This window comes from Celeribacter arenosi, from assembly GCF_039539485.1.
GTDB classification, from domain to species: Bacteria; Pseudomonadota; Alphaproteobacteria; order Rhodobacterales; family Rhodobacteraceae; genus Celeribacter; species Celeribacter arenosi.
In genome coordinates this window covers 182885-239749 of sequence record NZ_BAABDF010000006.1, presented here as the reverse complement: position 1 = coordinate 239749, position 56865 = coordinate 182885, and the positions used below count along the sequence as shown (strand labels likewise).

General features: G+C 61.1%; 53 protein-coding genes (1 of these 53 running past the window's edge). 29 read left to right on the top strand and 24 right to left on the bottom strand.

Annotated features, from left to right (window positions below):
• The 3 genes in view from ABD815_RS07060 to ABD815_RS07050 are tightly spaced (at most 3 nt apart) and all read left to right on the top strand, a layout consistent with a single transcriptional unit that may run on beyond the window.
• Positions 1 to 1148, top strand: the 3' portion of a protein-coding gene (locus ABD815_RS07060; RefSeq protein WP_344845570.1) for an acetyl-CoA C-acetyltransferase. The gene continues 64 nt to the left of window position 1, outside the view; the window shows 1148 of its 1212 coding nt (coding positions 65-1212); its start codon lies off the left edge, out of view; its stop codon occupies positions 1146 to 1148.
• A gap of 3 nt (positions 1149 to 1151) precedes the next feature.
• Positions 1152 to 1580, top strand: coding sequence for a hypothetical protein (locus ABD815_RS07055; protein WP_344845567.1), 429 nt, complete (start codon positions 1152 to 1154; stop codon positions 1578 to 1580).
• Positions 1577 to 3784 carry a 3-hydroxyacyl-CoA dehydrogenase NAD-binding domain-containing protein gene (locus ABD815_RS07050; RefSeq protein ID WP_344845564.1) on the top strand — a complete coding sequence of 736 codons (2208 nt, stop codon included), beginning with the start codon at positions 1577 to 1579 and terminating at the stop codon, positions 3782 to 3784. Before ABD815_RS07055 ends, ABD815_RS07050 begins: the two co-directional genes overlap by 4 nt.
• Before the next feature lie 70 nt (positions 3785 to 3854).
• Here ABD815_RS07050 and ABD815_RS07045 read toward each other — a convergent pair whose 3' ends face one another.
• Positions 3855 to 4022, bottom strand: a complete 168-nt coding sequence (locus ABD815_RS07045) for a hypothetical protein (protein WP_344845561.1) — start codon at positions 4020 to 4022, stop codon at positions 3855 to 3857.
• A 257-nt stretch (positions 4023 to 4279) separates the two neighbouring features.
• On the opposite strand from ABD815_RS07045, the gene ABD815_RS07040 reads away from it, so the two are divergent.
• A complete protein-coding gene (locus ABD815_RS07040; protein ID WP_344845558.1) occupies positions 4280 to 5293 on the top strand; it encodes a M48 family metalloprotease in 1014 nt (337 codons plus the stop codon).
• 59 nt (positions 5294 to 5352) lie between these two features.
• On the opposite strand, the gene ABD815_RS07035 is transcribed toward ABD815_RS07040, so the two are convergent.
• The 5 genes from ABD815_RS07035 to cdd all read right to left on the bottom strand — a co-directional run bounded on the left by ABD815_RS07035 (position 5353) and on the right by cdd (position 9834).
• Positions 5353 to 5994 carry an SPOR domain-containing protein gene (locus ABD815_RS07035; protein WP_344845555.1) on the bottom strand — a complete coding sequence of 214 codons (642 nt, stop codon included), beginning with the start codon at positions 5992 to 5994 and terminating at the stop codon, positions 5353 to 5355.
• Between the two features lie 264 nt (positions 5995 to 6258).
• On the bottom strand, positions 6259 to 6891 hold the full coding sequence (upp, locus tag ABD815_RS07030) for a uracil phosphoribosyltransferase (RefSeq protein ID WP_344845551.1): 633 nt from the start codon (positions 6889 to 6891) through the stop codon (positions 6259 to 6261).
• A 9-nt stretch (positions 6892 to 6900) separates the two neighbouring features.
• The gene (locus ABD815_RS07025) at positions 6901 to 8112 is read right to left on the bottom strand and encodes a phosphopentomutase (RefSeq protein ID WP_344845548.1); all 1212 of its coding nucleotides are present in this window, start codon (positions 8110 to 8112) and stop codon (positions 6901 to 6903) included.
• Positions 8109 to 9419: a thymidine phosphorylase gene (locus tag ABD815_RS07020; RefSeq protein WP_344845545.1), complete on the bottom strand. Its 1311-nt coding sequence runs from the start codon at positions 9417 to 9419 to the stop codon at positions 8109 to 8111. The genes ABD815_RS07025 and ABD815_RS07020 overlap by 4 nt, the downstream gene beginning before the upstream one ends.
• 4 nt (positions 9420 to 9423) lie before the next feature.
• Positions 9424 to 9834, bottom strand: a complete 411-nt coding sequence (cdd, locus tag ABD815_RS07015) for a cytidine deaminase (RefSeq protein WP_344845542.1) — start codon at positions 9832 to 9834, stop codon at positions 9424 to 9426.
• A 244-nt stretch (positions 9835 to 10078) separates the two neighbouring features.
• On the opposite strand from cdd, the gene ABD815_RS07010 reads away from it, so the two are divergent.
• The 3 genes from ABD815_RS07010 (at position 10079) to ABD815_RS07000 (ending at position 15375) form a co-directional block, all read left to right on the top strand.
• Entirely contained in the window at positions 10079 to 12361 is a 2283-nt protein-coding gene (locus ABD815_RS07010) for an NADP-dependent malic enzyme (RefSeq protein WP_344845538.1), read from the top strand.
• 230 nt (positions 12362 to 12591) lie between these two features.
• Complete coding sequence (gene prpE, locus ABD815_RS07005) at positions 12592 to 14481, top strand: propionate-CoA ligase PrpE (RefSeq protein WP_344845534.1); 1890 nt, start codon at positions 12592 to 12594, stop codon at positions 14479 to 14481.
• A gap of 315 nt (positions 14482 to 14796) precedes the next feature.
• Positions 14797 to 15375: a helix-turn-helix domain-containing protein gene (locus tag ABD815_RS07000; protein ID WP_344845531.1), complete on the top strand. Its 579-nt coding sequence runs from the start codon at positions 14797 to 14799 to the stop codon at positions 15373 to 15375.
• A 6-nt stretch (positions 15376 to 15381) separates the two neighbouring features.
• On the opposite strand, the gene ABD815_RS06995 is transcribed toward ABD815_RS07000, so the two are convergent.
• Positions 15382 to 16140, bottom strand: coding sequence for an NAD kinase (locus ABD815_RS06995; RefSeq protein WP_344845528.1), 759 nt, complete (start codon positions 16138 to 16140; stop codon positions 15382 to 15384).
• 260 nt (positions 16141 to 16400) lie between these two features.
• Here ABD815_RS06995 and glyA point away from each other — a divergent pair, with 260 nt between their 5' ends.
• Together glyA and ABD815_RS06985 are read left to right on the top strand one after the other, a co-directional pair.
• Positions 16401 to 17696, top strand: a complete 1296-nt coding sequence (glyA, locus tag ABD815_RS06990) for a serine hydroxymethyltransferase (protein ID WP_344845526.1) — start codon at positions 16401 to 16403, stop codon at positions 17694 to 17696.
• A gap of 255 nt (positions 17697 to 17951) precedes the next feature.
• Positions 17952 to 18776: a DUF481 domain-containing protein gene (locus ABD815_RS06985; RefSeq protein WP_344845523.1), complete on the top strand. Its 825-nt coding sequence runs from the start codon at positions 17952 to 17954 to the stop codon at positions 18774 to 18776.
• Between the two features lie 53 nt (positions 18777 to 18829).
• On the opposite strand, the gene ABD815_RS06980 is transcribed toward ABD815_RS06985, so the two are convergent.
• Positions 18830 to 19201, bottom strand: coding sequence for a ferredoxin reductase domain-containing protein (locus ABD815_RS06980; protein WP_344845520.1), 372 nt, complete (start codon positions 19199 to 19201; stop codon positions 18830 to 18832).
• Between the two features lie 53 nt (positions 19202 to 19254).
• Here ABD815_RS06980 and ABD815_RS06975 point away from each other — a divergent pair, with 53 nt between their 5' ends.
• Complete coding sequence (locus tag ABD815_RS06975; protein ID WP_344845517.1) at positions 19255 to 20022, top strand: alpha/beta fold hydrolase; 768 nt, start codon at positions 19255 to 19257, stop codon at positions 20020 to 20022.
• On the opposite strand, the gene ABD815_RS06970 is transcribed toward ABD815_RS06975, so the two are convergent.
• A complete protein-coding gene (locus ABD815_RS06970) occupies positions 20019 to 20204 on the bottom strand; it encodes a CTP synthetase (protein ID WP_344845514.1) in 186 nt (61 codons plus the stop codon). The two genes, ABD815_RS06975 and ABD815_RS06970, sit on opposite strands and share 4 nt — an antisense overlap.
• A gap of 197 nt (positions 20205 to 20401) precedes the next feature.
• Here ABD815_RS06970 and ABD815_RS06965 point away from each other — a divergent pair, with 197 nt between their 5' ends.
• Both ABD815_RS06965 and ABD815_RS06960 read left to right on the top strand, forming a co-directional pair.
• Positions 20402 to 20815, top strand: a complete 414-nt coding sequence (locus ABD815_RS06965) for a hypothetical protein (RefSeq protein ID WP_344845512.1) — start codon at positions 20402 to 20404, stop codon at positions 20813 to 20815.
• Between the two features lie 218 nt (positions 20816 to 21033).
• Complete coding sequence (locus tag ABD815_RS06960; protein WP_344845509.1) at positions 21034 to 21966, top strand: hypothetical protein; 933 nt, start codon at positions 21034 to 21036, stop codon at positions 21964 to 21966.
• A gap of 466 nt (positions 21967 to 22432) precedes the next feature.
• Here ABD815_RS06960 and lepA read toward each other — a convergent pair whose 3' ends face one another.
• Positions 22433 to 24232 carry a translation elongation factor 4 gene (gene lepA / locus ABD815_RS06955; RefSeq protein ID WP_344845505.1) on the bottom strand — a complete coding sequence of 600 codons (1800 nt, stop codon included), beginning with the start codon at positions 24230 to 24232 and terminating at the stop codon, positions 22433 to 22435.
• Between the two features lie 228 nt (positions 24233 to 24460).
• Here lepA and ABD815_RS06950 point away from each other — a divergent pair, with 228 nt between their 5' ends.
• From ABD815_RS06950 to ABD815_RS06930, 5 genes are all read left to right on the top strand, one after another.
• Positions 24461 to 25282, top strand: coding sequence for a M48 family metalloprotease (locus tag ABD815_RS06950; RefSeq protein WP_344845500.1), 822 nt, complete (start codon positions 24461 to 24463; stop codon positions 25280 to 25282).
• A gap of 156 nt (positions 25283 to 25438) precedes the next feature.
• Positions 25439 to 26977, top strand: coding sequence for a hypothetical protein (locus ABD815_RS06945; RefSeq protein WP_344845496.1), 1539 nt, complete (start codon positions 25439 to 25441; stop codon positions 26975 to 26977).
• A 160-nt stretch (positions 26978 to 27137) separates the two neighbouring features.
• Positions 27138 to 28532 carry a sensor domain-containing diguanylate cyclase gene (locus ABD815_RS06940; protein ID WP_344845492.1) on the top strand — a complete coding sequence of 465 codons (1395 nt, stop codon included), beginning with the start codon at positions 27138 to 27140 and terminating at the stop codon, positions 28530 to 28532.
• An 85-nt stretch (positions 28533 to 28617) separates the two neighbouring features.
• Positions 28618 to 28932 (top strand): hypothetical protein, encoded by a 315-nt coding sequence (locus tag ABD815_RS06935; protein WP_344845489.1) that lies wholly within the window; start codon positions 28618 to 28620, stop codon positions 28930 to 28932.
• Between the two features lie 70 nt (positions 28933 to 29002).
• Positions 29003 to 29653: a DUF4336 domain-containing protein gene (locus tag ABD815_RS06930; RefSeq protein WP_344845487.1), complete on the top strand. Its 651-nt coding sequence runs from the start codon at positions 29003 to 29005 to the stop codon at positions 29651 to 29653.
• Here the strand turns inward: ABD815_RS06930 and ABD815_RS06925 are convergent.
• Complete coding sequence (locus ABD815_RS06925; RefSeq protein WP_344845484.1) at positions 29650 to 30399, bottom strand: hypothetical protein; 750 nt, start codon at positions 30397 to 30399, stop codon at positions 29650 to 29652. The genes ABD815_RS06930 and ABD815_RS06925 overlap by 4 nt on opposite strands.
• Before the next feature lie 78 nt (positions 30400 to 30477).
• On the opposite strand from ABD815_RS06925, the gene ABD815_RS06920 reads away from it, so the two are divergent.
• Positions 30478 to 31167 (top strand): NAD-dependent deacylase, encoded by a 690-nt coding sequence (locus ABD815_RS06920; RefSeq protein ID WP_344845482.1) that lies wholly within the window; start codon positions 30478 to 30480, stop codon positions 31165 to 31167.
• A gap of 45 nt (positions 31168 to 31212) precedes the next feature.
• Here ABD815_RS06920 and ABD815_RS06915 read toward each other — a convergent pair whose 3' ends face one another.
• The 5 genes from ABD815_RS06915 to meaB form a co-directional block, all read right to left on the bottom strand.
• Positions 31213 to 31749, bottom strand: a complete 537-nt coding sequence (locus tag ABD815_RS06915) for a copper chaperone PCu(A)C (protein WP_425549849.1) — start codon at positions 31747 to 31749, stop codon at positions 31213 to 31215.
• A 36-nt stretch (positions 31750 to 31785) separates the two neighbouring features.
• Positions 31786 to 32136, bottom strand: coding sequence for a hypothetical protein (locus tag ABD815_RS06910; RefSeq protein WP_344845478.1), 351 nt, complete (start codon positions 32134 to 32136; stop codon positions 31786 to 31788).
• A 53-nt stretch (positions 32137 to 32189) separates the two neighbouring features.
• Entirely contained in the window at positions 32190 to 32912 is a 723-nt protein-coding gene (locus ABD815_RS06905; protein ID WP_344845475.1) for a heparan-alpha-glucosaminide N-acetyltransferase, read from the bottom strand.
• 89 nt (positions 32913 to 33001) lie between these two features.
• Positions 33002 to 33289, bottom strand: coding sequence for a 50S ribosomal protein L28 (gene rpmB / locus ABD815_RS06900; RefSeq protein ID WP_344845471.1), 288 nt, complete (start codon positions 33287 to 33289; stop codon positions 33002 to 33004).
• 240 nt (positions 33290 to 33529) lie between these two features.
• The gene (gene meaB, locus ABD815_RS06895; protein ID WP_344845469.1) at positions 33530 to 34513 is read right to left on the bottom strand and encodes a methylmalonyl Co-A mutase-associated GTPase MeaB; all 984 of its coding nucleotides are present in this window, start codon (positions 34511 to 34513) and stop codon (positions 33530 to 33532) included.
• Between the two features lie 130 nt (positions 34514 to 34643).
• Between meaB and hrpB the strand changes: the two genes are divergently transcribed.
• The 5 genes from hrpB to ABD815_RS06870 all read left to right on the top strand — a co-directional run bounded on the left by hrpB (position 34644) and on the right by ABD815_RS06870 (position 41060).
• Positions 34644 to 37055 carry an ATP-dependent helicase HrpB gene (gene hrpB / locus ABD815_RS06890; protein WP_344845826.1) on the top strand — a complete coding sequence of 804 codons (2412 nt, stop codon included), beginning with the start codon at positions 34644 to 34646 and terminating at the stop codon, positions 37053 to 37055.
• A gap of 79 nt (positions 37056 to 37134) precedes the next feature.
• Positions 37135 to 38130 (top strand): LLM class flavin-dependent oxidoreductase, encoded by a 996-nt coding sequence (locus tag ABD815_RS06885; RefSeq protein WP_344845466.1) that lies wholly within the window; start codon positions 37135 to 37137, stop codon positions 38128 to 38130.
• Positions 38131 to 38341: 211 nt separating this feature from the next.
• On the top strand, positions 38342 to 39115 hold the full coding sequence (locus tag ABD815_RS06880) for a lysophospholipid acyltransferase family protein (RefSeq protein WP_344845463.1): 774 nt from the start codon (positions 38342 to 38344) through the stop codon (positions 39113 to 39115).
• Between the two features lie 99 nt (positions 39116 to 39214).
• Positions 39215 to 40441 carry a glutathionylspermidine synthase family protein gene (locus ABD815_RS06875; protein WP_344845460.1) on the top strand — a complete coding sequence of 409 codons (1227 nt, stop codon included), beginning with the start codon at positions 39215 to 39217 and terminating at the stop codon, positions 40439 to 40441.
• Positions 40442 to 40487: 46 nt separating this feature from the next.
• On the top strand, positions 40488 to 41060 hold the full coding sequence (locus ABD815_RS06870; protein WP_344845457.1) for a DUF1190 domain-containing protein: 573 nt from the start codon (positions 40488 to 40490) through the stop codon (positions 41058 to 41060).
• A 41-nt stretch (positions 41061 to 41101) separates the two neighbouring features.
• On the opposite strand, the gene gndA is transcribed toward ABD815_RS06870, so the two are convergent.
• Complete coding sequence (gene gndA, locus ABD815_RS06865; RefSeq protein WP_344845454.1) at positions 41102 to 42517, bottom strand: NADP-dependent phosphogluconate dehydrogenase; 1416 nt, start codon at positions 42515 to 42517, stop codon at positions 41102 to 41104.
• A 175-nt stretch (positions 42518 to 42692) separates the two neighbouring features.
• Between gndA and ABD815_RS06860 the strand changes: the two genes are divergently transcribed.
• On the top strand, positions 42693 to 43124 hold the full coding sequence (locus ABD815_RS06860) for an NUDIX hydrolase (protein WP_344845450.1): 432 nt from the start codon (positions 42693 to 42695) through the stop codon (positions 43122 to 43124).
• A gap of 88 nt (positions 43125 to 43212) precedes the next feature.
• Here the strand turns inward: ABD815_RS06860 and argF are convergent, their stop codons facing one another.
• From argF to ABD815_RS06825, 7 genes are all read right to left on the bottom strand, one after another.
• Positions 43213 to 44148, bottom strand: coding sequence for an ornithine carbamoyltransferase (gene argF / locus ABD815_RS06855; protein ID WP_344845447.1), 936 nt, complete (start codon positions 44146 to 44148; stop codon positions 43213 to 43215).
• A 58-nt stretch (positions 44149 to 44206) separates the two neighbouring features.
• Positions 44207 to 44692: a GNAT family N-acetyltransferase gene (locus tag ABD815_RS06850; RefSeq protein WP_344845445.1), complete on the bottom strand. Its 486-nt coding sequence runs from the start codon at positions 44690 to 44692 to the stop codon at positions 44207 to 44209.
• Entirely contained in the window at positions 44685 to 45884 is a 1200-nt protein-coding gene (locus ABD815_RS06845; RefSeq protein ID WP_344845825.1) for an aspartate aminotransferase family protein, read from the bottom strand. The genes ABD815_RS06850 and ABD815_RS06845 overlap by 8 nt, the downstream gene beginning before the upstream one ends.
• Before the next feature lie 294 nt (positions 45885 to 46178).
• Entirely contained in the window at positions 46179 to 48452 is a 2274-nt protein-coding gene (locus ABD815_RS06840; protein WP_344845442.1) for a putative bifunctional diguanylate cyclase/phosphodiesterase, read from the bottom strand.
• A 144-nt stretch (positions 48453 to 48596) separates the two neighbouring features.
• Positions 48597 to 49925: a mechanosensitive ion channel family protein gene (locus tag ABD815_RS06835; RefSeq protein WP_344845440.1), complete on the bottom strand. Its 1329-nt coding sequence runs from the start codon at positions 49923 to 49925 to the stop codon at positions 48597 to 48599.
• Positions 49926 to 50029: 104 nt separating this feature from the next.
• On the bottom strand, positions 50030 to 50887 hold the full coding sequence (locus ABD815_RS06830; RefSeq protein ID WP_344845437.1) for a trypsin-like serine peptidase: 858 nt from the start codon (positions 50885 to 50887) through the stop codon (positions 50030 to 50032).
• 69 nt (positions 50888 to 50956) lie between these two features.
• Positions 50957 to 51769: an ABC transporter permease gene (locus tag ABD815_RS06825; protein WP_344845434.1), complete on the bottom strand. Its 813-nt coding sequence runs from the start codon at positions 51767 to 51769 to the stop codon at positions 50957 to 50959.
• A 194-nt stretch (positions 51770 to 51963) separates the two neighbouring features.
• On the opposite strand from ABD815_RS06825, the gene ABD815_RS06820 reads away from it, so the two are divergent.
• The 5 genes from ABD815_RS06820 (at position 51964) to rimO (ending at position 56658) form a co-directional block, all read left to right on the top strand.
• Positions 51964 to 52542, top strand: coding sequence for a GcrA family cell cycle regulator (locus tag ABD815_RS06820; RefSeq protein WP_344845431.1), 579 nt, complete (start codon positions 51964 to 51966; stop codon positions 52540 to 52542).
• Positions 52543 to 52829: 287 nt separating this feature from the next.
• Complete coding sequence (locus ABD815_RS06815) at positions 52830 to 53759, top strand: ABC transporter ATP-binding protein (protein ID WP_344845428.1); 930 nt, start codon at positions 52830 to 52832, stop codon at positions 53757 to 53759.
• A complete protein-coding gene (locus ABD815_RS06810; protein WP_344845425.1) occupies positions 53756 to 54517 on the top strand; it encodes an ABC transporter permease in 762 nt (253 codons plus the stop codon). The genes ABD815_RS06815 and ABD815_RS06810 overlap by 4 nt, the downstream gene beginning before the upstream one ends.
• Entirely contained in the window at positions 54481 to 55236 is a 756-nt protein-coding gene (locus tag ABD815_RS06805; RefSeq protein WP_344845422.1) for a DsbA family protein, read from the top strand. The genes ABD815_RS06810 and ABD815_RS06805 overlap by 37 nt, the downstream gene beginning before the upstream one ends.
• A gap of 54 nt (positions 55237 to 55290) precedes the next feature.
• Positions 55291 to 56658: a 30S ribosomal protein S12 methylthiotransferase RimO gene (gene rimO / locus ABD815_RS06800; RefSeq protein WP_344845420.1), complete on the top strand. Its 1368-nt coding sequence runs from the start codon at positions 55291 to 55293 to the stop codon at positions 56656 to 56658.
• Positions 56659 to 56865 lie beyond the last annotated feature (207 nt).

Genomic DNA, 56865 nt, shown 5'->3' with positions numbered 1-56865 from the left:
CCCTGCACGAAGTTACAAGCGCGCGCTTGTCGAGCCAGATGCTCGACGCGGTCAAGGATCGCAACGGCCTTGAAGGTCACGCGGTCGAGGATGTGATCTGGGGCAACGTCACGCAGGTTGGGGAACAGGGCGGCTGTCTGGCGCGTACGGCGGTTCTCGCTTCCTCGCTCGACCAACGCATTCCCGGTCTCGCGATCAACCGTTTCTGCGCCTCTGGCATGGAGGCTGTGAACCTCGCGGCCAATCAGGTCAAAGGTGGCGCAGGCTCTGCCTATATCGCCGGTGGTGTTGAGATGATGGGCCGCGTTGCGATGGGGTCGGATGGGGCCGCGATTGCTGTGGATCCGTCAATTGCCATGGCAACCTATTTTGTGCCCCAAGGCATTTCCGCCGACATTATCGCGACCGAATACGGGTTTTCGCGCGACGATGCAGATGCGTTGGCCGTGGAGAGCCAGAACCGCGCCGCCGCCGCATGGGCCGACAACCGGTTCGAAAAGTCGATCGTCGCCGTCAAAGACATCAATGGCCTGACCATCCTCGATCGTGACGAATACATGCGTCCGGGCACCGATATGCAATCGCTCGGCGCCCTCAAAGCGTCGTTCAAGGACATGGGCGAAACCATGCCCGGTTTCGACAAGATCGCGATGATGAAATACCCCCATCTTCAGAAGATCGAACACATCCACCATGCGGGCAACTCCTCGGGCATCGTTGATGGTGCTGCGGCCGTGTTGATCGGCAACAAGGAATTCGGCGAAAAATGGGGCCTTAAACCCCGCGCACGCATTCGCGCAACCGCCAAAATCGGCACCGACCCGACGATCATGCTGACCGGACCGGTTCCGGTGACCGAAAAGATCCTCAAAGACAGCGGCATGTCGATCTCCGACATCGACCTCTTTGAGGTGAACGAGGCCTTCGCATCGGTCGTTCTGCGTTTCATGCAGGCATTCGATGTCGATGCCTCGAAGGTCAACGTGAACGGTGGCTCGATTGCCATGGGGCACCCGCTCGGCGCGACCGGCGCGATCATCATCGGCACCCTGCTCGATGAATTGGAGCGCACCGGCAAAGGCACAGGTCTGGCAACCCTGTGCATCGCCTCCGGCATGGGCGCCGCCACAATCATCGAGCGGCTGTAGATCATGGACCGCGGGGAATTCCAGTCAATCGTCGATGGGCTAACCGTTGCCTATATGACCAATGATTATGACACGTATCGGGGCAACTTTGCGCTGCCTTTGATGCTTGTCGCGCCCGGCGGTCTGGTCGAAGTCGGCACCGAAGATGCCGTCCGCGAGATGTTTGACAACTATTGCGAAGGTATCGAACTCCACTCGATCGATAACACCATTCGTCTCGTCGTGAGTTTCGATGACTGTCTGGATGGGACCTATCTTTCGACCGTGGAGACGCATTTTTTCAGCGGCGGCCAACGGATTGCCGAACCGCACCGTTCGGCCTTTCTCGTGCGCGACACAGAGGACGGCCCCCGCATTATCTCAATTATGGGCACCCGCAATCCGCAGGAAGCGATCGCAATTGCCCCGACCGTAAAGGGAGAACAAACATGACCGATTTCACGATGGAAATCGACGGCGACGGCGTGGCCGTCATCACGTGGGACGTGCCCGAGAAAAGCATGAACGTGCTCTCGCTCGCAGGCATCGCGGCGCTCGACGACTGTATTGACCGCGCGCTTGGGGATGAGGCCGTCAAAGGTATCGTCATCACCTCCGCAAAGGCAGATTTCGCAGGCGGCATGGACCTCAATATCATCGCCCGCATGAAAGAGGATGCAGGCGACGAACCTGCACGCGGCCTGATGGACGGGCTGATGAAGATGCACGCCATCCTGCGCAAGATCGAGCGCGCCGGCATGGACCCGAAGACCAACAAAGGCGGCAAACCCGTCGCCTGCGCGATGCCCGGCACAGGGCTTGGCATCGGGTTGGAAATCCCACTGGCCACGCATCGCATCTTTGTGGCGGACAATCCAAAGGCCAAAATCGGTCTGCCGGAAATCAAGGTCGGCATCTTCCCCGGCATGGGTGGCACCACGCGCATCTCGCGTCTCGTTGGCGCGATGGCGGCGGCTCCGATCCTGCTGGAAGGCAAAATGTTCGACCCCGCTGGCGCAAAACGGGCCCAATTGGTCCACGAAGTCGTGCCCGCAGACGAGTTGCTCACCAAAGCCAAAGAGTGGGTTCTCGCGGCGACGGACGCGGATATCGTCAAACCATGGGACGTGAAGGGTTGGAAAATGCCCGGCGGCGCGCCCTACCATCCGGCGGGTTTCATGACCTTTGTCGGCGCTTCGGCAATGGTGGCGGGCAATACCTATGGCGTCTATCCAGCGGCCAAGGCGCTCCTGTCGGCGATCTACGAAGGCGCGATGGTGCCCTTTGACACGGCGATCAAAATCGAAGCGCGTTGGTTCACCAATGTGCTGATGAACCCGTCGTCGTCGAACATGATCCGCTCGCTCTTCATCAACAAGGAAGCGCTCGAAAAAGGCGCGAACCGTCCCGATGTCGCAGACCAGAAAGTCACCAAAGTCGGCGTCCTTGGCGCAGGCATGATGGGGGCAGGCATCGCCTATGTTTCCGCGAACGCAGGCATCGAAGTCGTTCTGATCGACCAGAAACAGGAAGCCGCCGACAAAGGCAAAGCCTACGCCGAGGGCATTCTCGACAAAGGCATGGCCCGCAAAAAAGTGACGGCGCAGAAAAAAGACGACGTGCTCGCGCGCATCAGCGCGACCACCGACCTTGATGCCCTCAAAGGCTGCGATCTGATCGTCGAGGCCGTTTTCGAGGACATGGGCGTCAAAGCCGAAATGACCAAGAAAGTCGAAGCAATCGTGGGCGAGGACTGCATCTTTGCCTCCAACACCTCGACCCTGCCGATCACCGAACTGGCGAAAGCCTCGGCGCGTCCGGACAAATTCATCGGCATCCACTTCTTCTCGCCGGTCGACAAAATGTTGCTGGTCGAGATCATCAAAGGCGCAAAGACCGGTGACGTTGCCGTTGCAAAATCGCTCGATTTTGTGCGCCAGATCCGCAAGACGCCGATCGTGGTGAACGACGCGCGCTTCTTCTATGCCAACCGCTGCATCATCCCCTACATCAACGAAGGCATCCGCATGGCCGCCGAGGGCGTGTCCCTGCCGTTGATCGAAAACGCCGCGAAACTGGTGGGGATGCCTTTGGGCCCGCTGCAACTCGTGGACGAAACCTCCATCGATCTGGGCGTGAAAATCGCCAAGGCGACGAAGGCCGCGATGGGCGATGCCTATCCGGATGAGGCCGTCGATGAGGTCGTGTTCTGGATGGCCGATCAGGGTCGTATGGGCCGCAAAGCCAATGCGGGCTTTTATGACTACGATGAGAAAGGCAAACGTGGCCTTCTTTGGGACGGCTTCCTCGGAGAGTTCCCCGAAGCCGACGTTCAGCCCGAGCTCGACGAAGTCCAGCAGCGCCTGTTGATGGCGCAGGTCCTCGAAGCGGTTCGCGCACTCGAAGACGGCGTTCTTACCGACATCCGCGAAGGCGACGTCGGCGCGATCCTCGGCTGGGGCTTTGCGCCTTGGTCCGGTGGCCCGTTCTCATGGCTCGACATCATCGGCGCGCCGAAAGCCGTCGAGATTTGCGACAACCTGACCGCAACCCATGGCCCCCGTTTCGCGACCCCGAAATTGCTCAAAGACATGGCGGCGAGCGGTGAGACCTTCTATGGCCGTTTTGGCACAGGAGCGGACGCCAAGGCCGCATAAGCCGCAAGCTTGCGAAAACTCGATAGCCGCGCGTTCCCACGGGATGCGCGGCTTTTTCATGGGCGCGGGGTCAGCCCGCTTTCGGCGCGTCCGTGCACCATTTCACCTCGTCGCCGTCCACACGGACCCAATGGGCGTCATGCACCTCGGCATGCACAATGATGCGCCCCGGCTCAGCCGACACAGGGGCCGCAATCATATTCAAAAACAGGGCGAGGGCTTCGACAGTCAAACACATGGGGCAACTCCGGTCTGGTTACGGGTCGCCGCCTTGCGCGCCATCCAAAGGCAAGACGACCCTGAAAGGGTAACCCGATTTTGCTGCGCTCCCGTTAACAAAACCGCGATCTCAGCGTGCGTTGCAGGTCTGCGCCACGAAATCCGGCGCGAAATTGGGGGCGTTTCGCGGATAAAACCGCCCGCTGCGTCGTTGTCGCCGCCTGTGAACCAAGTTAAGCTGATGCACGTTAAACAAGCATAAGAGCAGCCCCGCGCATGACCGCGCTGACCGATTATGACCGGCTCGAAGCCTCGGCGCTCTGGCGTCCCGAAGGAAGCACCCAACGGCGCGAAGTGATCGTGTCGGTTGGCGAAGCTACGCTCACAATCTCCGATCTCAATGACAATCCCCTGTCGCATTGGTCGCTTCCTGCGATTGAACGGGTCAACGGGACCAACGAACAGCGCGCGATCTATCGCCCTGGGTCGGACACGGATGAACGCCTCGAAACCGAAGACTCTACGATGATCGACGCCATTGCCCGCGTGCATCGCGCCATTGATCGCAGCCGCCCGCGACCCGGTCGATTGCGCGGCGCGGTAGCGGCATCGGTTGCTTTGGCGGTGTTCGTGCTGGGTGTTTTCTGGTTGCCGAACGCGCTCATCCGTCAGGCCGTTCAAATCGTCCCCCCCGTGACCCGCGCCGAAATCGGGGATCAACTCTTTGCGCGGATCCAACGTCTCTCTGGCCAACCCTGCGACACGGTCCACGGTGCGCGCGCCTTGGCGCGGTTGCGAAATCGTCTGGGCGAAACCGGACGACTTGTGGTCCTCTCCAGTGGCGTCGCGGTGAGCCAACACTTGCCCGGCGGAACAATTCTTTTGAACCGGTCCTTGGTGGAGGATTTCGAGGACCCCGCGGTGGTTGGTGGCTATATCCTCGCCGAACGCGCCCGCGCCAGTGAAACCGATCCCCTTGAAGCGCTTTTGCGCGGTGCGGGCCTCCTCACATCGCTGAAGCTACTCACGACCGGACGTGTGCCGGAGGCGGAACTGGATGCGCATGCGGAACATTTGTTGACCGCGCCCTTGGTCGAGCCGGACACAGAGGACCTCATCACCCGCTTTGCCCGCGCAGAAGTCAGTGCAACGCCCTATGCCTATGCGATCGACCTAACCGGCACCACGACCCTGCCGTTGATCGAAGCGGAGGGTGTGCGGATCGAAAACACCCGCCCCGTTTTGTCTGACAGTGATTGGGTGGCTCTACAGGGGATTTGCGGGGCCTGAAAAAAAGAAGTCCCCCGCCGGTCAGCGGGGGCCTCTTTTTTTGCCTCGTTAACTCAACGCTACTTTCGAGCGAATGCGTCCTCATATCCTGCACGGCGCAATTCACCGAGCGCGGATAGGGTTCGTTCGGGCCGATCAAATGGACCGGCCAAAACGATTTTCAGCGCCGCATTTCCACGATTAAGCATCTGGGAAGACACGGGCAAACCAAGCGCCGCGAGGCGTTGGATAGAGCGTTCCGCATTATCGGGAACGCCAAAGGCACCAATCTGCACATAGCGCAAATCGGCATCTATTTCGGCAATGTATGGCGCGTCGGCATCCTCGGGCGAACCTTTGATGGCGCGTCGCACCAAAGTCTCTTCCTGCGTCACAAAACGCGTCCCGTCGGCGCGGCGGGCCGTTGAGCCGGCAGGCAACCATATCAACTCATAGGTCCCGGGCGTGGCCGTATGCGCCGCGCAGGTGAGCACGGTGCCGCCAGAATTCACACGACATCCCGGCTCAATGACCGTCTGTCCGCCGAGAGTTTGCGGCGTTGCGCGAAAACCCTGCGCGGTCGTCACAGGGACGCTGTGCGTGTCTTTCTGCGTCAGACGCGGAACCGAAGTCTTCTGGATCACGGGCGCAGTTTGGCCCGCGTCCGTGGAGGGGTGGAGGCTAGGCGTTTGCCCGCACAGGGGGGTGTGCTGGGGCGTCATGAGAGGCACCCATTTCACAGCCCCATTAAACCCCGCGCGCACAAAGGCACAGCCTTTGCTATCCACAAATTTTGAACCCGAAAAACCAACGGGCGGTTGCTCGGCAGGGGACCCTGTCGACGCCTGTGCAATACCTGTCCCCAACAAGAGACCGGCCGCTACCAGTAGAAGAAATGTTTTGCCAAATGGCCTCATCATGTGCCCCCACACAAAATGTTGCAGTGACACTAGACCAGATGTTTGAATCTGGAAAGGACGATTTGACTACTTGGTTCCAAACATCCTGTCGCCCGCATCCCCGAGCCCTGGCACGATGTAGCCATGCTCGTTGAGACGCTCATCCACGGCCGCCGTGACGATTGGCACATCGGGATGCGCTTCCTCCATCCGCTTTACCCCTTCGGGCGCGGCCAGCAGGCACAGAAAACGGATGTTGGTCGCACCGGCCGCTTTCAACAGGTCAATCGCAGCCACGGAGGAATTTCCGGTGGCGAGCATGGGATCAACTGCGATCACCAGTCGGTCATCCAGAGACTCCGGCACTTTGAAATAATACTGCACCGGCTGCAGGGTTTCTTCGTCGCGATAGAGTCCGACAAACCCCACGCGCGCCGATGGGATGAGTTCGAGAATTCCGTCCATCAACCCGTTGCCCGCCCGCAAAATGGAAATCAGCGCGAGCTTTTTGCCGTCCAGCGTTGGTGCTTCCATGGGCTGGATCGGCGTCTCGATGGTCTTCGTTGTCATGTCGAGTTCCCTCGTGACCTCATAGGCCAGCAGGAGCGAAATTTCCCTCAGGAGCTGTCGGAAGGACGCCGTCGAGGTGTTTTTGTCGCGCATGATCGACAGTTTGTGCTGGACGAGCGGGTGTTTAACGATGGTCAGATGGTCGAGCATGGCAGTTCCTTAGATAAAGCTTATTCCCGGTCCGCGCGGGGCAATGGCGAGATGGGTCGCGACGGAGGCCGCAATATCGGCAAAGGCAACACGACCGATATCGCGCCGCCCGAGGCCGTATCCCACAACCGGCACCAATTCACGAGTGTGATCTGTTCCGGTCCACGTCGGGTCATTGCCGTGGTCTGCGGTAAAGAGGATCAAATCGCCGTCCCGCGCGCGCTCCAGCAGGCGCGGGATCTGGCTGTCGAACCATTCGAGGTGGCGCGCGTAGCCCGACACGTCACGGCGGTGGCCATAGAGGCTGTCGAATTCGACGAAATTGGCAAAGGTCAGGCTGCCGTCGCCCGCCTCATCCATCACATCGCACAGGTGATCGAACAGAGTGCGATCGTCACCTTTGCGCACCTCGTCAATGCCCTGCATCGAAAAGATGTCTCCGATTTTCCCGACGGCGTGCACCTGCCCACCGGCGTCCTTGACCCAGTCGCACAGCGTTGGTGACGGCGGGGCGATGGCGTAGTCGCGTCGATGCGTGGTGCGGGTGAACCCCTCCTTCGCGGACCCGACGAACGGGCGCGCGATCACACGGCCAACCTTCATGGCGTGCAATTCGGGGGCAATGTCGACACAGAGTTTCAGTAGACGATCGAGGCCAAAATGTTCTTCATGCGCGGCGATCTGAAACACGCTGTCGGCAGAGGTGTAGAGGATCGGCCAACCGGTCTCACAATGTTTTTCGCCCCATTCTTCGAGAATTGTCGTACCCGACCCATGACAATTGGCGAGCGTCCCATCACTCCCGCACAGGCTGGCCACGCGCGCCATGAGGTCGGCAGGGAATGCGGGGTCTGTCGTGGGGAAATAGGTCCAATCCCACGGCACAGGCACGCCGGCGATTTCCCAATGACCGGACGGGGTGTCCTTACCCGGTGAGATTTCCGCGGCCACGCCGTAAAGGCCATCCGCCTCTCCGGACAGTCCCGGCGCGAGGTCGTCGGTGGCCAGCGCGACCGCCGCCCCGAGGCCCATTTTGGTGAGGTTTGGCAGGCGTAAGGAACCGGACCGCCCCTCCTCCGCGCGACCCTCCGCACAGGCCTGCGCGATATGGGCCAATGTATTGGCACCTGTGTCCGGCACCGAGCCGTTGAAGAACGATCCCGCATCGGGCGCGCCGCCCAAACCAACAGAATCCATAACGATGAGAAACGCGCGGCTCATGGTGCGATCCGTTCATATATCAAAGGCAACTCGTCGGGCTGCGATGTGGCCAACTTGATGGCCGCGATGATTTCCTGTTCGGCGCGGTCCGCCGCCTCCGGCGTAGCTGCATGAACGGTTGCAATGTGGTCGCCCTGCGCAATTCGATCCCCCAGCATCACGCAATCGGAAATTCCAACCGCCGGATCAATACGCTCTCCACCTTTGAGCCGCCCGCCACCCAATCCGACCACCGTCATGCCGAGCGCATGACCATCCATCGCCGACACAAACCCGTCCGAGGGCGACGCGATTTCACGCATGACGGGCGCAGACGCCAACCGGTCCGGCCAGTGGTCCACAAAGTCTTTTGGCCCCCCGAGCGCTGCAATCATCGCCCCAAACCGTTCTGCGGCGTGACCTTCAAGGATCACGTCGCGCATCTCGAAGGCGGCAATATCCACATCCTCGGCCTGCCCCGACAGCACGAGCAATTCGCCGCCCAAAGCACAGGTCACATCGACGAGATTGTTGTCCACGCGCCCGTCAGTCAGCGCCTCCATCACCACCATCAATTCCAGCGCATTCCCCAAAGACGGACACAGCGGCTGGTTCATATCGGTGATGAGCGCGGAGGTCCGGCATCCTGCAGCATTGGATGTCGACACGAGGCTTTTTGCCAATGCGACGGCGTCTTCGCGGGTGTGCATGAAGGCGCCCGATCCACATTTGACGTCAAGTACGAGCGCGTCGAGCCCCGCTGCGAGTTTTTTGGACAAAATCGACGCGGTGATCAGGTCGATACTTTCGACCGTCCCCGTCACATCGCGCACCGCATAGAGCCGTTTGTCCGCAGGCGCGATGGATCCGGTGGCCGAGACAATGGCACAGCCGACCTGCTGCACGATCTCGCGGAACCGGTCTTCGCTGACCTCCGTGGTCAAACCGGGGATAGCCTCGAGTTTGTCGAGGGTGCCGCCCGTGTGCCCCAACCCCCTGCCCGAGACCATGGGCACATGGGCGCCCATCGCGGCCAAGGCGGGCGCGAGCAAAAGGGAGACACAGTCGCCCACCCCGCCCGTTGAGTGTTTGTCGATCGCGGGTCCGGTGGCCTCCCACGACATGGTTGTTCCGCTGTCGCGCATGGCCAGCGTCAATGCCACCCGCTCAGCCTCGGCCATACCGTTTAGCAATGCCGCCATCGCAAAGGCACCGGCCTGCGCATCCGACACAGTTCCATCCGCAAGTCCTGCCGCGAACCAACGCAGCTCGTCTTGGGTAAGGGTCACCTTGTCGCGAAGTTTTTCAATGATTGCACGGGCTTCCATGGCGTCAGTCCATGAACTCGGTAGAAAACGCACCCGGCAAGAGTTGGTCGAGCGTCATGGTCAGCGTCACGCCGGAACGCGAAATCATGGTGACCGGCACGTCTGCCCCCCCGAATTCACGCAGTTTTTGACGGCACCCGCCACAGGGGGGCGTGGGATCGGCGCTCGACCCGATCACGGCGACTTCGGCGATTTTAACCTGTCCAGCCGCGATCATCGCCGCGATGGCACCGGCCTCGGCGCAGGTTCCTTCGGGGTAGGCCGCGTTTTCGACATTAACGCCGGTGAACACCTCACCAGACGGTGTGCGGATCGCGGCGCCGACTTTAAAATTCGAATAGGGGGCGTAGGCTTTGTCCTGAATGGCTTTCGCCGCGTCGATCAGGGTTTCATCGGGGGCAAAAGGGGAGGACATGGACATATGGGGCCTTTTCTTGACTATGTGGTCAAGATTGCGCCCAGCCCCGGGAAAGTGCAAGCCTGAAGGCCGCACTATGCCCCGCGAAGGCCGACGTGCAAGCGCAGTTGCCGTATGTTTGCGCTAAACTCGGGGCGCGCGCGCAATTCTCTCTTGCCGTGTGACGTCGCGTCGTCATATGGCCTAGGCAACGAAGGCCGACACGAGATAGTTTAGCCTTAAACCATTTTGGAGGACACCAATGGCCCAGGACACCAGAGACGAAGCCCTCAGGCTCGCAGCCCTGCATTACCATGAGTTCCCCAAGCCCGGTAAACTCGAAATTCGCGCCACCAAGCCAATGGCAAACGGTCGCGACCTCGCGCGTGCCTATTCGCCCGGCGTCGCCGAAGCCTGCCTCGAAATCAAAAATGACCCTGCAACCGCGAGCCGGTACACCGCGCGCGGCAACCTTGTGGCGGTGGTTACCAATGGCACGGCCGTTCTGGGTCTCGGCAACATTGGCGCTGCGGCCTCCAAGCCCGTGATGGAAGGCAAAGCCGTCCTGTTCAAGAAATTCGCGAACATCGACTGTTTTGACATCGAGGTAAACGAAAGCGACCCCGAAAAGCTGGCCGATATCGTATGCTCCCTGGAGCCCACTTTTGGTGCGATCAACCTCGAAGACATCAAGGCGCCCGATTGTTTTATCGTTGAACAAATCTGTCGCGAACGCATGGGCATCCCCGTGTTCCACGATGACCAACACGGCACGGCGATCGTCGTAGGCGCGGCTGCGACCAACGCCCTGCAGGTCAACGGCAAAAAGTTTGAAGACATCAAGGTCGTTTCCACCGGCGGCGGCGCTGCGGGCATTGCCTGCCTCAACATGTTGCTCAAACTGGGGCTCAAGCGCGAAAACGTCTGGCTCTGCGACATCCACGGTCTCGTCTATGAAGGCCGCGAAGAGGACATGAACCCTCAAAAGGCGGCCTACGCGCAAAAGACCGACCTTCGCACGCTCGACGATGTGATCAAGGGCGCCGACATGTTTCTCGGCCTGTCCGGACCCGGCGTTCTGACCCCTGAGATGGTCAAAAAGATGGCCCGCCAACCGATCGTCTTCGCACTCGCCAACCCGACGCCAGAGATCATGCCCGACGCGGTGAAAAAGGCCGCGCCTGACGCCATCATCGCCACCGGTCGCAGCGATTATCCCAATCAGGTCAATAACGTCCTGTGCTTCCCGTTTATCTTCCGTGGTGCTCTCGATGTGGGTGCGACCGAGATCAATGACGAGATGCAGATCGCCTGCATCGAAGGGATCGCCGCACTCGCGCGCGCCACGACCAGTGCCGAAGTTTCCGCCGCCTACCAAGACGAACGCATGACCTTTGGCGCGGACTACCTGATCCCCAAACCCTTTGATCCGCGCCTTATGGGCGTCGTTGCGACCGCCGTTGCGCGGGCCGCAATGGATAGCGGCTGTGCGACCCGTCCTGTCGCCGATTTGCTCGCCTACAAAGAGCACCTTGATGGGTCCGTCTTTAAATCCGCTCTCATCATGCGCCCTGTCTTTATGGCCGCCGCGCAGGCCGAGCGGCGCATTGTCTTTGCAGAAGGCGAAGATGATCGTGTCCTGCACGCAGCGCGCGCAATGATTGAGGAAACCACCGATAAACCGATCCTGATCGGCCGTCCGGAAGTCATCGCCATGCGCGCAGAAAGAGCAGGGCTGAAAATTCGCCCCGGCGTCGATTTCGAGATCGTGAATCCCGAAAGCGATAGCCGCTACAAACAGTATTGGCAGTCCTATCACAAACTTATGGAACGGCGCGGAGTCACCCCCGACCTCGCAAAGGCCATCATGCGCACCAACACGACCGCCATCGGCGCGATTATGGTGCATGAAGACCACGCAGACAGTGTGATTTGCGGGACCTTCGGGCAGTATCTGTGGCACCTGAACTACCTCAACCAGATCCTCGGCACAGAGCAACTCAAACCCATGGGCGCCCTGTCCCTCATGATCCTTGAGGATGGCCCCCTGTTCGTGGCCGACACCCATGTCCACACAGAACCCACGCCTGCACAGATCGCTGAGACAGTGATCGCGACGGCGCGCCATATTCGTCGGTTCGGGTTGGAGCCCAACATCGCGCTCTGTTCGCATTCGGAATTCGGCAACCTCGACTGCATGACGGGCAAACACATGCGCGAAGCCATCGCCATCCTTGACAGGATTCCGCGCGATTTCGCCTATGAGGGCGAGATGCACATCGACTCCGCGCTCAACCCCGAACTGCGCGCACGCAACTTCCCCAGCACGCGACTGGAAGGGCCGGCAAACGCGCTGGTGTTTGCGATTGCAGATGCGGCTTCCGGTGTGCGCAACATCCTGAAAATGAAGGGCGGCGGGTTGGAAGTCGGCCCGATCCTGATGGGTATGGGCAACCGCGCGCATGTGGTGACGCCTTCCATCACGGCACGGGGGCTGCTCAACATGTCGGCGATCGCTGGCACGCCGGTCGCGCATTACTCATAGGACCGCGAACTGCAAATTTTGCAAACAGACTCGCTACACAGATTTGCAACATTTCCATCAACACGGGCAGGCACATTTGCTAACAAGGCACCAAGTAGGGAGTCTTGCACGGGCGTGCTTGCGCTATCGGTGACACAGGGGCGGCGTTGGGAGGCCTGCTCCGGTCATAAAACGGTGGACTTCGACGCCCCTGAGACCTGACAAATACCACGGATCGAGGAGGAGAGATCATGGGTTACGCTGACGTCTACGGTGCGTGGAAAACAGATCCAGAGGCGTTCTGGATGAAGGCTGCGGAGGAAATCCACTGGTTCAAAGAACCGTCAAAAGCGCTCTTTGACGACAAAGCCCCGATCTATGAATGGTTCGCCGACGGCCTCACCAATACCTGCTACAACGCCGTGGATCGCCACGTTGAGAACGGACGCGGCGAACAGACCGCAATCATCTATGACAGCCCGATAACCCACACGAAACGCACGATTTCCTATGTCGAACTGCGCAACCGTGTCGCCACGCTCGCAGGTGCCTTGCGCGCCAAGGGTGTGGGAAAAGGCGACCGTGTCATCATCTACATGCCGATGATCCCGGAAGCGCTCGAAGCGATGCTGGCCTGCGCACGCCTCGGCGCCGTCCATTCGGTGGTATTCGGCGGATTCGCGGCCCATGAGTTGGCCGTGCGGATCGACGATGCGACCCCGAAGGCCATCATCGCCGCCTCCTGCGGGTTGGAACCCAACCGCGTCGTTCACTACAAACCGCTGCTCGACAGCGCGATTGACCAAGCCACCCACAAACCCGATTTCTGCGTGATCTATCAGCGCGAACAGGAAGTCGCCCAGCTCATCGAAGGTCGCGATGTGAATTGGCACGGGTTCCAATACGGTGTCGAACCCGCCGACTGTGTCCCTGTCGAGGGCAACCACCCCGCCTACATTCTCTACACTTCCGGCACCACCGGCGCGCCCAAGGGGGTGATCCGGCACACCGGCGGACAACTCGTGGCGCTGAACTGGACGATGAAGAACATCTACAATGTGGACCCGGGCGACGTGTTCTGGGCGGCTTCCGACGTGGGCTGGGTCGTGGGTCACAGCTACATCGTCTATGGCCCCCTCATCCACGGCAACACCACAATCGTGTTCGAAGGCAAACCGGTCGGCACCCCCGATCCCGGCACCTTCTGGCGAGTGATCGAAGAGCACAACGTAAAGGTGCTGTTCACCGCCCCGACTGCGTTCCGCGCCATTAAACGCGAGGACCCGACCGGCGAATACGTCAAGAAATATGACCTCAGCGGATTGCAGACGCTGTTTTTGGCGGGCGAACGCGCCGATCCGGACACCATTAAATGGGCGCAGGCGATGCTCGACAAACCTGTGATCGACCACTGGTGGCAGACCGAAACCGGTTGGGCCATCGCGGGCAACCCGCTCGGGATCGAAGCGCTGCCGGTCAAGATCGGGTCGCCTTCCGTCGCTATGCCGGGCTATGACATCCACATTCTCGACGAGGCCGGGCACGAGGTCGCACCGGGCGAATTGGGGGCAATTGCGCTCAAACTACCGCTGCCTCCGGGAACCCTGCCCACGTTGTGGAACGCGGAAGACCGGTTCAAAAAGTCCTACCTCACCCAATTCCCCGGCTATTACGAAACCGGCGATGCGGGAATGAAGGACGAAGACGGCTATGTCTACATCATGGCGCGCACGGATGACGTGATCAACGTCGCGGGCCACCGCCTGTCGACCGGCGGCATGGAAGAGGTTCTGGCCTCCCATCCCGATGTTGCGGAGTGTGCTGTGATCGGCGTCGCGGACGCGCTCAAAGGTCAGGCGCCGTTGGGGTTTTTGTGTCTCAATGCAGGCTGTGACCGCCCGCACGCCGAAATCGCCAAGGAATGCGTGACGCTCGTGCGGCAGGAAATCGGTCCGGTGGCCGCCTTTAAGCTCGCCTGCGTTGTCGACCGCCTGCCCAAGACGCGGTCGGGCAAAATTCTACGCGCGACCATGGTGAAAATCGCGGATAGCGAGCCCTTCAAAATGCCTGCGACGATCGACGATCCGGAAATCCTTGATGAAATCCGGACCGCCCTGCAGGGGCTCGGCTTCGCAAACTGATAAAATCTTAATAAGTTTGCCGTTTGATTTCCTGATCGATTGATTAACAATTCCTTAACTAGCAAGCGTTGATGAACGCATCCAATGCGGGTGCGTTCATTTTGCGTTGTCCGGTTTGTCGGAAAGTAAGAGGTTCAGGATGATACACGCCTACGCGCGCAACAGCACCGCAATGGTCGCAGACACGCCCCGATGCTGTGCAACCGCGCAACACGTCGTTAACCAAATCACCGCCACCACGACCCTCAGGCATTGATACGACCATTTCCTTTCGACACAATCATTTGATATTTTAAGTACTTATTTGAGATTTTAATGACCGAAACACTTAGCCCCACAGCCCCCATCCTCATCATCGAGAGCCCGAACAACCCATTTTCAGAAGGCGCGCGGTCATGGCATGCCCAAGGCGAGATGGTCGTCTTTGCCCCCTTTGAAGACGCTGTGTCATCCGCCACTGAGCTGTCACCCATTGTAACCTGTGTCGACCTGTCGTCCCCTTCGCCCGAGGTCACGCTTGACCTCATCGCGCGCGTGAAGACGCATGCACCCCGCACGAATGTTTTTATCTGCGCGCATTTTCTGGACGCCGAACACATCCCCGCGGCCACGAATGCAGGGGCGAGCGAGTACTTCTTTATACCCCCGCCATTTGATCGCCTTTCCAAAGCGCTACGGTGTGTGCGCCGCGGCAGCGAGCCCAACAGTTTCGCCGCCAATCCGTTCAAAGGCATGACACTCGCCCAAATCGAACGAACAGCCGTGCAGGCGGCCATCGAAGACGCTAGGGGATCGATTCCAAAAGCCGCGCGTGCGCTGAACGTGTCGCCCTCCACACTCTATCGCAAACTCGAAAGCTGGGGTGAGCCGCCGCGGAGTCGCAAACGACAGTGAACGAATTTAGGTGAATTGCTCGCGCAGGAGCCGTTCTTCCAAACCATGACCGGGGTCGAAAAGAATGCGGTGATTGACCGTCGAATCCGACGCGATTTCGACCCAGAGGACATTGCCTGCGGATCGTGAATCCGCATCGGCCATCACGGGCCTCTTTTCCGGCTCCAGCGTATCAAAGCGCACGGTCACGTTTTTGGGCAAAAGCGCCCCACGCCACCGACGGGGTCGGAACGCGGCCATTGCGGTGAGGGTCAGAACCTCCGAGCCGATCGGCAGAATAGGACCACGGGCCGAGTAGTTATAGGCCGTCGACCCCGCCGGTGTCGCCACCAGCGCCCCGTCGCAGACCAGTTCATCCATGCGAACCTTGCCATCAATCGACACGCGCAGTTTTGCCGCCTGCGGCCCTGCGCGCAGCAATGACACCTCGTTGATCGCCAAGGCACGCCGTTCCTCGCCGTCCACACCGCCCGCAACCATCCGCAGCGGGTTGATGACGGCTTCTTCGGCGTCACGCAGCCGCGCGATCAGGCCGTCTTCCTGAAATTCGTTCATCAGGAACCCGACAGAGCCGCAATTCATTCCGTAGACCGGCGTATCGAGGTCCATGGTCCCGTGCAGCGTTTGCAACATGAACCCGTCCCCGCCAAGGGCGACGATGATGTCCGCGTCTGCCAGCGGCACAGGTGCATAGCGCGCTTCGAGGCGTTCGAGCGCCCTTTGGGCAACCTGCGTTTCGCTGGCGACAATCGCGAATTTTACCATGACCGCTTCCGTTCTATGGGTGCCCGTCGAAAGATTTTTTCACAGGCCGCCCTCCTGCCTAGCAAATGCCCCACCCAATTTCACGCGGTTTCATGAATGGGTCGGGATCGCCGCGAAAGGCGTGTCGGGCATGCATCGCAGGTGCTCCATTGCGCTTTGATGCGATGTTCATCTTCATTATGCACGCAATACGCCTTTTCCATTTGTGACAGGTTGGCTAAGAGGTCGGCGACCTTCCCCGCTGCCAAGGAGAGATGCCAATGACTTCTAACGTCCGCGACGCAGGCTTTTTCACCGAAAAGCTGTCCAGCCGTGATCCCGAACTATTTTCCGCCATGACCGACGAACTCGGCCGCCAACGCGACGAGATCGAACTGATCGCCTCCGAAAACATCGTCTCGGCCGCCGTCATGGAAGCCCAAGGGTCGGTGCTGACCAACAAATACGCCGAAGGCTACCCGGGGCGGCGCTACTACGGTGGTTGTCAGTATGTGGACATCGCCGAGAACCTCGCACGTGATCGCGCGAAAGAACTCTTTGGCTGCAAATACGCCAACGTACAGCCCAACTCGGGCTCTCAGGCCAACCAGGGCGTGTTTACAGCGCTCCTGCAGCCTGGTGACACCATCCTCGGCATGTCTCTGGACGCCGGTGGTCACCTCACCCACGGGGCCAAGCCGAACCAGTCGGGCAAATGGTTCAACGCGATCCAGTATGGCGTACGCCAGCAGGACCAGCGCATCGACTATGATGCCGTGCAGGAACTGGCCCTCGAACATAAACCCAAACTCATCATCGCGGGTGGGTCCGCCATCCCGCGTCAGGTGGACTTTGCGAAATTCCGCGAGATCGCCGATAGCGTCGGCGCCTACCTGATGGTGGACATGGCCCACTTCGCCGGTCTCGTCGCCGGTGGCCAGCACCCCTCGCCCTTCCCCCATGCAGATGTGGTCACCACGACGACGCATAAAACCCTGCGCGGCCCGCGTGGCGGGATGATTCTGACCAATGACGTCGAGATCGCGAAAAAGGTGAACTCGGCCATCTTCCCCGGTATTCAGGGTGGCCCGCTGATGCATGTGATCGCGGCGAAAGCCGTGGCCTTTGGCGAAGCCCTGCGCCCCGAATTCAAAAGCTACGCCGCGCAGGTGATCGAGAACGCCCAAGCGCTCGCCGATCAGTTGATGAAGGGCGGTCTCGACATCGTGACCGGCGGCACGGACACCCACGTCCTGCTCGTTGACCTGCGCCCCAAGGGCGTCAAAGGCAACGCGACCGAGAACGCATTGGGCCGCGCGCATATCACCTGCAACAAGAACGGCATCCCCTTTGACCCCGAGCCGCCGATGGTCACATCGGGCGTCCGTCTGGGCACACCTGCGGGCACGACCCGTGGTTTTGGCGTGGCCGAATTCCGTCAGATCGCGGACTGGATTGTGGAGGTTGTTGACGGACTCGCAGCCAATGGCGAGGACGGAAATGGCGAGGTTGAAGCCAAGGTAAAAGCCGAAGTCGAGGCCCTGTGCGCGCGCTTCCCGCTCTACCCCGACCTTTGATCACGGATTGCTTCAGTTGACCGTAACGGCGTCGGGTTCCATCCCGGCGCCGTTTTTTCGAAATCGTGCCTAAATAACCACAAATAAACGATTTTTTTCAGGAATAGGCGCTAAGTCGCCTCACGAATTTGCCTGCGTCGGCCAAAACGCGCCTGTGCCAAAATAATGATGCGATTCCCCCTTTGCCTGCGCCGCGTAAGGCTTATGTGAAGCGCAGTGTAAGTCTGAATTCTTCAGAGTAAAAAGGGTACCCCTATGAAAACACTTAACCTCACTCTCGCAATGATTGCGGGCCTTTCCGTTGGATCCGCTGCATTCGCACAGACCGCCTTTGATGGCACTGACACCGCGACTGACCGCAACGAAGATTTGCGCGAAGCGATCGACGATGATTTTGACACAGCTCCCGAAGCTGTGGGCAACGAAGGCCGCAAACTCGGCTTCTCCGGCTCCGTCGCACTGCGTGCAAGCGCTGCGTCCGGCAACGCCGACACAGTCGACCTCGGCGTTGGCGCTGAAATGGCGTACTTTGACGGCACCAACGGTTACTCGCTGGAAGTCAACTACGACTACGCAGAAGACAGCGGCGCTGCGACCGAAGAGAGCCTGTTCTTCGACGCCCAGTACACCCGTGACTTCAACCCACGCTTCTACGGCTTTGCCAAAGTGCAGGGTACAGTTGACGCGTTCTCTTCCTATGAGAGCGACTACTTCGTAGGCGTCGGTGCTGGTTACCGCGTATTCGACAACGCGAAAACACGTTGGACTGTACAGGGTGGCCCCGGCTACCGCGTAGCGTCCCTCACAGACGTTGTGGACGGCGAATTTGACGAAGCAGCATTCGCGCTTTCGTCCAACTACCGCCAGCAGCTCTCCGAGACTGTGTACTTCATCAACGATACCGACATCATCACTTCCGAAAGCGATACATCGGTCATCAACGATCTGGGCCTGACTGTTGCGGTTGCCAACAACCTCGCAATCAAAACCAGCATCCAGACCGAGTTCCACACGGATCCTCTCGATGGGTATGAAGACACCGACAACACCTTTGGTGTGTCGCTGGTCTACAACTACTAATCTGATTTGATTGGTAAAATTAGCGCGCCGCGGGGTTTCCCCGCGGCGCGTTTTTATATCAGCCCGCGCCAGATCATAAAGGCGAGGGCACAGCCAACGGCCACGAAAATCCCGAAGGCGACCAGCGCGAGAAGGTCGAGGATTTTGCCCTTACGGCGAAGCCACGGATCAACGGCTTCGAGATGGGATTTGAGGTTGCGATGGGCGCGATCGACGCGGGTGTGGTTGACCTGCACCGCCAATTTCGGGTGCGATTGTAATGACATAGCCTCTACGATCACGCGGGCGTCGCGGCGCGCCCAGCGGGGGAGACGGCGGCCTGCCTTGGCGATTTTCGACGGGAAATCCGACCCTGCGCGCACGCCGAGACGATCCCGCAACAGAGCGGTCAATTCTTCGGTTTTATCAGCGAAATCCTCGGACATATCCGCGTTTTAGGGGCTTTCGGCAGGTCCGCCAAGCCGCTATCTCTGAGCGCATGTTGAATATTGTCCTTTCCGGCTCGCCTACCGAGCGCCCGCCCCTGTTGATTGCGCATGGTCTGTTCGGCTCTGCGCGCAATTGGAGTGTGATCGCGAAAAGACTTTCGGATCAAAGGCTTGTGGTGACTGTGGACATGCGCAACCACGGCGAAAGCGCGCGGTTTTCGACCCAGAGTTACGCCGATATGGCCGCTGATCTGGCCGAAGTTCTAAAGGTCCATGGACCGGCGCATGTTTTGGGGCATTCGATGGGGGGCAAGGCGGCGATGATGCTGGCGCTTGAGCATCCTGAACATCTTAAGTCATTGATTGTGGCGGATATTTCGCCGGTTACCTATGGGCATGACAACACCCACCTGATCGATGCGATGCGCAAGGTTGACCCGAAAGCGGTGACGCGGCGATCAGAGGCGGACGAGATTTTGCGCCCCGAGATTGCGGACGATGGGGTGCGGGCGTTTTTGCTGCAAAGCATTGATATTAAAAACAATAAATGGCTGTTGAACCATGATGTTCTGGAGGCCGAGATGGGGTCTATCGTCGGGTGGCCGGATGTTTCGGGGCGTTTTGAGGGGCCTTCGTTTTTCCTGTCGGGGGGCGAGAGCACCTATGTGTCGCGCGACCAGCGGGATGCGACCAAGGCATTGTTTCCAAAAGCAAAATTCGCCTCCATCCCCGGTGCGGGGCATTGGTTGCACGCCGAAAAGCCGCGCGAGTTCGAGGCGGCCTGTCGGGCGTGGATGGAGGCGGTTGACGCCGCTTAGCCAGCCTCGGTTATTTTCTTGGCTATCACCCAAGTTATTGGAAACGCGGCGATAAATCCTATCGCGGCGGCGATGAGGATGGGGCGTAGGGTGTCCTGACCCACGGTCAGGGCGACGATAATCGCGATTCCCATGAGGGATGTGGCGATGATCGAAAACAGGATTCCGGCGAGCCGTGTCATGGCAATCTCCAACATATGCGTGCGCGCGAATGGGAGACTAGGGGGGATCGGGGAAACTGCCTTGATCGGGATCAAGCGCGCGCTCGGGGCGCGAAGCTTTAAACATTTTAACGACATTGTGGCGCGAGTTGGCAGGGTTTTACAAACCGCCCTGCCCCCCGTTTTACGTGTTTTACATGTTTTAAAGGAGAGCCCCGATGCAATACCTCAGCGTGCGCACCTCCCGCTTTCGCGCGGAGATGACGAAACTGGTCGATCTGGTCGAAAAGGGCGAGGCACAGGTGGTGCTAAGCCGCTACGGGCGCGGGCGCGTGGCGCTCGTGTCATTCGACGACCTGTTCCGGATCTGGGAGGCGGAGGCCGATGAGGAGATGGGGGCGAAGGACCCCGATCTGGGCGGCAAGCGCCCCGGAGAGGTCGCGCCGGAAATGAAGGCCCATTACGCCGAGGTGGCCGAGGTCGCCGCCGAGACGCGCAAACTGGGTCTGGACGGCAAATGGAACCGCTTCTGGTCATGGCTACGCCGGTTCGACGAGGGCGGGGCCGAGCGGTCGGAAACCTACGAGGTCGAAGCCCCGAAAGAGGATTTGTCGGGGCGGGTGGAGTTGTGAGTGAGCGGCGCCTGGAAACGCCGTGGGGCGGCGTTTCAGCCGCGAACGCGCCCACACACTTGTGGGCGCCGGTTTATGGGCGGAGATTTGGTGGACGGTAATTTGGGTTGATTTAGCCAGAGCGCCGGCCAATCTGGTTGAAAATTCTCAGGCGCGTGCCTCCCTTGCAATGTATAAAAATTTTCATATTATCATCGGAATTTTTGGAGGATGCCCAAATGAAAATAGATAGAGCTTGGATACGCGTTCTATCCAACAACTGGACAGCCATTTTTGGCTTTTTTTTCATTGTGATAGCTCTCATTTGGATTGTCAGCCATCCACCTAAAAGTTGGCTGGAAAAGCTTTTGTCGGGACTGCCGATGGAAATTGGGTTCGCCCTTGTTATTGCATGGGTGGTCGCGAGCATAGTCGAAGTCAAAGCTAGAGAAGAATACGATCAGTATACTCAAAGACAAGCTCAAGTGATGAGCCAAAACGTGTTTCGATATCTTTATAACGTGAACTTCCCGAGAAGCGCATTTCAAGTTCTCGAAGATTTCGTATTCAGAGAGCCAATAATAAAAACTTATCAGAAACTTGATTACGAATTGCTGGCACCAATAGACCAAAGTGGCTGGATCAAGATGCGTTGCGAGTTCGATTATGCGCTTAAAAATGTCTCCGACAGAACGATCAAACACGATATAAAATTTTACTACTCCGAGGTGTCGGGTTTTGATGCGCCCAAGTATGACGGATGCGGGCTTCAATCCTTGGTTATTGACGATCAAACCATCCCACATGAGGATTTTTCTAAGTATGATCATGCTGCGCCAGATGCCGTTGGTCAGCACAAATTTCGTGTGCCCCGTGACTTTGCTCCTGGGAAGGAGGTTCGAGTACGCGCCACATATGTTCAAGTGAAGCGCGTAACCGACAACGACCTTTTCCAGTCGAGTTCAATTTGTGAAAATTTGGAGCTCAAAATGAGGTACGATCCAATGGTCTATAAGCTTTTCATCGAGCCCGTGCATCCCGCCAACAAGTTCGATGCAGACTTTGGCCCCAACGGCGCGGACTGCTGCCGCACTGTTCGGATTGACCAAACACTCCTACCCAAAAACGGCCTATTTATCTGGTGGAATCCGATAGATGCACAGGAAACCTAATGTATTTCATCCCCGCGCCCCCGACGTTAAGACTCGGTTCAACAAAAAGTGTTGAAAGTATGGCATCAATTGCCGTAGAAATGACCCAACGGACGGCTACATAACAGTTCGTTAGGTCGCAAACGGCGACATGTAGAGGAAAACCAATGGCTAAATTTGGAACAGGTGGCGGCACTGGCTGCTGAGCTGAGTCTGCACACATAGGCGGCCCCACCATTGGTGGGGCCCTAATTTTTCTAAGCGCCACACGTGAACCGCGTCTTGGGACACCCCCAAACCGCCGACGGTATTCGCTCCCCACCCGAACAAAAAGGCCGCCTTGTGGGCGGCCTTTGGGTTGTTGGGGTTTGGTGTGGGAGTGTGGGAGTGTGGGGGGGGGTGTTTGGTGCGCCCTATTCCACTGTGTGGGTACGGGTGTTTCTTTGAAACACCCTGCCACCCACCGTCGCCTTGGAAATGGTCAGCTTTAGCTGTCCATTTTCAAGGCGCTTATAAATGCTTCCTGCGGGATTTCGACTTTGCCGAACTGGCGCATCTTTTTCTTACCGGCTTTCTGCTTTTCGAGCAGTTTCTTTTTGCGTGTGGCGTCGCCGCCGTAGCATTTGGCGGTTACGTCTTTGCGCAGGGCCGAGAGGGTTTCGCGGGCGATGACTTTGCCGCCGATGGCCGCCTGGATCGGGATTTTGAACATGTGGCGGGGGATGAGGTCTTTGAGTTTTTCGCACATGGCGCGGCCGCGCATTTCGGCGCGGTCCCTGTGGACCATCATCGAGAGGGCGTCGACGGGTTCGTCGTTCACGAGGACCTGCATTTTGACGAGGTTGTCTTCGCGGTATTCGGTGAACTGGTAATCAAAGGAGGCGTATCCTTTGGTCACGGATTTGAGGCGGTCGTAAAAATCGAACACAACTTCGTTGAGCGGCAGGTCGTAGACGACCATGGCGCGCGGACCTGCGTAGGTGAGGTCGAGTTGGATGCCGCGGCGGTCCTGACAGAGTTTGAGGACGTCGCCGAGGTATTCGTCGGGCACCATGATGGTGGCTTTGATGCGCGGTTCCTCGATGTGGTCGACGTAGGTGAGGTCGGGCATGTCGGCGGGGTTGTGGAGGTCTTCGACGTCGCCGTTTTTCATGTGGATTTTGTAGACCACGGAGGGGGCGGTTGTGATCAGGTCGAGGTTGTATTCGCGCTCGAGGCGGTCGCGGATCACTTCGAGGTGGAGGAGGCCGAGGAAGCCGCAGCGAAAGCCGAAGCCCAGCGCTGCGGAGGTTTCCATTTCCGAGGAGAAGGAGGCGTCGTTGAGTTGGAGTTTTTCGATCGCGTCGCGCAGGTCTTCGAAGTCGTTGGCGTCCACGGGGAAGAGGCCGCAGAAGACGACGGGGATGGAGGGTTTAAAGCCCGGCAGCGGAGTGGCGCAGGGTTTTTTGTCGTGGGTGATGGTGTCGCCGACCTTGGTGTCGCGGACCTGTTTGATCTGGGCGGTGAAGACGCCGATTTCGCCGGGGCCGAGTTCGGAGATGTCGACCATCTGCGGTTTGAGGACGGCGAGTTTTTCGATTTTATAGGTCGCGCCGGCGCGCATCATTTTGATCTGGTCGCCCTTTTTGACCACGCCATCCATGACGCGGATCAGGACGACGACGCCGAGGTAGGGGTCGTACCATGAGTCCACCAGCATCGCTTTGAGGGGCGCGTCGCGCTCGCCCTTGGGGGCGGGAAGGCGGTGGACGATGGCCTCTAGGACGTCGGGGATGCCGAGGCCGGTTTTGGCGGAGATTTCGACCGCGTCGGAGGCGTCGATGCCGATCACGTCCTCGATGTTTTCGCGCACGCGTTGGGGTTCGGCGGCGGGGAGGTCGATTTTGTTCAGCACGGGGACGATTTCGTGGTCCGCGTCGATGGCCTGGTAGACGTTGGCGAGCGTTTGCGCCTCGACCCCTTGGGAGGCGTCCACGACGAGCAGCGAGCCTTCGACGGCCTGCATGGAGCGGGAGACCTCATAGGCGAAGTCGACGTGGCCGGGGGTGTCGATGAGGTTGAGGATATAGGTCTGCCCGTCTTTGGCGGGGTATTCGATGCGCACCGAGTTGGCTTTGATGGTGATGCCGCGTTCGCGTTCGATGTCCATGGCGTCGAGCATCTGGGCCTTCATATCGCGTTCGGCCACGGTTCCGGTCAGCTGGATCAGCCGGTCGGCAAGGGTGGATTTCCCGTGGTCGATGTGAGCCACGATGGAAAAGTTGCGGATGTTTTTCAGCTCGGTCATGGCGGGCCTTTGGCGCGTTTGGATTAGCTGATTTCTATGCGGGCAAAGGGCGGGAATGGCAAGGGGGGTGGTTACGGCGACTCCGTGCTGCAGTTTTGCGACTTCTGGGCGGCGGGGTTGCCCAGAATCCCCAAAACCGTCGCGGGATTAACCTGTTCCCAATGTGGTTATTGACGAAGGACGATCGAGGCTAAACCATGGATATTATTCACACCTATGGGGACTCAAATGAATTTCAGAAATGCATTGCTATTATCATTGATGATTCCGCTGTTGGCGGCTTGTGGCACGTCCTTTTCGATACCGCAGGTTGGAGAGGGCGACACCGAGACAGCTACAAAAATGTTCGCAGCCGCGCGTGCAGAGCCTGTGAGCGTGTCACTTTCACAATCGGCGGCGCAAAGCCGGTTCCAGCGCGTTGCACGGCGCGTGGCGCCCGCAGGCAAGAAGGTCTGTGAAGCGGCCACGGCGGACCGCGAAGACTTCAATTGTTCCGTGGATGTCGGGATCGACACGAAAATGAAGGAGCGCAACGCATATTTCACCCATGTGAACGGCGACCCCGTGATCCGGATATCGATGCCGTTGCTGATGGACACGCAGAGTGATGACGAAGTTGCCTTCGTGCTGAGCCATGAATTCGGTCACTTGATTGGCCGCCACATCGAAAAACAGGAGCAACAGGCCGTCGCAGGCGCACTTATCATGGGCGCATTGGCGGCCTATGCGAATGCCAATGCGGCAGCTGCGGGACAGTATTACGATCCTAATGCCGTCAGCCGGAACGTCGAAATCGGGGCCGCGCTCGGCTCTATCGCCTATTCGCAGACCTATGAGCTGGAGAGTGATACATTGGGCACATACATCGCGAAGACTGCCGGTTATGACCCCGTGAAAGGCGCACAATATTTTGCGCGGCCCGAAGATGTGCGCACCGAGGCCGGAAACCTGTCGTTCTGGGGCACGCATCCACCGGATGAAAAGCGGCTGGCGACGGTTCTCGCGACAATGCGCGAAATTGAAGCCGGGGGTGGCCTCCAACAGAAATAGGCGTCGGCCCTCGTCAAACGTGGATACATTTCGCTCGCGATTTGCGTCCACGGCGTGGGTGGTGACCTGACGCGACTTAAGGGATTCAGGGGCTTAACAGTTGCCACAGGGGCTTCAGTCTGTTCCTGTTGGGGAAAAGCTGAGAGACGTGGGCGGATGGATATTTCTGGGGCGGGGCGATACGTCGGGTTTTTGGCGGCGGGTTTGGTGGCGGTGGCGGGCGTTTTTGTGTCTGTGGGCTGGGGCCTGGTCGGGGCGGTGATTGTCTTTGCGGCGGGGTTTCTGGCTGTGGCGGCTTTTGCGGTTTTGCACCATGGCGTTGGCGAGCGGGTCATTCTGGGCCTGCGGATTGACCGCTACCACGCGCTTTATGCGATGGCGTTGGAGATGTATCTGCGCCGGTTGCGGGAATTTTTCCGCGTCGATGATCCTGCGGACACGCCTGATGGCGAGCGGGCGAGTGCGGGGCGGTTGTTTTTCGGATCGATGAGTTTCGGGATGTTTGACCGCACCATGCAGTTGGCGGTGGTCTATCCCTATTTGCTGTTCATCATGGCGTGGGCCTTTGGCAGCGAGGGGGCCTATATCGGGGAGCGGTGGGTTTTGACGCCGCCGGATCCGTGGTGGATCGGGCCTGCGACCTTGGTTCTGACGGGGTTGGTGGTTTTTTCCAGCCAGTTCAGTTCACTGGCCCCCAAGAACAGTTTTTTGCAGCGTTTTCCGTTGACCCTGGCCTATGTCGCCTTCGGGTTGGCGGCGGCGTTGGTCTATTCCAAGGCGACCGAGATTGCGGTGCCTTTGGCGATTGTTCTGGCCAGTGCGATTGTGGTGGCTGTGTCGGGGGTGAGCGCGCTCGGGATTGCTGTGGGTGTGGCGATTTTGGGCACGGGGTCTGTGGCCGGATTGGCGGTCATTCTGCTCGGCACGGCGGGGTTTTCGGAGACCGCGCTGATGCGGGTGCGCGCGGCGTGGCGAGCGCCTTTGATCGTGGCGATCTATACGGTTGTGCTGATCGGGGCGGCGGGGTTGCTCGGGTGGGATGAGGAGCCTTTGCGATCGTCGGGTTGGACGTCGATCTTCTTCTTTCTGGCTGTGGCGCCGATGGTGAATGCGGTGTTTGACAGTTTCGGTGTGGCCACGACCTTGGCGACGGCGACGCGGGGGTTGCGGTCGCACCCGTTGCTCTGGGGGGTGGTTGATGCGGTGATGGCCTGTGTGTTCTTTGTCGGGCTCGGGATTGCGTTCATCACCGTGCTGACGGTCATCGAATGGCTGTCGGGGGTGAGTTTCGTGGATATCGACGGGGTGTTTTTGACCATTCGCGATCTGTCCAAGACGTGGTGGATTTACGTGATGCTGTTTTCGACCGCCCTGCCGACGTTTGTGCATTTTCTGGTGGCCTCGCTGAGCCTGCAGGCGGTGATGCCGCGCGGGCTGCGTGACGGGTTGAGTGCGCGGATTGTGTCGGTGCGTCGCGAGTTGCGCGCCGGGCGCGGTGATTTGGGGCAGTTGGGGGGGGCCATCGCGGGGCTTGCGGCGTTGTGGGCGGTGTCCTTGATGGTGGTGATGGTGCCTTTGGCCCTGCTGGTATGGGTTTTCCGTGACAGTGGCGTGGCGATGGTATTGTCGAGCTATCAGGTGTTGATGGTCGAGTTCCAGATTTTGCTGGAGGGGATTTTCGGGATCATTCGATGAGGGTTTTAGGCGAATTGTTCGCGCCGACACGCGAAAGTGTTACTGCCGCAACGGCACCGTTAACTTTTCGTTAACCACTTGTTTCTTAGTGTGTTTCAACTGGATGGTCCTGTGAGTTTGATAGATGGTGCGAGACGTTGAACAGTCGGGCGATTTGCCCATGAGCAAGCTTGCACTGGACCCTGTCCTGCTCGAATTCCACTATGGGGCTAGCGCTGAATACGCCGTCGTGGCGGATGAAAATCGCCATATCTTCTGGATGAACAAAGCCGCCAAGGCGGGGTTCGGCTACGAGTCCGAGGACCTGGTGGGGCGCAGCACCGACATTCTCTATGCCAGCAAACAGGACCATGAGAGGATCGGCCGCGAGCGCGATAAAAGCGCGACGGTCATGACGCCGACCAATTCCTACGTGAATTTCAAAAGGCAGTCGGGCGAAGTGTTCCCCGCCGAGATTACCGGCGGGCGGATGGTGGATGAAGACGGCGAGGTGCGTGGCTATTTCGGGTTGGTGCGCGATATGTCGGAGCAACAACACCTGTCGCAGACGCTGCATTCGCTCTATGCGATTACCTCTGATGCGGAGCTGTCGCGGACCGATAAAATTCAGAAAATCCTCGAAATCGGGTGTAGGCATTATGATCTCGATGTGGGCATCGTCAGCCTGATCGAGGGCGATCAATATTCGGTTCTGCACTGCGTGAGCCCCGATGACGCCTTGGAGCCGGGGGTGAGTTTCGACCTCGGGTCGACCTATTGCACGCATACGCTGACGGCCGATGGTCCGAAGATGTTTCACAGGGCGGGGAATTCGGAGATCCGCACCCATCCCTGCTACGAGATGTTCAAACTGGAGTCCTACATCGGGGTGCCGATCATCGTCGAGGGCACGCGGTTCGGCACGTTGAATTTCTCGGCGGCCGAGGCGCGCGAGCCCTTTACCCACCACGACAAGGAGATGATTCTCCTGTTTGCGGCATGGGTGTCGCAGGAGTTGAGCGTCGAGCGGTCGATGGCGCGACTGGCGCAGCGCGCGGAGACGGATTTCCTGACCGGAATGCAAAACAAGCTCGGGTTCGAACGGGGAAAGCGGGCGGCGTGGCTGGCGACGCGGCGCAACAATATCGGCGCGGCCTTTATGTTGGATCTGGATTACTTCAAATCGATCAATGACACCTACGGTCACGAAGCCGGTGACAAGGTGCTGGCCAAGCTGGGTCAGGTGCTGCGCGATAACGTGCGTGCCGACGATATGCTCGCGCGGGTGGGGGGCGAGGAATTCTGCGCCATCATGCCCGGGATGCACCCGATTACGGCCGAACGCTTTGCCGAATATCTCGTCAGTCTGATTGGCACGATGGAGGTGGAGCACGACGGTCAGACGATCAGAACCACGATCAGCATCGGCTTTTCGATCTACGATTCCTCGATGGAGTCGATCAAGGATTGGATCACGCGCGCCGACATCGCGCTCTATCAGGCGAAATCGGAGGGGCGGAACCGCAGTTGCGATGCTCGGCGTGTTCACGCGCAGGAAATCTCACGGGCACGTTGATCTGCGCGGCGTTTTTTGGCACAGTATTCCCAATCCTATCTACAAACAGACCGGCATGAACCGGCCATAGGAATGAGGCAGAGCTATGAAAACGATTAAAATTGGTGTCATCCTGGCGACCATCGCCACGGGGTATGTAACCCCCCTCCCCGCCACCGCGGGCGCGATCGAGCGTGCGTGTTTGGCCTCGGGGCGCAGTGGCGCGAGCCGTCCGTTGTGCGGTTGTATCCAACAGGTTGCCGATGCGACCCTGTCGGGAAGCGAACAGCGCCGTGCGGCAAAGTTCTTTAAGGACCCGCAGAAGGCGCAGGACACGCGCCAGTCCGATAACCGCAGCCACGAGACATTCTGGAAGCGCTATAAGGCGTTCGGGAACTCCGCTGCCGCCTATTGTGGCTGATGCGCTTTACCATCCGCTAAACACATTAAAACCTGTCGGCAGGGACATCTGGATCGCAGATGGCCCGCCTGTGCCGTTTTACGGTGTCGCGTTTCCCACGCGCATGACGGTGGTTCGGATCGGGGCGCAGCTTTGGGTGCATAGCCCGATTGCGCCCGATGAGGGATTGCTGCGCGAATTGGCGGATATGGGCGAGGTTGCGTGGCTGATCGCGCCCAATCCGATCCATTATGTCTCCGTGCAAACATGGAGCGAGCGGTTTCCCGAGGCGGCGGTCTATGCCGCGCCGGGCGTGGCCGCGCGCGCGAAAAAGAACAACACCCCCTTCCCCACCCACGTCATTCTGGACGATGAGGCGCCTGAGGCGTGGCGCGATGTGATCCGCCAGCGCGTGGTCAAGGGGCACCGGTTTTTGCACGAGGTGGTGTTTTATCACATCCCCTCCAAAGTCTTGGTGCTAACCGATTTGATCGAGAATTTCGAACCCGCCAAGGTGGGGCGCATCAAGGCGGTTCTGTTTCGCATTGCCGGCAACCTCGACCCCGACGGGAAGGCCCCGATCGACATGCGCAACACGTTCAAATCGCGGCGAAAAGCGCGCGAGGTGATCCGCGAAGTGATTTCATGGGCGCCTGAAAAGGTGATCCTGTCGCATGGGCGGTGGTACGAGAGCGATGGCACGGGCGAGTTGAAGCGCGCCTTTCGCTGGCTCGGGGTTTAGGGCCCGCGCGGCTCTACGAGGGGGCCGAATGTGTCGCGCAGATGCGCCAGCCCGCTTAGCGTGGCGCGCCAGCGGGTCTCGGAAGGTCCCGCGCGGGTATTGGCGTCGAGCACGTTGAAAAACTCCAACCATGACGCGAGGAAGCCCGACATACCGCTGGCCGCGATGCGGGTGTCGATGAGGTGCGCGTTTGCCATGTCCCCGACCAGCGTGAGGCGGGCGAGGACGGCGCGCAGGGCGGTGATACCCGCGCCATGGGTGGCGGCTGTGTAGCCTGCGAAATCCCCCGAAAACAGCGCGCGGAAGTCGAGATTGGCGGCGAGGAGCGCCTCTGAGGGGCTTTCGTCGGGGTTGATCCAGCCCATCGCGTGCAGGAATTCGGCGGCCTCGCGGCGTTGGGTGACGAAGGTGCTGTTGGTGATGGATTCGAGCAGTTGCACGGTGGTGGCGCGCCGTTCTGCGCGTCGCGCGAAGTAGAGTGATCCGGCCAGCGCCCCGATGGCGCCGTAGGAGGCACCCAGAAGGGCCTGCGCGAACGAGGTATCCACGAAGAGCGAAAAGCAGCCCGCGAAGGGGGTCGTCGTGCACAGCGGCGTGGTGCCGATCAGCGGCGGGGCGATGTTTTGGGCGATGAGGAAGGCCGCGAAGATCAGCAGGAGCGGCAGCGCGAAGGCAAACAGGATCACCCGCGCGTCGCGCAGCACCCTGTGCCAGATGTGGCGGTTGCGTGCTGTGGTCTGCATCATGGCCCCTCGCCCATTGCCGTGTTTCACGCCCTGCCCCAGTATAGTGCGAAAGCGGGACATCGGGCGAAAGGGAAATGCATGGGTAAGGCGATATTCATCCTCTCGGGGGCGGGTCTGTCGGCGGAAAGCGGGTTGAAGACCTTTCGCGCCGAGGACGGGCTGTGGGAGGAGCATCGGGTCGAGGATGTGGCGACGCCGGAGGCCTTTGCGCGGGATCCGGCCTTGGTGCAGCGGTTTTACAACGAGCGGCGTGCGGGTGTGGCGGCGGCGCAGCCGAACGCGGCGCATGAGGCTTTGGCGCGCCTTCAGCGCGATCACGGCGCGCCTGTGCATCTGGTCACGCAGAACATCGACGATCTGTTGGAGCGGGGCGGTGCGCGCGATGTGATCCACATGCATGGCGAGGTGAACTCGGCGCTCTGTGCGCGCTGCGGGCATCGCTGGGAAGCGCCTGCGGTGATGGTGGTGGGCGAGGTTTGTGTGGCCTGTGGTGCGCCGACGGCGCGCCCTGACATCGTGTGGTTCGGGGAAATCCCCTATCACATGGAGGCCATTGGGGCGGCGTTGGAGGAGAGCGATCTGTTCGTGGCGATCGGGACCTCGGGGTTGGTCTATCCGGCGGCGGGGTTTCGCCAGATGGCGCAGCAGCACGGGATTGCGACGTTGGAGATCAACCTCGCCGCTTCGGGTGCGCGGTTTGATGATGTGCGCGAGGGGGCGGCGTCGCGGTTGGTGCCCGATTGGGTGGAGGAAATTATCGGGGGGTAGGTGGGCGGCACCGCGTGGGATGCCGCCTTTGGTGTCGCGTAGCGTTTAGTTGGTTTTGCCGTGCTGCATGCCGGTGCCATCGGCGGGCATCTTCATCGGCATGGTTTCGGCGCGCGTCAGATCGACGGGGATGTCGAGCGTCATCTCGCCCGCTTCCTCGAAGGTCAGCGTCACGGTGACCATGTCGCCATCACTCATCGGACGGGTGAGGCCCATGAACATCACGTGGTCTCCGCCGCGCATCAGGGTGTGGGTGCCCCCTGCGGGGACAGCGATGCCGCCCTCGACGCGGCGCATTTGCATCACGCCATCACCGGCATCGATATGGGTGTGCAATTCGACCCGCATGGCGATGTCGGAGGCGGCCGCGATCAGGCGGTCGTCGGTGTCGGTATGGTTTTCGATCACGAAGAAGGCCGCGCCCGCTTTGGCGGACATGCCGGAGGCGCGCGCGTAGGCGTCGGTGATCATGATGTGGCTCATGCCGTCATGTGTGCTGTCATCGGCGAGGACGGGCGTGGAGAACGGGAGGGTGAGTGCGAGGGTGCAAAGCCCGGCGCGCAAGGGTGTTTTGATGGTCATGTTTTTATCCTGAAATCTGAGAAAGAGGGTGAGATTTCAGGCGGTTGGGGGACCACGCGCGGCGGGTGTCGGGGCGATCCGTGCCGCGAGGGTGAGGCCCTGTTGGACGGGATCGAGGGCCAGAGCCACGCGGGTCGGCGGGGTCAGCACGAAGGGGGACGGTGCATCGACGCCCGCGTGCATCACGCAGTCGGGGCAGATGTGGTGGGGGCCGACGGGTTGGCCATCGGCGTCGACCGCGACGGTGACATAGCCGGAGCCTGTGCACAGCACGATTGCGCCTGCCGCGTCGCGCATCTGGCCACGCGCCATGCCCGTGCCGGCCGAGGAGGCGAGCATGACAAGGCTCATCAGGAGCGCGAGGATCGGGGTCAGGTGACGACGCATGGCGGCAATTTATCCGGCGTGTGCGGGGATGGAAAGCGACAGATGCGCGCGCCCTAGACCAGCGCCGCCGCGCCCGCCACGAGACCCACGAGCAGGGGTTGGTGGAGCAGGTAGATGATCAGCGTGTGACGCCCGGGCCATGCCAGAATGCGCATCGCGCGCGAAGGGGTGGCGCGGCTTTGCAGAGCGGTCCAGAGGCCCGTGTTGGTGGCTGCTTTGGAGACCGCCATGCCGGCCAGAAACGGTGCGATCCACGGGAAGAGCGGCACGAAATCGAGCGCGGGACGGGCCTTTGGCGCAAGGCCGGTCCAGTGCCAATAGTCAGGTGAGAAGAAGTCGCTGGTGAGCACGTTCGGGGCGAAGAAGGCGGCGATTGCGGCGAGAATCACCCCCCAGACGGGCACCCGCAGAAAGGCCAGACCGATCACGGAGGCGGTCGCGATGGCGTGCAGGATGCCGAAATGGATGAAGCGGTCGGGCATGTAGAGGTAGCTCACCACGGTGATCAGCAGCGCGGCGGCGAGGATGCGCAGCAGGCGTGCGCGAAAGGCGGGCCAGCGCAGCCCGCGCGCATGGGCGAGGTGGAGGCTGACACCCGCGAGGAACAGGAACGAGCCCGCCGTGAGCACCGCGAGGCCTTTCCAGAACGGGGTAAAGGGCTGGCGCGGGGGCAGGAAGTTGAACAGCGCGAGGTCGTAGACGAAATGGTAGGCGACCATGCCGAGCAGCGCGGCGGTGCGCGCCAGATCAAGGGCGGCGATGCGGGGGCGGCTCATGCTCTCGCTCCTAGGTCAGGGGGGCGGACGACGAAAAACCCCGCGCCAGAGTTATGGCACGGGGTTCAAGACGTGGAAACGTCGAAAGATCAGGCGGCAGCAGTTGCCTTGGAGATCTCTTTTTTGACTTTCAGCGCGTTGGCGGACAGCTCTTCGTCTTTCGCTTTCGCGAGGAAGGCGTCGAGGCCACCACGGTGATCAACGGTGCGCAGAGCGGCAGCGGAGATTTTGAATTTGATGGTGCGGCCAAGAGTTTCCGACATCAACGACACGTCGTTGAGGTTCGGAAGGAAACGGCGGCGGGTACGGTTTTTAGCGTGGCTGACATTGTTGCCAGACATCGGGCCTTTACCGGTCAATTCGCAGCGGCGCGACATGGGTTCATCCTCGTCTATCAAGCGGGCAGCGCGTTTACGCCACCGCGGGTCTCATTAAACTGTCTAATCGGCGCCGGATATGCGCGGAAATTCGGAGGAGCGCAAGGGCCAAGGCCCATGTTCACGCCCGAATTCACCGATTTGAACAGAGAAAGGCACCGCAAAAGCGCAGCGCCCGAAATTCAGTTCGCGGTGCATAGGCGATCACGAGAGAATCGTCAAGACCGCGTGGCGCGCATTCTAGGGCGTATCGTGGCGCAGGGCGGCGAGCACCTGCTCGGCGGCGCCAGAGGGGGTGAGCGTGCCGGTTGCGACCTGTTTTGTGAGCGACAAAACATGGCTGCGCAGGGGTTCGCGGTCGAGTTGGGCGAGCAACCCCTGTCGGATTTCCTGACCGAACCAATATTCGGCCTGCTCGGCGCGGCGCGCGTCGAAATGGCCCTGCTCGCGGCGCCAAGCGGTGAGGAATTTGATGTCTTCCCAGATTTGGGTGATGCCTGATTCTTGGAGGGCGGAGCAGGTCATCGCCTTGGGGAAGCCGTCGGGGTCCTGAGGGCGTTTGCGCAGCAGTCTGAGTGCGCCGCTGTAGTCCGCGCAGGTGCGTTTGGCGGCGGGTTCGAGGTCTCCGTCGGCTTTGTTCACCACGATGAGGTCGGCCATTTCCATGATGCCGCGTTTGACGCCCTGCAATTCGTCGCCCCCCGCCGGTGCGAGGAGGAGAAGGAAGATGTCGGACATCTGCGCGACCACGGTTTCCGATTGGCCCACGCCCACGGTTTCGATCAGGATGATGTCGTAGCCTGCCGCTTCGCATAGCGCCACGGCTTCGCGGGTGCGCCGTGCCACGCCGCCCAGTTCGGTGCGCGACGGCGAGGGGCGGATAAAGGCGTTTGCTTCGCGCGAGAGCAGTTCCATGCGGGTTTTATCGCCGAGGATCGAGCCGCCTGTGCGCGCCGAGGAGGGATCGACGGCGAGGACGGCGACGCGCAGCCCTTCGCGGATCAGCATCATGCCGAAGCTTTCGATCAGGGTGGATTTGCCCACCCCCGGTGTGCCCGAGAGGCCGAGGCGCAGGGCCTGTTTGCCGGTGTGGCTGAGCGCGTCCATGAGGGCGATGGCGTCGCGGCGGTGGTCGTCGCGCGAGCTTTCCACGAGGGTGATGGCGCGCGCGAGGGCGCGTCGGTTGCCATCGCAGACGTCGCGGGCGAGTTGTTCTATATCCATTGCAGACTTCCGGCATTCAGGGCGCGATCGCCCCCCGCATTTGGTCCCCACAATTGACCGCCAAGGCAGGCAAAGTCCACCCCTGCCCGCCCCCCTTTCAAGCGTCGCCGCGATGGCCCATAAACGCGGGATGGACAGGCTGCCGATTGATGATGTGCTGGGGGAGGTCTGCGCGGCTGTGCGTGCGCAGGGCCGTGTGGTTCTGGTCGCGCCTCCGGGGGCGGGCAAGACGACGCGGGTGCCTCTCGCGTTGTTGGAGGATGTGACGGGGCGGATCGTGATGTTGGAGCCGCGTCGTTTGGCGGCGCGCGCGGCGGCGGAGCGGATGGCGGCGAGCCTCGGCGAGGCGGTCGGGGGCACGGTGGGCTACCGGATGCGCGGCGAGGCGAAGGTGTCGCGCGACACCCGCATCGAGGTGGTGACCGAGGGCATTCTGACGCGGATGTTGCAGAGCGATGCGGAACTGTCCGGCATCGGTTGCGTCATTTTCGACGAATTTCACGAGCGTAGTTTGAACGCCGATCTGGGGTTAGCGCTCGTGTGGGAGGTGCGTCAGGCGCTGCGCGAGGATTTGGCCATTGTGGTGATGTCGGCGACCTTGGATGCGGCCCCTGTGGCGGCGATGTTGGGCGATGCGCCGATGGTGCACTCTGAGGGGCGCGCCTATCCGGTGGAGACGCTGTGGCGCGATGTGCCGGTGGCCAAGACTGTGCGCTATGAGGCGGCGGTGGCCGATCTGGTGGTGGAGGCGGTGGGGGCGCAGGCGGGATCGGCGTTGGTGTTTTTGCCCGGTGAGGGGGAAATCCGGCGGGTGGAGGCATTGCTCGCGGGGCGGTTGCCGGGGGATTGCGTGGTGCGCCCCCTGTTCGGAGCGATGGATTTTGCCGCCCAGCGCGCGGCGGTCGCGCCGTGTCGTGAGGGGCGCAAGGTGGTCTTGGCGACCTCAATTGCCGAGACGTCACTGACGATCGAGGATGTGCGCATTGTGGTCGATGGCGGGCGGGCGCGACGGGCGCGGTTTGATCCGTCCTCGGGCATGTCGCGGCTGGTGACCGAACGGGTGTCGCGCGCAGAGGCCGAGCAGCGCCGTGGCCGTGCGGGGCGGGTGAGCGAGGGCGTGTGTTACCGCCTGTGGACCAAGGGGGAGGAAGGTGCCCTGCCCCTGTTTGCGCCCGCCGAAATCGAGACCGCGGACCTGACGGGATTTGTTTTGGAGCTGGCGCTTTGGGGGGCGCAGGCGGGGGAATTGGCGTTTTTGACGACCCCGCCGGAGGGGCCGATGGCGGAGGCGCGCGCGTTGCTACAATCGCTCGACGCGCTGGATGATGCGGGGCGGATTACGGCGCATGGGCGGGCGCTGGCCGGTTTGCCGACGCACCCGAGACTTGGACATATGCTACAGATCGCAGGGGCGCAGGCGGCGCCTTTGGCGGCACTTTTGAACGAACGCGACCCGATGCGCGGGGCGGGTGTGGACCTGTCGGTGCGCATGAATGCGGTGGCGCGCGGGGATGCGCGGGCCGATCGCGGGGCCTTGGCGCGGGTCAGACAAGAGGCCAAGCGGTTGGCCAAGGGCCTACCCAAGCGTGCGGCGATGAGCGTGGGGGAAATGGCGGCGCTGGCCTATCCCGACCGGATCGGATTGCGGCGCAAAGGCGACAGCGCGCGCTATGTGATGTCGGGTGGCAAGGGCGCGGTGATGGATGATGGTGATACGCTCGCCGCGCAGCGGTTGATCGTGGTGACCGACACGGATGGGGCGGCGCGCGAGGCGCGGATCCGGCAGGCGGCGGTGATTTCGGAGGGCGAACTGCGCGCGCTTTACGGGGCGCATATCCATTGGGTCGAGGCCTGCGCGTGGTCGCGCCGCGAGGGGCGGGTTCTGGCGACGCGCGAGGAGCGGTTCGGCGCGCTCGTGTTGGTGTCGCGCCCGTGGAGCGAAGCGCCTGCAGAGGCGATGGCGGGGGCGGCGATGGAGGGGTTGCGCCAGATCGGTCTGCCGTGGACGCCCGCGGCGCGCCGGTTTGCCGCGCGGGTGGCGTTGATGGGGGAGGGTTATCCCGACATGTCCGATGAGGCGCTTTTGGCGGGGTTGGAGGACTGGCTCGCCCCGCATCTCGGCGGTGCGCGCACGGAGGCGCAGTTGCGCGCGCTCGACACCACAGAGGCGTTGCGTGCGATGCTCGATTGGGACCAGATGAGCCGGCTGGACCGCGAGGTGCCGAGCCATTTTGTGAGCCCCCTCGGGCGGCGCATTCCGATTGAATATGACGGGGAGACGCCCGAGATTACCGCGCGCATACAGGAGTTTTTCGGCACCACGGTGCATCCCACGGTGGGCGCGCGACGGGTGCCGTTGAAGGTGACGCTGACCTCTCCGGCGCATCGCCCGTTGCAGGTGACGACCGATTTGCCGGGGTTCTGGAAGACCTCCTACGGGGATGTGCGCAAGGACATGCGCGGGCGCTATCCGCGCCATCCGTGGCCCGAGGATCCGACCGAGGCCGACCCGACGCTGCGCGCAAAACGGCGCGGGACCTGAGAATGGGGCGAGAATTTTTCGCACGCAGCCTTGGCGGTGGGGATGTGCGGGCCTAGGTGGGACCCAAAGGAGTTCCCCATTGCAGAAATTTTCATTGCTCGATTTGTCGCCCGTGCCGGAGGGCAAAACCGTCGCCGATGCCCTGTCCCATACCGTTGATCTGGCCCGTATGGCCGAGCGGGCGGGATATCATCGGTTCTGGTTGGCCGAGCATCACAACATGCCCGGGATTGCCAGTGCGGCGACGGCGGTGGTGATCGGCCATGTTGCCGCGCAGACCACGACCCTGCGCGTCGGGGCGGGCGGGATCATGTTGCCCAACCATGCGCCGCTGATTGTGGCCGAACAGTTCGGGACGCTGGCCACGCTTTTTGGCGACCGGATCGATCTGGGCCTCGGGCGGGCGCCGGGGACGGATATGAAAACCGCGCGCGCGTTGCGCCGTCACATGGCGCCCGAGGATAGCTTCCCACAGGATGTGCAGGAGTTGATCGGGTATTTCGAGGAGCCCACCGATGCGGGTGCCGTGCGCGCCATTCCGGGCAGCGGGACCAAGGTGCCGGTGTGGATTTTGGGGTCGAGCCTCTATGGGGCGCAATTGGCGGCCTATCTGGGGCTGCCCTATGCCTTTGCATCCCATTTCGCGCCGGACATGTTGGGCGAGGCCCTATCGGTCTATCGCGCGACGTTCCAGCCGAGTGCCTATCTGCAGCGCCCCTATGCCATGATGGCGGCGGGGGTTTGTGTGGCCGAGAGTGCGGCGGAGGCGGAGTATCTGCGTTCCTCGCAATATCTCGCCTTTGCGCGGCTGCGCACCGGAAATCCCGGTAAATTGCCCCGCCCCAGCGCCGATGTCGCGGCCCAAATCCCCGCGCCGGTCTTTGCGCAGGTCAAACAGGCGCTGTCGGTCTCGGCGACGGGCACGCCCGCGATGGTGCGCGACCAGTTCGAGAGCCTGATCGCCACATACCAGCCCGATGAATTGATGGTGACGGGGATGATCCACGATCCCGCCGCGCGCATCCGGTCGTTTGAAATGGCCGCAGAGGTTCTGGCGCAGTTGCAAGGGTCCTAGGGTTTCGCGCCCCCCCGTGGTGCGAAAGGCGGGGAGCGCGTGCGCCTGCGCGTTCCCCGTTGAAGTTCGCCCCGATTTCGCCGATAGAGGGGGCGTCTCGCAGGTCTTACGTGGGGTGGTGGCCGATGGCGCGCCCGACCGAGATCGCAGTTGCACCCCGAAGTCAGGGTCCAATGACCCCCGACGGGACGGCAACGAATGTCAGGACTCCATGGAAAACGGCCCCGCCAGCGATCACACGACAGTGTCGACACCCGATCCTTTTGTGGTGCGGGTTCTCAAACGCGCGGCTCTCGTTGTGCTCGGGCCGTTCTATTTCCTCTACATCGCGTTTGTGCCGCTGGTCTGTGCGCGGCGCAAAGGGTTTCGCGGGTGGTATTGGCCGGTGGTCAAGCGGGCCTGTTCGCGGCTGTTGTGGTTGCTCGGCGTTCGCGTCGAGATGGCCCATGCCGACAAGCAGCAATTGAAGAACGACACCGGCAGTATCATCGTCATCAACCACCGCAGCCATCTGGACGGGTTTGTGTTGATGGACGCGGTGCCTGACGAGAAATGGTTTACCTTTGCGGCCAAGAAAGAGCTGTGCGATGCGGCCCTGTTGAGAACGGGGTTCAAGGGCGCGGGTCTGGTCGAGATTGATCGCTCCAGCGGCAAGATCGCGCTCGAAACACTGAGCGAGGCGGTGCGCGACATGCCCCAGCGCCGCTCTGTGGTGTTGTTTCCCGAAGGCACGCGGGTGGACAATGAAACGCTCGGTGAATTCAAGGCAGGGGCGGTGTTGGTGGCGCGCGAAACCGGACGCTCGATCCGCCCGATTGTCATTCACGATTCCGACCGGTTGTTGCCGCGGGGCAAAAAGTTCCCCTCCAGCGGGACGGTGCATGTGTCGCTACTGGCGCCGTTCATTTGCGATATGGATGCCTCTGTGGAGGATGACGTGGCGCGGCTGCGCGGGGTGATGTTGGCGGCGATTGTGCGCGGCTAGCGGTATCGGGGCGGTGCGAAAACCGGGTCTGGCCCCCCTGCCCCAAACCCCCTAGAACCTTCCCCGCACGACGAGGCCCATACGACGAGGAGAGCGCGCATGCGCAGAACGACCCTGCCCGAGAGGCCCCAGTGGCGCGAGCACGCCCAAGAGGTCGGGTTTACCTTTGCCGACATGCATGGCGAGCCCTATTGGGACGAAACCTCGGCGTATGAATTTACCTTGGCGCAGATCGAGAACGATCTGGAGGATCCGGCGAGCGAATTGCATGGCATGTGTCGCGAGGCGGTGGACCATATCGTGGCCGACGAGGCGTTGATGGACCGGTTTGCCATCCCCGAGGCCCATCGCGATCTGGTCGCGCAGAGTTGGCAGCGCGCGGACCCCGAGATTTATGGGCGGTTCGATTTTGCCTATGACGGCACGGGGCCTGCGAAGATGTTGGAGTATAATGCCGACACGCCGACCTCTCTCTACGAGAGCGCGTCGTTTCAGTGGCAGTGGTTCGAGGACCAGTTGGCGGCGGGTGTTTTGCCTGCGGGCAGCGACCAGTTCAACGGCATTCACGAGGCCTTGGTGGCGCGGTTCGGTGAGGTTTTCGAGCCCGACAGCGATCTGCATTTCACCGCCGTGGGCGGCAATCCCGAAGATTATGCCACCGTGGAGGCCATGGGATGGGCCGCGCGCGAGGCGGGTTTGGGGGCGCATTACTGTGATCTGCAAAAGATCGCCCTGAGCGAAGAAGGGCAGTTTCTGGACGATGAGGATCGCGTCATGGGGGTGCTGTTCAAGCTCTACCCGTGGGAAGATCTGTTGCGCGATGAATATGCCGACCACATCGCCGGATCGGGGTGTCTGTTCCTTGAGCCTGCGTGGAAAGCGGTGGTGTCCAATAAGGCTCTGCTGGCCGTCCTCTGGCAGATGTTCGAGGGTCACCCGAACCTGTTGCCCGCGTTTTTCGAGAGCGACATCGGGGAGGCACTGGCGGGGCGCGGGGCGGCTGCTGGCCACGTGGCCGCGGCCTTTGGGCGCGCCGAGGCGCAGTTGAAAGCCGCCCATGTGCGCAAACCGATCCTGTCGCGCGAGGGCGCGTCGGTGGCGATTTACAAGGACGGGCAGATCATCGAAGAGGCCCAGAACACCCAATATAGCGACCATCCGCGCGTCATTCAGGCCTATGCGCCGCTGCCCAAGCTCGACGGGTTTCGCCCCGTGATCGGGGCGTGGGTTGTCGGGGAGACCTGTGTGGGGATCGGCGTGCGCGAGGACCGGTCGCGCATCACGCAGGATTTATCGCGTTTCAAACCGCATTTTATTGCCCCATGATCGACGCGCCGATAGGGGCCGTCCCAGACCAAAGAGCAGGATTGTCATGACCAAACGTTCCAACCGCGTCGCTATTGCGATCCTCGGTGCCGCTGCCTTCACCCTCGCGGGGTGTCGCGAAGAGCAAGTCGATGCGCAGGCCTTCCCCGATCTCAAAAGCTGTAACGATGCGGTCACCGAGACCGGTGTGTTTTCGGCGCAGGATTGCGCGATGGCCTTTGAGGAGGCGGAGACGCTGCATATCGAGGCCGCGCCGCGCTACGAAAGTCTGGCCGTCTGCGAAGAGCAGCATGGCGAGGGGGCCTGTGGTGCGGAGGCCAGCGAAATGCAGGGCGGGTCGGGTGGCATTTTCATGCCGCTGATGGCCGGCTATCTGATCGGCAATATGATGCGCGGGACCGCCGGTATGGCGGCCAGTCAGCCGCTCTATAAAACGCCGGACGGGAAGTTCACCAATGCCAAGGGGACGAGTTCGTTTTCGAGCAATCGGGGGGCTGCGAAACTGGGCACGTCCCAGTTCACCCGCCCGACATCGACCGTTGGCAAAGCGCCGATGAACCGTGCCACGGCCGCCTCGCGCGGCGGGTTTGGCGCCAGCCGCACGGGGTTTGGCGGCTAGCGTGATTGGTTGAGCGGGGGCTGCGCGCGGGGTTTTAGAGCCTAGGCGCCCCAAGGGCCGTGGTGCCCTACCCCGCCATCGGTGCGCGCAAAGCCGTGGGCGCCGAAGAAGTCGCGCTGGGCCTGAATCACATCCGCCGTGCCGCGCGCCTGACGCATGGTGTCGAAATAGGCCAGCGCGGCAGAGAAGGCGGGCACGGGCAGACCGGTGAGCGCGGCCTCGGCCACCACACGGCGCAGCGCCGTGGTGGCGGTTTCCAGACGGGCGGCAAAGCGCGGGGCGAAGATGAGCTGGCCGTGGGGCAGCCCTTCGCGGATCGCGGCGGCCATTTCGTCGAGCATGGTGGAGCGGATGATACAGCCCGCGCGCCAGACCTCTGCGCAATCGGCGAGATCCATGTCCCAATCGAAGGCCTCGGAGGCAGCCGCGAGGAGCGAGAAGCCTTGGTCATAGGCGATGATTTTCGCGGCCAGAAGCGCCTGTTCGAGCGTGTCGTCAGAGAGCGTGAAAGCGGGCGCATCCGTGGACGCAAAGAGCGCGGCACCGTCGATGCGGGCGGGTTTTGCCGCCGACCACGCGCGCGCAGCGACCGCGGCCTCGATCGTGGAGGGGGATTGGCCGAGCGTGATCGCCTCGATCGCGGTCCAGCGGCCTGTGCCCTTTTGGCCCGCGCTATCGACGATCATCTCGACCATGGGGCGGCCGGTTTCGGGGTCTGTCGCCTGTAGGACTTTTCCCGTGATTTCAACGAGGTAGGAGGAAAGCGGGCCTTTGTCCCATGACTCAAATAGCGCCCCGATGCCCGGCGCGTCGCGGTCCTGACCGTCGCGCAGGAGGCCGTAGACCTCCGCGATCATCTGCATGTCGGCGTATTCGATGCCGTTGTGGACGGTTTTAACGAAATGGCCCGCGCCGTCGGGGCCGAAATGCGTCGCGCAGGGCGTGCCTTTGAATTTGGCGGAGATGGCTTCGATGATGTCGCGGATCGCCTCGAAGGCGGCAGGATCGCCGCCGACCATGATCGAGGGGCCGTGGCGCGCGCCCTCTTCGCCGCCCGAAACGCCCATGCCAAAGAACCGGATGCCGGTCTCGCGCAGCGCCGCTTCGCGCCGGCGGGTGTCGTGGAAATTGGCGTTGCCCGCGTCGATGATCATATCGCCCTCTTCGAGGTGCGGGCGCAGCGTTTCGATCACCGCGTCGACGGGGCCACCGGCCTGCACCATGATGATGATCGCGCGCGGCGATTGCAGGGAAGCCACGAGGTCCTGAGGTGTTTTGGCGGGCAGGAGCGCGGGGGCGAGATCGCCCGCCGAGGCCATGAAGTCATCGGTCACCGAGCCTGTGCGGTTATAGACCGCGATGGGAAACCCGTTTTCGGCGATATTGAGCGCGAGGTTTGCCCCCATGACACCCAATCCGACCAGACCGATACGCGCGTGAACAGTTTCGTGAGCCATGGTGTTTCCCTTTCCCTGCGCCCCGTTTGTGGCGCGAAATGATGTTAGCGCAGACATAGCCCGAGGCAGTCGAAACGACAACATCGCGGCGCGCAAAACCAAGAAAACTTGCATTTTTCGCCAGTGTTGGTATATACAGTCAACAAGAATAAAAATATGAGCACGAGTACACCGTATGGGTAATATGAAAAAAGTCGGAACTGTCGCGTCTCGCGAACAGGTTGCGGCGCTTTGCTATCGCAAAGGCAAGAACGGCAAGGAGATCCTGTTGGTCACCTCCCGTGACACGGGACGTTGGATCATTCCGAAGGGATGGCAGATCGACGGCCTCGCCGACCATGAATCCGCCGCGCAGGAAGCGTGGGAAGAAGCCGGTGTGCGCCCTGAAAAGGTGCGCGGCAAACCGGTGGGCACCTATAGCTATGACAAACGCCACGACGACGGCACAGCCACGCCTGTCGAGGCGACGGTTTATCCTGTCAAAGTCAAAAAGCTCGAAAAAGACTATCCCGAAGTCGACGAGCGCACCCGTGAATGGGTGGCACCGAAGACGGCTGCCAAGCGCGTGGACGAGCCGGAATTGAAGGCGATTTTGAAGGACTTCTGATCGCCGTTCAGGTTGAACGAGTAGAAAGGCGCGCCCGGTCGGGACGCGCCTTTTTCATGTGGTTCGCGAGATTTTAGCTGTGGGTGGGTTAGCTATGGGTGGCTTCGACGCACCAGCGCATGATCGCCTTTTGGGCGTGCAGGCGGTTCTCGGCCTCGTCAAAGATCACCGATTGCGGGCCGTCCATGACGTTATTGGTGACTTCCTCGCCGCGGTGCGCAGGCAGGCAGTGCATGAACAGCGCGTCGGGTTTGGCGTGGGCCATCAGTTTGCGGTCCACACGGTAGGGGCGCAGCATGTTGTGGCGCCGTTCGCGGGCCGATTGGCTGTCGTGCATCGAAAGCCATGTGTCTGTGACGACGAGGTCGGCGTCTTTGACCGCTTTTTCCGCGTCGCGTTCGATGTCGACCGAGACGCCTTTGGCGCGGGCTTCTTCGACGAAGCCGTTTTCGGGATCCAGCGGTGCGGGACCGCCGAAGGTGAGGTCAAATCCGAACTGGCCCGCCGCGTGGATGAAGGAGGCGCAGACGTTGTTGCCATCGCCGAGCCAGACCACCTTTTTGCCTTTGATCGGGCCGCGATGTTCCTCGAAGGTGAGGATATCGGCCATGATTTGACAGGGGTGGGTGCGGTTGGTGAGCCCGTTGATGACCGGCACGGAGGCGTATTCGGCCATCTCCAGCAGGGTCGTTTCCTCGAACGTGCGGATCATGATCATATCGACGTAGCGCGACAGGACGCGCGCGGTGTCGGCGATGGTTTCGCCGTGGCCGAGTTGCATTTCCGAGCCTGACAGGATCATCGTCTGACCGCCCATCTGGCGCACACCGACGTCAAAGGAGACACGCGTGCGGGTCGATGGTTTTTCGAAAATCAGCGCGACCATTTTGTCTTTGAGCGGCAGTTCGCTGTCATGGGCGCCTTTGGGTTTGCCGTGACGTGCGGCCTTGGTCGCTTTGGCGGTTTCGATGATCCGGTGCAATTCATGTGCGTCGGTTTTGTAGATATCGAGGAAGTGTTTCATCGGCTGGGTCTTTCTGAGCGCACCACGGGGGCACGCATCCGTTTGGTTTGGTTCTGGGTCAGTGCAGACGGGTCATCACGGTGACGGGGTCGCCGTCCTCGCACGGTGTGGTACATCGGGGCACAAAGCCTGCGGCGGTATAGGCGCGGATTGCGCGGGTGTTTTCGGGCGACGGATCAACGGCGACGAGCGGGAATTGCGCCAGCAGCGCATCGGCGCGCGCGCGGATGTAACCCGCCCCGTGGCCACGCCCGATATAGGCGGGGTTGCCGAGGAAGGTGTCCATTGCGCGCGCGCCTTCAGGCAGGTCGTCGTATTGCGGCATCGGCCATGTTCGCACGTCGTAATCCTGCACGAAGGCGAAGGGCACGCCACCCGTTTCCACCACCCGCATGTCGCAGCGCCCGGTGCCGAATTCCGCCGCGAGCAGTGGCCATTCGGTGTCGCCGTCCTGCCACCAGCCGCCGATATGGGGCTGCGCCAACCATGCGACGATGCGCGCACGGTCGGCGGGCACGAGGGGTCTGAACAGGTAGTCAGCCATTGTTCGATGCCGTGTCCGATGCCGTGTCCATTGCCGTTGCAGCGGCGTCGAGACGTTTGATCGCTTCGCCGATATCTTCATCGGGGATGTTGAGCGCGGGCAGGAGGCGCACGACGTTATCGGCGGCGGGCACGGTGAGGAGTTCCTGCGCATAGGCTTTGGCCACCAGATCGGCGGGGGCGACTTTGAGTTTGAGGCCGAGCATGAGCCCCTGCCCGCGCACGCTTTCGAAGACGTTCGGGTGGGAGGCGACGAGGCCTTCGAGGCCTTGGCGGAACAGGCCGGCTTTGCGGTTTACCTCGGCGAGGAAGGCGGGGTCGGAGACGATCTGCATGACTTTGAGGCCCACCGCGCAGCCCAGCGGGTTGCCGCCATAGGTCGAGCCATGGGTGCCCGCGGTCATGCCGGAAGCGGCGGTCGCGGTTGCGAGCACGGCCCCGAGGGGAAAGCCGCCGCCGATGCCTTTGGCGACCATCATGATGTCGGGTGTCACGCCTGCGTATTCATGTGCAAACAGGCGGCCGGTGCGCGCCACGCCGCACTGCACTTCGTCGAAAATCAGGAGCGCGCCGGTATTGGCGCAAATCTCGCGCATCGCCTTGAGGTCTTCGTCGGGGACGACGCGGATGCCGCCCTCGCCCTGGATCGGTTCGATCATGATGGCGGCAGTTTTGTCGGTGATCGCGGCTTTGAGCGCGTCCATGTCGCCGAGGTCGAGATGGATGAAACCGGGCATCAGGGGGCCAAAGCCTTTGACCATTTTCTCTGCACCCGAGGCGGCAATTGCGCCGGTCGAGCGGCCGTGGAAGGAGCCCGAGAAGGTGATGATTTCAACGCGTTCTGGATGGCCCGCGTCATGGTGGAATTTGCGCGCCATTTTGATCGCCAGCTCCGCCGCCTCGGTGCCCGAGTTGGTGAAAAAGCAGGTGTCGGCAAAGGTGGTTTCGACGAGGAGATCGGCGAGGTCCTGTTGCGCGGGGATTTTATAGAGGTTGGAGACATGCCAGAGCGTGTCCGCCTGCGATTTCAGCACCGCGGCCAGTTCGGGGGCGGCATGGCCCAGCGTGTTGACCGCGATCCCTGCCCCGAGATCGAGAAAGCGTCGTCCGTCTGCTTCGATCAGCCACGAGCCTTCGCCTTTGACGAAGGAAAGCGGGGCGCGATTGTAGGTCGGCAGAACGGAAGAGATCACGGAAGAAGTCGCGGCAGAAGTCATGGTCGTTCCTCTGGAAAAAGGGAGAGCCCCATGGGTGGCGCGCGGGCGCGGGGCTGTCAACGGGTATGGGATGTTTTGCGGGGGGGCGTGCCGGTTTTGGCACGAATGAACGGACGTCTAGGCGCGGGTGCGTCGACGTCGAACGATAGCTGTGGTGGCGATCATCATGTTCATGGACATGCGTCTAGGGCAGTCATGACGCCGGGTCAAGGATTTGGTTTGGGGGCGTGGCGGCGATGCCGGTCGCCTGCGCGCGGGTGGAGGTTCGTTTCAGACCGCACGCCTGGCCTGATCGGAGAAGTCGCCAATTTCGACATCGCCAGAGCGGCAGTAGGATTCCAAATCATCGGCGCTCATCGGGCGGGCAAAGAGGTAGCCCTGAAATTTGGTGCAGCCGACAGATTTCGAGGTTTTGAACTGCTCCATGTTTTCGACCCCTTCCGCACAGACGGAAATATTCAGGGCATGTCCCATCTCCGCGATCGTCGCGAGGAGGCGGCGGTTTTCGCGTGAACTCGGGGCGGCCTGAATGAGGGAGCGGTCGATTTTCAAACAATGGGGGCGCAGTTTCAAAAGGCTGGTGGCAGAGGAATGTCCGGTGCCGAAATCATCGACCTCGACCACGAACCCGTGAGATTTCAGCCCCTTAACATTCTTTTCGATCTGGTCATCGCCGCCATCAAGGAAGATCGATTCCAATAGTTCGAAAGCGACCCGTTTTGGATTAACGCCGGTATTGCCGACCTGATCGAGAAGTTGGGGGTCCCGCAGCCGTCTGTAGGAGACGTTGATCGAAATTTGTGGCACGTAGATCCCCGCGGAATCCCAGCGCATGAGGTCTTTGATTGCGTGTTCGAACATTTGCTGGTCAATCACGGCGTCCAGTTTCATGGAGCTTGCCAGCGACATGAATTCTCCGGGCATAAGGAGGCCCAGTTCGGGGTGGTTCCAGCGTGCGAGCGCTTCGACGCCCACGAGGCTCACACCGTCGGCGCCGATTTGGGGTTGGTAATGGGGGACGATTTCGCCGCGGCTGAGCGCCTCCAAAAGGTCATTGGGGGTGTGCTCGACCCGCGATGACATTTCGCTAATGGCGCTGGAGAAAGCGTAGCGATTGCGGCCTTCGTTTTTGGCAGAGTACAAGGCGCGGTCGGCCTGTCTGAGCCATTCTTCGGGGCTGCGATTGCTTTCGGGGTGGACCTCGTGGATGCCTGCGGACAGACCGATCCGGCATTTGCGTTCGCCGACGAAATAGGGCCGCTGCACGCAGTTGATGAGATCGCGTGCCATGGCTTCCAATTCGCCGCGTTTATCCAAAGGCTCCAGATTTCCCTTTGTGGTGGGGCGGCAAATGATGACGAATTCATCGCCGCCGCTGCGCGCCAGAAAGGTGCCGGGATCCAGCGTGTCTTTCAGGCGCTGGGAAACTTCTACCAGCAACTGGTCGCCCAAGGTGTGGCCGCCGTCGTCATTGATCGCCTTGAACCCGTCGAGATCGAGTTGAATGATGCCAGCAAAGGGTTTTTCGACCAGCTTGGCCAGTTCACGGTCCAGATAGCGCCGGTTCGGCAGGCCGGTCAGATGGTCATGCAGAGCGAGTTCTTCGACCTCCGAGCGTGCGGTTTCCAGTTCCTGTTCGCGCCGTCTCAGAATGTCGATGGTGGACTGTTTCTGCACGGACATCAGGTTCGCCAGAGCCGCCAGAATGACCGCCGTGGACCCGATGGCCACGGTCAAGAGCCGGAAGCCCGCCGAGGACACGGTGCTCCCCCAGCCGGCTTCGGGGCGGCCCATCAGCACCCAGTTGCCATTTTGAAACAAAACATCGGCGGACACAGGGTGATCTTGGGGGAGGTCCGCGGGGCCATAGAATTGATCGCCGTGGATTCCTTTGCCGTCGCGCCCGAGGATGGCGAGATCCAGTCCGAGGTCGGGATCGTTCATGCCCGCGGCTTCGTAGAGGGCGGGGAGGTCAATGACGACGGACAGGAGACCCCAGAAAGTTCTTTGCCCGTCAGTGTCCGTAAAAACAGGGAAGCGTGCGATAAATCCGGTCCCGCCCTGCACCAGATCGACGGGGCCTGCGAGGACGAACTGGCCGCTGTCCCTGACGAGGTATGCCGCGACGCGTTGCGCATCGTTTTTGTTGTAGTCGAGGCCGATTGCGGATTCATTGCCCTCTTTGGGGTAGACGAGATTGATCACCAGATCGCGGGCGGCGGCGACATTTCGAACGCTGGACGAGGTGCCGAAAGTGCGTCCTGCGAGCCAGGAAAAGCGGTCCTGCCCCATGTTCGGTTCGGTCGACAGGATGGCGACGAGGGCACGGGCGGCTTCGATGGGCAAATTCACGCTGGTTTCGAGTTGCGTGCTGAGCGCGTTGATCTGGGTTCTCACCCGTTCGCGTTCACGTTGCTGTTGGATTGTGCTTTGCTGATAGTTCGCGAAAACGCCGATCAGGCACACGACGAGGAAGACGCACGCCGTGGGCGCAAATCCATGCAGCCAAGTACCAAACTTTCCCAACCGAAACGGCTTGCTCATATAGGGCCGACCTCCTGCTCAACAACTTATTGGTGTATCCCGTTAACAAATCGTTGATCTTTGGCGTGCGCTAGGCCGGAAATGCTTACTTTTTCGATGATTTTCCTGTGTTTTTGCTTATGCGCGGGATTTTCGGCCCGGCCGCTACGAGGTTGGCAGGGTGCCTTTGATTTCGACCACGCGGTGCGGATAGGGGATTTCGATGCCGTTGTCTCTGAGCGCGTTCCAGACTGCGAAGAGGACCTGCGGGGTGAATTTGTTGCGCCCGTCGTCGATGCCGTTGACCCAGAATTCCACCGCAAAATCGACGCCGCTGTCGCCGAAACCGCGCAGTTCGCAGTCGGGGCCATCGGGTTCTGCGAGGACGAAATCGAGCTTGGCCACGGCGGCTTCGATGATGTCGGGGACGCGGTTGATGTCGGTGTCATAGGAGACCGAAAACGGTGCCTCATAGCGTTTGGCCGCGCCGCTGTCGGAGTAGTTGATGACCCGCGTGGTGATGAAATGTTCGTTGGGGACCACGATCCATTTTCCGTCCCATGTTTCGAGGATCGCAGCGCGCGCGGTCATTTTCACGATGGTGCCCGCTTCGCCGCCGTCGAGTTCCACGTAATCGCCGACGGTCGCCTGCCCTTCGAGGAGCAGGATGATGCCGGAGATGAAGTTCGAGGCGATCTGTTGCAGGCCAAAGCCGATGCCCACACCGATGGCACCGCCGAGCACGGCGAGGGTCGACAGGTTGATCCCCATGATGTTCATGAGCAGCAGGAAGGCCGCGCCGAAGATGAACAGTTCTGCGGTTTTCATCGCCAGTTCGCGGGTGGCGGGGCGCAGTTCTTCCTGTCGGGCGAGGTAGCTGCGCGACTGGCCGGTGGACCAGCGACCGAACCAGAACAACAGCGCGCCTGCAATCGCGCCGCGCACCAGTGACATCACCGAGAAACGGATATTGCCGATGCCGACCTCGGTCGCTGTGAGTTTGGCGATGGCGGGATCAAGAAGGCCGAGCGCATAGAGCACCATTGCGGGCATGAGCACGTAGCGCCCGAGCAGTTTGAGGAACGGGTCCTTGATGATGTCTTTGACCAATGCGCGCGCGGCGAGGAGCAGGAAAACCCTTTTACCAAAGGCGATTACCGCGCCGGAGCCGAAGATCGAGCGGGTGATTTCCTCGCCGATGCCGGTGAGCACATAGGCCAGAAGTGGCAGGGCCAATGGCAGGAATTGAACGATGAAGAGGCGCGCCTCGGTGATCATGCCTTCCGCGTCTTTTGCGGGGCGCACGATGGTGTCGATGCGCGGCACAAAGCGGCGGGCAATGAAGCGCGCGGCGAGGTAGGCCACAATGAGGACGGCAAATTGCGACCATGCAGCGGGGCTTAGCAACCATGATTTGGCGAGCTCTATCCCCTGTTCGGCGTAACCCAGTACGGTTTGCACAAAGGGGGGCATATCATTGGAGAATTCGAACATGGTTTACTCGCCGCTCTGGTCAATTGGCCCCGTGTTTACTGTGAATTGGTGGCGAAGGAAACGGGGGAGCGGATGCGCGGGTCGCCGTGACGCAACGGGAGTGGTCAGTTGCCGGGGCGCAGGAACTTTGAGCCGCCCGGTTGGCGGGAGCCGTTCGTGGATTTGCCGACCGTGATCCGTTTCACAACGGCGGGTGCCGTGGCGGCGGGGGTGGCGGCGCCCACGGCGATTTCGCGTTCCAGTGCCCGCACCGTGTCGCGCAATTCCATGCCCAGCCCGATGGCGCGCCCGTCGCGTGTGCCGGTGGCCGAAACCACGGCGATGATGGCGGGGCGCACCCCGTCGATGGCGATGACCGGTGCCCCCGAGGAGCCGAATGTGATGTCGCAGTCGAAGGTCAAAAGGCGGTCATCGAAGCTGAGTTTATTGCAGGTGCGTTGGATCGACAGCACCGCGTTGCGCCCGCGCCCGTAGGAGGCGACGGTGAGGTCGCTGTTGACGGAAGGGGTGCGGTGGATCGGGAAGGGTTGCGCCAGCGCGCGCGCCACAGGGGTTTCGAGTTTGATCAGCGCCACGTCGCGTCGGATCATCGTCGTGGTGAGGCGTTCGCTGTTTTCAAAGCCTGCCGCGACGGCGGTGGCCAGACCCCGCGAGGCGGCAATTACCTCTCCGTTGCGCAGACCGGCGCGAAAGATGATTTTCGAGGGCGCGATTTTGCGGTTTTCGTCGTCGAGCACGCAATGCGCCGCCGTGAGCACCAGATCGGAGGCGACCAGCGTGCCCGTGCAGGTTTTGTTGCGGTCGATGTCGAGGCGTCCGACGGCCTCCCACCCGATCAGTTCGGCGCGCCGGTCCGCGCTGTCGAGTTCCCATGGCAGGCTGTCGGCGGCGGTGAGGGCGGCGGGGAGCACAGTCATGAGGGCCACGGCGATCATGCGGCAGGCAGAGGGGACGAGGGACATCACAAAAAGGCTCCGGATCTAGTTAACCGGAGCCTTTGTTGCGCAACAATTTGGCAGGAATTGGGCCGCTCAGGATTTGAGGTTGGTGCCGCGTTTGAAGAACACCCAGTTGAGCGTGAGAACCGCAGCGGTGGCGATGACCATGACGAGGAGGCCGAGCCACGGCGAGCTGTCCGAGCGGCCGATCACGCCGTAGCGCACCCCGTCGATGAGGTAGAACACCGGATTGAGGTGGGTGAGCGTTTTGAACCACCCCGGCAGGTTTTCGACCGAATAGAAGGTGCCCGACAGGAAGGAGAGCGGCGTGATGATGAAGTTGGTGATCGCCGCCATATGGTCGAATTTCTTCGACACGATGCCCGCGATGACGCCGAGCGAGCCGAGAAACAGCGCGCCGAGCGCCACGAAGGCCAGCGCAAAGAGCGGATGCATCAACGGCAGGCCCACAAAAAGCGCCATCACCACCCAGATCGCCACCGCGACGGTCAGCCCGCGCGCCAGAGCGCCCGCCATATAGCCGATCACCAGTTCGAGCGAGGAAAGCGGCGGCATCAATGTGTCGACGATATTGCCCTGCACCTTCGAGATCATGATCGAGGAGGAAGTATTGGCAAAGGCGTTCTGGATCACCGTCATGGTCAGGATGCCCGGTGCGAGGAAGTGGATGAAGGGCACGCCCATCACGTCGCCACGGGTCGGGCCGATGGCCAGAGTGAAGATGACCAGAAACAGGCCTGCGGTGATCAGGGGGGCCAAAAGCGTCTGGGTCCAGACCGCCACAAAGCGGCGCACTTCGCGCTGGGCGAGAGTGTATAAACCCAGCCAATTGACGGCGCCAAAGCGGCGCACGCCCATCTGAACTGTTTGAGATGTGGTTTCCATGCCCGAACTCCCTTGATAAAGACAGGTTTGGCCCCGTTTGACGATCGCTGTCGCTTGTAACCTCCGGCGCGGTGATTAAGATAGAGGGGAACACGAAAACTCAAGCGACCGCGCCTGCAAACGGGCTGTGCGGGGCCGCTATGCCGTTTGTGCACCTCTGTGGGCACCTGCGGCGTGACAGCAAGGAAGCCGGCATGTCCTGGACCGATGAACGCGTTGAGACGCTGAAGAAAATGTGGAGCGAGGGGCAATCGGCCTCTCAGATCGCCAAGGAGCTCGGCGGCGTGACCCGCAATGCGGTGATCGGCAAGGTGCATCGTCTGGGCCTGTCGAACCGTGCCGGTGCAGGTGCTGCGCCCAAAGCGGCCGCAGCCGCTGCCCCCAAGGCCAAGCCCGCCAAGCCCAAGGCAGAGCCCAAAGCGAAACCCGCCGCCCCTGCGGCAGCAGAAGCCAAGCCGGCAGAACCCGCGCCGACGCCGAAATCTCCGGCGCGCCGTGCAATCATTCCCGCCGGTCAGCCGTTGCCACCGCAGCCCTCCACCAATGAAATCCCCGCCGAAGCTTTGGCGAAGGTGAGCGAAGTGGAGAAGAAGGCCAAAAAGATTTCCGTGATGGAATTGACCGAGAAGACCTGCAAATGGCCGGTCGGCGATCCTGCGACGGATGATTTCTGGTTCTGTGGTCTGCCATCGCAGGCGGGCAAACCCTATTGCGAAGCGCATGTTGGCGTGGCGTTCCAGCCGATGTCTTCGCGCCGCGACCGTCGCCGGTAATCGCCGCGCGCCGGGGCTGCAATTGATCTGCGTGGCAGGGATTGTCACGCGGGTCCTTTATGCGGCGCTTTGATACTGTGCGGCGCATCCAACCCATTGTGAATGGACACCGAACGCTGTGACGCGGGGCGCGATTGTGCGCTGCTGACAGATCTGGGCAGTTGCATGTGTGCGCTGCTGCGGATCATGCTGTGCGTGGCACAGACCCGACCAATTTGCGATCAAAGGTTTCAAAACGGGGCTCTCCCCCCTATCTTCCGACGACGCACATGACGAGGGAGGGCCCAATGGCGCCCATCATTTCCATAAAAAATCTGACGAAAACCTATGACAACGGGTTTCACGCCCTCAAAGGCGCGTCGCTCGACATCGAGGATGGTGAAATCATCGCGCTGCTCGGGCCGAATGGCGCGGGCAAGACGACGCTGATCGGCGCGGTCTGCGGGATGGTGTCGATCACATCGGGCACGGTGACGGTGGGGGGCTATGACGTGGTCGAACAGCCCCGCAAAGCGCGCAGCCAGATCGGGTTGGTGCCCCAGGAACTCGCGCTCGAAATCTTCGAGACGGTATGGGACACGGTCCGCTTTACGCGGGGTTTGTTCGGGTTGCCGCGCGATGATGCGCATCTCGAAAAGGTTCTGCGATCCCTGTCGCTATGGGATAAAAAGGACAACAGGATCAACGAATTGTCCGGCGGCATGAAGCGGCGCGTGATGATTGCCAAGGCGCTGAGCCACGAGCCACGGGTTCTGTTTCTCGACGAGCCCACCGCGGGCGTCGATGTGGCGCTGCGCAAGGACATGTGGGAAGTGGTGCGCAAGCTGCGTGAAAGCGGCGTGACCATCATTCTGACCACCCATTACATCGAAGAGGCCGAAGAGATGGCCGACCGCATCGGTGTGATCAACAAGGGTGACGTGTTGTTGGTGCAAAACACCGCCGACCTGATGCAGTCGTTTTCCAAAAAGACGCTGACGATGGATTTGGCGGAACCGCTGTCGGCGCTGCCGGCGGAGTTGGGAAAATACGCCCTCGCCCTGTCGCAGGATGGCATGGCGTTGACCTATGAATACGACACTCAGGCGGAACGCACCGGATTGACGCGGATGATCGCGGATCTCGCGGAGGCGGGCATTTCGGTGCATGACCTCGCGAGCCGGCAAAGTTCGCTCGAAGAAGTGTTCCTGACCCTCGTCGAGGAGGAAAAAGCATGAACTGGCCCGCAGTCTGGTCGATCTACACCCATGAAATGGGACGGTTTTTCCGCACGATCGGTCAATCCATCCTCTCGCCTGTCCTTTCCACCGTGCTCTATTTCGTGGTCTTCGGCGCCGCCATTGGCGGGCGTATCGAGACGGTGAACGGCATCCCCTATGGCGCCTTCATTGTGCCGGGTCTGGTGATGTTGACGGTGTTGCAGCAGTCGATTTCCAATGCCTCCTTCGGGATCTATTTCCCCAAATTCGTCGGCACGATGTACGAATTCCTCACCGCGCCGATTTCCTTTATCGAGATCGTGATCGGCTTTGTCGGGGCGGCCGCGTCCAAGGCGATTTTTGTCGCCATCATCATCCTGATCACCGCCAATTTCTTTGTCGATCTGCCGATTGCGCATCCGGTCTGGGCGGCGTTGTTTTTGCTTTTGACGGCAGTGTCATTTGCTCTCGTGGGGTTCATCATCGGCATCTGGGCGGGCAATTTCGAGCAGTTGCAGATCGTTCCGCTGCTGATCGTCACGCCTTTGGTTTTCCTCGGGGGGGCGTTTTACTCCGCCGATATGCTGCCGGGCATCTGGCAGACGGTGGTAAAATTCAATCCGGTTCTCTACCTGATTTCGGGGTTCCGATGGGCGTTCTTTGAGATATCGGACGTGCCTGTGGGCGTCTCACTGGCCGCGATTACGGTGTTTCTGGCGCTCTGCATCGGTGTGATCGGGTGGATTTTCCGTACCGGTTGGAAGATCAAACCGTAATGCCCGGCGGGCTGCGCAGGTGGGCGATCCCTCTGGTCCTATTGGGCGTGGTGGTTGCCTACCAGCAGGGGCCTGCGCTCTGGGCGCGGATGTTTGCGACTGATTTGAGCTACACCGCGCTCGACGATCCGGCGGGGTTTGTCGTGCTTGATCGTGAGGGGGTGGCGATCACGTCGGGGGCTGCGGTGTTTGCGGGTCTGGATGCGCCCGAGCCGATGTTCGAGGGCGACATTTGCACGGCGTTGTTTGACGGGCGCACCCCGCGCATCGCCTATTTCTACGACCGCAATTGCCCCGTGTGCAGGCGTCAGGAAGCGGTGTTCGAGGCGCTCGGGCTCTCTGTCGTTGACCACCCTGTCGCGCTCCTTGGTGCGGGGTCCGCGGTCGCGGCGCGCGCGTTGATCGCCGCGGAGGCGCAAGGCGGTGTCGAGGCTTTGCGCGCGCGGTTGATGCGCAGTCCGGTGGTGGTGGACGATGGCGCGGTGCGCCAAATGGCGGAAGTGGCGGGGCTCGACGCGGATCGGTTGGTTGCGGATATGGGCAGTGCGCGGGTTGAACGTGCGCTCGAAGAAAACCACCTGCTGTTCAACCGGTTCGGGTTTATCGGCACGCCTGCGATTGTTGTCGAGGGCATCGTGGCGCTGGGGTTTGTGGACGAGGCCACGTTAAGCGCGATGATGACGTCGGGGCGCGAAGGCGTGGCGCCCTGTGGAGAGTGAGCGGTAGGGCAAAGGGCATCTTCCAGCCACGCTTTCCCCGCGATATGTAGGGGGATGAGCACAAACCCACCGAATCTCCGCCCCGATCTGGCCCCGAAGGCCATTTTTGACCCCAACAGACGTGAGGGCCAGCCAACGGTTGGCATGGTCTCGCTCGGTTGTCCCAAGGCCTTGGTCGACAGCGAGCGCATTCTGACGCGGCTGCGCGCCGAAGGCTATCAGATCAGCGCGGATTATAGCGGCGCGGATGCGGTGATCGTGAATACCTGCGGGTTTCTCGACAGTGCCAAGGCCGAGAGCCTCGAGGCGATTGGCGAGGCGCTCACCGAGAATGGCAAGGTGATCGTGACGGGGTGTCTGGGCGCGGAGCCGGAGTATATCACCGGCGTCCACCCCAAGGTGTTGGCCGTCACGGGGCCGCAGCAATACGAGCAGGTTCTGGATGCGGTGCATATCGCGGTGCCGCCCGCGCCCGATCCGTTTGTCGATCTGTTGCCGGCGGCGGGGGTGAAACTGACCCCGCGCCATTACAGCTATCTCAAGATTTCAGAGGGCTGCAACCACGCCTGCAAATTCTGCATCATCCCCGACATGCGCGGCAAATTGGCGAGCCGTCCGGCGCGTGCGGTGCTGCGCGAGGCCGAGAAGCTGGTCGAGAGCGGGGTGAAGGAGTTGTTGGTGATTTCCCAGGACACCTCCGCCTATGGCACCGATTGGAAGGATCGCGACGAAAAGGCGCCGATCCTGTCGCTGGCGCGGGAATTGGGGCAGTTCGGGGCGTGGGTGCGCATGCATTACGTCTACCCCTACCCCCATGTGCGCGAGATGATCCCGATGATGGCAGAGGGGCTGATCCTGCCCTATCTCGACATTCCGTTCCAGCACGGGCACCCCGATGTGCTGCGGCGCATGGCGCGGCCTGCGGCCTCGGCGAAGGTGCTCGAAGAAGTTGCGGCGTGGCGCGCCGATTGCCCCGATATTACCCTGCGCTCGACCTTCATCGTCGGTTACCCCGGCGAGACGGAGGCGGAGTTTGACTACATGCTCGACTGGCTTGATGAGGCGCAGCTCGATCGGGTCGGGTGCTTCAAGTACGAAAATGTGGCTGGTGCGCGCTCTAACGCCCTGCCGGATCACGTGCCCGAGGACGTGAAGCAGGACCGTTGGGACCGTTTCATGGCAAAAGCGCAGGCGATTTCGGAGGCCAAACTGGCCGCCAAGGTCGGCTCGGTTCAGCAGGTGATTGTGGACGACATCGACGAAGACGGCGTGGCGACATGCCGGACCAAGGCAGATGCGCCGGAGATTGACGGGAACCTGTTTATTGACGAGGGGACCGCGGGGTTGTCTGTTGGCGATATGGTGATGGTCGAGGTTGATGAGGCCGGGGAGTATGATTTGTGGGGGTGCATTTCGAAGTAAAAAACAGTCCGGGGGACTGTTTTTCGAAATGCACGAGATTTGAAACGCTGAAATGTCGTCAATGCGGGACTTTGCCGCCGTTGGCGCTGTGCAGGTTTCAAGTTAAACTTAGACAACATTGAAATGGGAGATCGCAGTGTCAGCGCAGCTTGGCCGCATCATAATCTACACCAAAAAAGTTGAGGAAGTTGCGGACTTTTACTGCAA

Bases quoted from the DNA above. Each gene is read 5' to 3' on its own strand.
- ABD815_RS06950 (WP_344845500.1), top strand. From the start codon at position 24,461: ATGAATTTCAGAAATGCATTGCTATTATCATTGATGATTCCGCTGTTG.
- ABD815_RS06965 (WP_344845512.1), top strand. From the start codon at position 20,402: ATGCAATACCTCAGCGTGCGCACCTCCCGCTTTCGCGCGGAGATGACG.
- glyA (WP_344845526.1), top strand. From the start codon at position 16,401: ATGACTTCTAACGTCCGCGACGCAGGCTTTTTCACCGAAAAGCTGTCC.
- rpmB (WP_344845471.1), bottom strand. From the start codon at position 33,289: ATGTCGCGCCGCTGCGAATTGACCGGTAAAGGCCCGATGTCTGGCAAC.
- ABD815_RS07020 (WP_344845545.1), bottom strand. From the start codon at position 9,419: ATGGAAGCCCGTGCAATCATTGAAAAACTTCGCGACAAGGTGACCCTT.
- meaB (WP_344845469.1), bottom strand. From the start codon at position 34,513: ATGGATATAGAACAACTCGCCCGCGACGTCTGCGATGGCAACCGACGC.
- ABD815_RS06880 (WP_344845463.1), top strand. From the start codon at position 38,342: ATGGAAAACGGCCCCGCCAGCGATCACACGACAGTGTCGACACCCGAT.
- ABD815_RS06815 (WP_344845428.1), top strand. From the start codon at position 52,830: ATGGCGCCCATCATTTCCATAAAAAATCTGACGAAAACCTATGACAAC.
- ABD815_RS06915 (WP_425549849.1), bottom strand. From the start codon at position 31,749: ATGACCATCAAAACACCCTTGCGCGCCGGGCTTTGCACCCTCGCACTC.
- lepA (WP_344845505.1), bottom strand. From the start codon at position 24,232: ATGACCGAGCTGAAAAACATCCGCAACTTTTCCATCGTGGCTCACATC.
- ABD815_RS06840 (WP_344845442.1), bottom strand. From the start codon at position 48,452: ATGAGCAAGCCGTTTCGGTTGGGAAAGTTTGGTACTTGGCTGCATGGA.
- ABD815_RS06920 (WP_344845482.1), top strand. From the start codon at position 30,478: ATGGGTAAGGCGATATTCATCCTCTCGGGGGCGGGTCTGTCGGCGGAA.
- ABD815_RS06820 (WP_344845431.1), top strand. From the start codon at position 51,964: ATGTCCTGGACCGATGAACGCGTTGAGACGCTGAAGAAAATGTGGAGC.
- upp (WP_344845551.1), bottom strand. From the start codon at position 6,891: ATGCTCGACCATCTGACCATCGTTAAACACCCGCTCGTCCAGCACAAA.
- cdd (WP_344845542.1), bottom strand. From the start codon at position 9,834: ATGTCCTCCCCTTTTGCCCCCGATGAAACCCTGATCGACGCGGCGAAA.
- ABD815_RS07000 (WP_344845531.1), top strand. From the start codon at position 14,797: ATGACCGAAACACTTAGCCCCACAGCCCCCATCCTCATCATCGAGAGC.
- gndA (WP_344845454.1), bottom strand. From the start codon at position 42,517: ATGGCTCACGAAACTGTTCACGCGCGTATCGGTCTGGTCGGATTGGGT.
- ABD815_RS07050 (WP_344845564.1), top strand. From the start codon at position 1,577: ATGACCGATTTCACGATGGAAATCGACGGCGACGGCGTGGCCGTCATC.
- argF (WP_344845447.1), bottom strand. From the start codon at position 44,148: ATGAAACACTTCCTCGATATCTACAAAACCGACGCACATGAATTGCAC.
- ABD815_RS07055 (WP_344845567.1), top strand. From the start codon at position 1,152: ATGGACCGCGGGGAATTCCAGTCAATCGTCGATGGGCTAACCGTTGCC.
- hrpB (WP_344845826.1), top strand. From the start codon at position 34,644: ATGGACAGGCTGCCGATTGATGATGTGCTGGGGGAGGTCTGCGCGGCT.
- ABD815_RS07040 (WP_344845558.1), top strand. From the start codon at position 4,280: ATGACCGCGCTGACCGATTATGACCGGCTCGAAGCCTCGGCGCTCTGG.
- ABD815_RS06970 (WP_344845514.1), bottom strand. From the start codon at position 20,204: ATGACACGGCTCGCCGGAATCCTGTTTTCGATCATCGCCACATCCCTC.
- ABD815_RS06960 (WP_344845509.1), top strand. From the start codon at position 21,034: ATGAAAATAGATAGAGCTTGGATACGCGTTCTATCCAACAACTGGACA.
- ABD815_RS06850 (WP_344845445.1), bottom strand. From the start codon at position 44,692: ATGGCTGACTACCTGTTCAGACCCCTCGTGCCCGCCGACCGTGCGCGC.
- prpE (WP_344845534.1), top strand. From the start codon at position 12,592: ATGGGTTACGCTGACGTCTACGGTGCGTGGAAAACAGATCCAGAGGCG.
- ABD815_RS06925 (WP_344845484.1), bottom strand. From the start codon at position 30,399: ATGATGCAGACCACAGCACGCAACCGCCACATCTGGCACAGGGTGCTG.
- ABD815_RS07045 (WP_344845561.1), bottom strand. From the start codon at position 4,022: ATGTGTTTGACTGTCGAAGCCCTCGCCCTGTTTTTGAATATGATTGCG.
- ABD815_RS06910 (WP_344845478.1), bottom strand. From the start codon at position 32,136: ATGCGTCGTCACCTGACCCCGATCCTCGCGCTCCTGATGAGCCTTGTC.
- ABD815_RS07035 (WP_344845555.1), bottom strand. From the start codon at position 5,994: ATGACGCCCCAGCACACCCCCCTGTGCGGGCAAACGCCTAGCCTCCAC.
- ABD815_RS06825 (WP_344845434.1), bottom strand. From the start codon at position 51,769: ATGGAAACCACATCTCAAACAGTTCAGATGGGCGTGCGCCGCTTTGGC.
- ABD815_RS06830 (WP_344845437.1), bottom strand. From the start codon at position 50,887: ATGTCCCTCGTCCCCTCTGCCTGCCGCATGATCGCCGTGGCCCTCATG.
- rimO (WP_344845420.1), top strand. From the start codon at position 55,291: ATGAGCACAAACCCACCGAATCTCCGCCCCGATCTGGCCCCGAAGGCC.
- ABD815_RS06870 (WP_344845457.1), top strand. From the start codon at position 40,488: ATGACCAAACGTTCCAACCGCGTCGCTATTGCGATCCTCGGTGCCGCT.
- ABD815_RS07010 (WP_344845538.1), top strand. From the start codon at position 10,079: ATGGCCCAGGACACCAGAGACGAAGCCCTCAGGCTCGCAGCCCTGCAT.
- ABD815_RS06975 (WP_344845517.1), top strand. From the start codon at position 19,255: ATGTTGAATATTGTCCTTTCCGGCTCGCCTACCGAGCGCCCGCCCCTG.
- ABD815_RS06980 (WP_344845520.1), bottom strand. From the start codon at position 19,201: ATGTCCGAGGATTTCGCTGATAAAACCGAAGAATTGACCGCTCTGTTG.
- ABD815_RS06860 (WP_344845450.1), top strand. From the start codon at position 42,693: ATGGGTAATATGAAAAAAGTCGGAACTGTCGCGTCTCGCGAACAGGTT.
- ABD815_RS06835 (WP_344845440.1), bottom strand. From the start codon at position 49,925: ATGTTCGAATTCTCCAATGATATGCCCCCCTTTGTGCAAACCGTACTG.
- ABD815_RS06985 (WP_344845523.1), top strand. From the start codon at position 17,952: ATGAAAACACTTAACCTCACTCTCGCAATGATTGCGGGCCTTTCCGTT.
- ABD815_RS06940 (WP_344845492.1), top strand. From the start codon at position 27,138: ATGAGCAAGCTTGCACTGGACCCTGTCCTGCTCGAATTCCACTATGGG.
- ABD815_RS07025 (WP_344845548.1), bottom strand. From the start codon at position 8,112: ATGAGCCGCGCGTTTCTCATCGTTATGGATTCTGTTGGTTTGGGCGGC.
- ABD815_RS06905 (WP_344845475.1), bottom strand. From the start codon at position 32,912: ATGAGCCGCCCCCGCATCGCCGCCCTTGATCTGGCGCGCACCGCCGCG.
- ABD815_RS06995 (WP_344845528.1), bottom strand. From the start codon at position 16,140: ATGGTAAAATTCGCGATTGTCGCCAGCGAAACGCAGGTTGCCCAAAGG.
- ABD815_RS06875 (WP_344845460.1), top strand. From the start codon at position 39,215: ATGCGCAGAACGACCCTGCCCGAGAGGCCCCAGTGGCGCGAGCACGCC.
- ABD815_RS06935 (WP_344845489.1), top strand. From the start codon at position 28,618: ATGAAAACGATTAAAATTGGTGTCATCCTGGCGACCATCGCCACGGGG.
- ABD815_RS06810 (WP_344845425.1), top strand. From the start codon at position 53,756: ATGAACTGGCCCGCAGTCTGGTCGATCTACACCCATGAAATGGGACGG.
- ABD815_RS06945 (WP_344845496.1), top strand. From the start codon at position 25,439: ATGGATATTTCTGGGGCGGGGCGATACGTCGGGTTTTTGGCGGCGGGT.